We start from the raw sequence: 57,671 nt of genomic DNA, 5'->3' as shown, positions 1-57,671 counted from the left end.
AGTTTTTCCAGACGCTCCGGCGGCGGGCCGTCGTGGACCCGGTACAACGCGGGAATCTCGTGCTTCTTCAGGAATTCGGCGGTGGCGACGTTGGCCGCCAGCATGCATTCCTCGATCAGCTTGTGCGCATCGTTGCGAACAGTCGGGCGGATTTCGGCGATCTTGCGCTCGGAACCGAAGATGATCCGGGTTTCCTGGGTTTCAAAATCGATTGCACCGCGCACATGGCGCGCCGCCAGCAGCACCTTGTACAGCGCATAAAGCTGCTTGAGATCGGGCAACACTTCGCTGTACTCACCGCGCAACTTGCGCGACTCGGCCAGTTTCGGCGTCTCCAGCATCGCGCTGACCTTGTTGTAGGTCAGCCGCGCGTGGGAATGGATGACCGCTTCGTAGAAGCAGTAGTCGGTCATTTCGCCGGACTTGGAGATGGTCATCTCGCAAACCATGGCCAGGCGATCGACGTGCGGGTTGAGCGAGCACAGACCGTTGGACAGTTGCTCAGGCAGCATCGGCACCACGCGCTCGGGGAAGTACACCGAGTTGCCGCGCACCTGCGCTTCGGCGTCCAGCGCCGAACCGAGCTTCACGTAGCTGGAAACGTCGGCGATGGCCACGTACAGCTTCCAACCGCCGGAGAATAGGCGCAGCTTGCCGGGCCGGACTTCGCAGTAGACCGCGTCGTCGAAGTCCCGGGCATCCTCACCGTCGATGGTGACAAACGGTAGGTGACGCAGGTCGATGCGTTTTTCCTTGTCCTTCTCTTCGACTTCCGGCTTGAGCTTGGAGGCTTCCTTCATGACCGCATCGGGCCAGACGTGTGGGATGTCGTAGGTGCGCAGGGCGACGTCGATCTCCATGCCCGGGGCCATGTAGTTGCCGACCACTTCCACCACGTCCCCTTGGGGCTGGAAGCGCGGGGTAGGCCAGTGGGTGATCTTCACTTCGACGAACTGACCGACCTTGGCATCGGCATTGCGGCCCGGGGTAACCAGCACTTCCTGCTGAATCTTCGGGTTGTCGGCGACGACGAAACCGATGCCGCCTTCTTCGAAATAACGACCGACGATGCTTTCGTGGGCGCGGGACACCACTTCGACGATCACGCCTTCACGACGACCGCGGCGGTCCAGGCCGGAGACGCGAGCCAGGGCCCGGTCACCGTCGAACACCAGGCGCATCTGCGCCGGGCTCATGAACAGGTCGTCGCTGCCGTCGTCCGGGATCAGGAACCCAAAGCCGTCGCGATGGCCGGCGATGCGGCCCAGAATCAGGTCGAGCTTGTCCACCGGCGCATAAGTGCCGCGGCGGGTGTAGATCAACTGGGCGTCGCGCTCCATGGCGCGCAAGCGGCGGCGCAGGGCTTCGAGCTGGTCCTCGGTGGTCAGCCCGAATTCTTCGACCAATTGCTCGCGGCTGGCGGGCGAACCCCGATCGGCGAGATGCGCCAGGATCAGTTCGCGGCTAGGAATAGGGTTTTCATATTTTTCCGCTTCACGAGCGGCCTCGGGATCGAGGGACTGCCAATCGGCCATTAGAGAATTTTCACCTTGTCTATATGCGGGTTAGTTTGGCATAGGCTTAATGAAACGGGAAATTTCAGGCACCTGAATCCTGTTTCCGACGCCGTTCGACCCTGCGCTGCAGCTTAGGATCGTGCCATTCGTGAAATTTCCAGGTTTTTTTACCAAGGGGGGTTTACAGTTAAAAACACGCTCCGTATAGTGCGCGCCATCGACGACGCACACACGTTGCCGATATTGCCCAGATGGTGAAATTGGTAGACACGCCAGCTTCAGGTGCTGGTGACCGCAAGGTCGTGGAAGTTCGAGTCTTCTTCTGGGCACCAATTTCAAGCTGCAGACCAACAGCCTGCAAGCTTCACTAAAACCCGCGAAAGCGGGTTTTTGCATTTCTGCCCTCCTGAAATTCGCCCTGGCAATTACTAAAACAAAAACAGGGGTTTACAGATCAAAACGCGCTCCGTATAGTGCGCCACATCAACAGCGGCAACGCTGAAGATGCTGCCCAGATGGTGAAATTGGTAGACACGCCAGCTTCAGGTGCTGGTGACCGCAAGGTCGTGGAAGTTCGAGTCTTCTTCTGGGCACCAATTCAAGTTTCAAGGTCATGGCCTTGAACCTCACAGAAACCCGCGAAAGCGGGTTTTTGCGTTTCTGGGCCCTGGAAATATCCGAGTCACTGAAATCGCTATCGCGAGCAAGCTCGCTCCCACAGTGGATCTCTGTTCACTGCGATCCTTGTGGGAGCGAGCTTGCTCGCGATGAGGCCAGCCCAGCCGCGAGATCAGGCCCGGAACTGCCCCAGGCTTGCCTTCAACTGCGCAGCCAGGCTGTCGAGCACCTTGCCGCTGGCGGTGGTCTCCACCACGGCCTGGGCCGCCTTCTCGGCCTGGACATGGATGGTTTCCACGCGCCCGCGCACCGCTTGCGCGCCCTGGGCCTGATGAGCTGCGGCCTGAGTCGCCAGGCCAATGGCCGCATGCACCTGCTCCACAGAGGTTTGCACCGTCTGCTGCAAGCGCGCACTGTCACGCAACACCAACAACCCCTCGCTGGCCTGACGTCCCGCCAGACCAATCGCCGCCACGGCCTCACGAGCACCCTGCTGCAACGCCACGATGTGCGCCTGAATATCACCCGTCGAGCTCTGGGTCTTGCTCGCCAGCGCCCGCACTTCATCCGCCACCACCGCAAACCCGCGCCCGGTCTCGCCGGCCCGGGCCGCTTCGATCGCCGCGTTCAAGGCCAGCAGGTTGGTCTGCTCGGCAATGCCATGGATCACCGTCAGCACCACCTCGATCTGCTCGCTCTGCTGCGCCAGCCGCTCGATCACCTTCGCCCCGGTGTCCACTTGCCCGGCCAGCGCCTCGATCAAACCGCTGACCTTCGCCGAGGTGCGCGTGTTTTCGTCCGTGGCCTGGCGAATCTCCACCACCTGCTGCAAGGCCGCCTGCATCGCCTGGCTTTCCGATTGAGCTTCGTCGGCCATTTGCGACAGCGCCCGCAAGCTCTCGGCCACCTCATCACGCTGCATCCCGGCTGCCGCATCGGCGCCGGAGTTGCGCAAGGTCATCGCACCGATTTCCACGCCGGTACGCTGGGCCACGTCGCCGGCCTCGCGCACGATGGGTTGCAACTTATCCACAAAGCGATTGACCGCCGAGGCCATGTCGCCGATCTCATCCTTGCTGTTGATTTGCACACGCTTGGTCAGGTCGCCCTCGCCCGCCGCCAGGTCATTCATCGCCGCGATCAGCAGCTTGAGGCGATTGACCACCCGACGCCCCAGCACCACGGCCAGCAGCAACAGGACACCAGCGCCCACCAACGCCAGGCCGAGACCGATGCGCCAGCGCAAGGTGCTTGCCGCTTCCTGCACCGTACTGGAAGTGTTGGTCTGCATTTGCGTGGCCGTGGCCTGGGCCGATTGCAACCGACCGCGCATGGCGGTGGCACTGTCGGCCGCCGCGCCCTTCAGGCTATCGCCCACCAACTGGTCACTGCTGGCGATCAACGCCGAAAAGCGCTGGTCCAGCGCCTTCAGGTCGGTTTCGACGGACGCGGTGGAAACCCCCATCAATACCTTGCCGATCTCCACGCCATTGGGGTTGATAGACGCTTCGAGGTAATACACCGAAGGATCGCTCTTCGCCGCATCCAACACCTTGTCCAGCGCCCGCTCGCCCTTGCCCTTCTCCAGCAACGCCTTGTTGATCGGGTTTTCCCGGTTCAAGTAGCGAGTCAGGTGTTCACCGGCAGCGTCGTCGTAAATGACGAACAAAACATTGGGGTTGCGCTGGGCCCGGCGAGCGAATTCGGAAAGGGTCGGCACATCGCTGTCCCACATGGCGCGGGGCGCGACAGAAGCCAGGAGTTGCGCCATATCATTGGCGGAATCGCGCAAGTCTTTCTCCAACGTCCCACGCAGTTGCGCCTGCTCGTCCTTCAGACGCGCGGACAGCCCGGCATTCAACCGTTGGCGAGTGTTGGCGGACAGGCTGTCCAGGCTCGACGTGACCTCACGCCCGGCCTGCTCCAGTTCTGCCGAAAGTTTCTGGCTGTCTACGCCCAACCGTGCGCCGAGATCGGCTTCCAGCGCCGTGACAGTGCTCCGGGTCAGCGCGACGGCCACCAGTACCTGCACCAAAAGGGCGATACCGAGGGTAACGAACACGGGCCGCAGTAAACGGCTTTGTAACAGTGAGAGAACGGCCGACACGTGAAATCCCTCTACCAAACGCCATTAATTTGATGGCACTCATCAAGAGCTGCCTGTAATGGAGTTGCATAGCAAGTGTCATGCCGCCCGGCAGCAGAAACGACAAAGGACCCAAATGAGGGTCCTTTGCTTTTTACATCAACGAGTTATCAGCCGAAAGGATGACGCAGAACGATGGTTTCGTTACGGTCAGGCCCCGTCGAAATAATGTCGATCGGCGCACCGACCAGCTCTTCGACACGCTTGATGTAATTACGGGCCGCCGCTGGCAGCTCTTCCAGGGTCTTGGCGCCTACGGTCGATTCAGCCCAACCCGGCATCTGCTCGTACACTGGCTCCAGGCCGATGTAGCTGTCGGCGTCGGTCGGGGCGTCGATGACAGCGCCGTCCTGGTTCTTGTAGCCCACGCAGATATTGATGGTTTCCAGGCCGTCCAGCACGTCCAGCTTGGTCAGGCACAGGCCCGAGATGCTGTTGACGTCGATGGCGCGACGCAGGATGACCGCATCGAACCAGCCACAACGACGGGCACGACCGGTGGTCGCACCGAATTCATGGCCACGCTTGGCCAGGAAGGCACCGACATCGTCGAACAGTTCGGTCGGGAACGGACCCGAACCGACGCGCGTGGTGTAAGCCTTGGTGATGCCCAGGATGTAGTCCACGTACATCGGACCGAAACCCGAACCAGTGGCGATACCGCCGGCGGTGGTGTTGGAGCTGGTGACGTACGGATAGGTGCCGTGGTCGATGTCCAGCAGCGAACCCTGGGCGCCTTCGAACATGATGTCCTTGCCGGCGCGACGCAGCTCGTGCAGTTCGGCCGTGACGTCGAGCATCATCGGCTTGAGCAGCTCGGCGTACTCCATGCACTCATCCAGGGTCTTCTGGAAGTCGATGGCCGGCTCTTTGTAGTAATTGACCAGGACAAAGTTGTGGTAGTCCAGCAACTCACCCAGCTTGGCGGCGAAACGCTCACGATGGAACAGGTCACCGATACGCAGGCCGCGACGCGCGACCTTGTCTTCGTAGGCCGGGCCGATACCGCGACCGGTGGTGCCGATCTTCAGCTCGCCACGAGCCTTTTCACGGGCCTGGTCCAGTGCAACGTGGTAGGACAGGATCAGCGGGCAGGACGGGCTGATACGCAGGCGCTCACGCACCGGTACGCCTTTCTCTTCCAGCTTGATGATTTCCCGCAGCAGGGCGTCGGGCGCAACCACCACACCGTTGCCGATCAGGCACTGGACGCCTTCGCGCAGCACGCCCGAGGGAATCAGGTGCAGGACGGTCTTCTCACCGTCGATCACCAAGGTGTGACCTGCGTTGTGGCCACCCTGGTAGCGCACTACGGCGGCAGCATGTTCGGTCAGCAGATCAACGATCTTGCCTTTGCCCTCATCACCCCACTGGGTGCCCAGGACTACGACATTCTTACCCATAACACTTGTCCTCATTCGCGCAAACTTGGTGCCGGCCGCGGCCGGCGAGAAAACTCAAGAAGCCAGCGGCAATACTTGCCAAAGCCCATTCTGCTGAATCAATTGCCGGTCGCAGTCCGCTTCACGGGCGGCGGCCACAGGTTGCCCAGGCAAGGCCTGGACGACACGCTGACCCTCGCTGCGCAACTGGCAGACGGCCTGCCAGAGTGCCGCATCCGTACTGTCAGGCATCCAGATACCGCCAGACGGTAGCTCGATCTCAGCACGCCCCAGGGTCACCAGGGTTTTCAAATCGGTAGAGAAGCCGGTCGCCGGACGGGCGCGACCGAAGTCGGCACCGATGTCGTCATAGCGCCCGCCCTGGGCGATGGACTGGCCAACACCCGGCACGAATACGGCAAACACGACACCGGTGTGGTAGTGATAACCGCGCAGCTCACCCAGGTCGAAATACAGCGGCAGGTCAGGGAAACGCACCGACAGACGCTCGGCAATCGCCAGCAGGTCGTCGAGCGCCGCCAACACCGGCGCCGGCGCGTGGGCCAGGCGCTCGCGAGCCGCGGCCAGCACCTCACGACCACCGCACAAGTCCACCAGCGCCCGCAGCATGCCTGACAGATCGGCCGGCAGGCCTTCGGTCAGGCTGATGACTTCGTCGATGGCCTTGCGTTGCAGCGCATCGAACAACTGCTGCTCCACTTCGCCAGACAGGCCGGCCGCACGGGCCAGGCCGCGATAAATACCGACATGCCCCAAGTCCATGTGGACATCCGGCACGTCGGCCAGTTGCAACATGGCCAACATCAGGCTGATGACTTCCACGTCGCTGCTCGGGCTGGCATCGCCATACAACTCGGCACCCAACTGGATCGGGCTGCGCGAGGATGACAAGGCACGTGGCTGGGCGTGCAGCACGCTGCCGGCATAGCACAGGCGGCTGGGGCCTTCGCGGCGCAGGGTGTGGGCATCGATACGCGCCACTTGCGGCGTGATGTCGGCCCGAAAACCCATCTGACGGCCCGATTGAGGGTCGATAACCTTGAAGGTGCGCAGATCCAGGTCCTGGCCCGCGCCGGTCAGCAGGGATTCCAGGTACTCGATATGCGGGGTGACGACAAACTCGTAACCCCAGCTCTGGAACAGATCCAACACCTGCCGACGCGCTACTTCGATACGCGCAGCTTCCGGTGGCAGTACTTCTTCGATGCCATCTGGCAGCAGCCAGCGGTCTACCGTTGCCATTACGCCATTCCCCTATGGTCCGGGCGGCCAGCCTTCGGGCAAGCCTTGAGTGAAGCAGAAAATGCCCCGCCCGCGCGCAAAACACGCGCAAGGGCGACGTGACGAATGGCGCCGTGCCGCTCAGTCAAGGTCAATTGAATCCTGTGGCGAGGGAGCTTGCTCCCTTGCCACAGAACTTTAATCGACGCCTGGAATGAACGGCATTGCAGCCTCGTCCGGCACTTTCCTCGAAAAACCTGTCGAGTCGTTCAACCCGACGCCTGCACTTCAAACCGCAATCGAACGTGCAGACGCAAAAAAGCCGGGAATTTCCCGGCTGCCGCATCATACACACGTTTTCCCAAAGGATCACCCCGCCCGACGCTTTAGCCGCCGGGCGGAGCCCCCAGGTCAACGTCGAATCAAGGCTTGGCCTTCTCCAGGTAGTGGAAGAAGTCGCTGCTTGGGTCCAGGACCATGACGTCGGATTTGTTCGCAAAGCTTTCACGGTAGGCACGCAGGCTACGGTAGAACCCGTAGAACTCCTGGTCCTGGCCGTAGGCCTTGGCGTAGATCGCAGCCGCCTGGGCGTCGCCATCACCGCGAACCTCTTCCGATTCACGATAGGCTTCGGCCAGCAACACGCGACGCTGACGATCGGCGTCGGCACGAATGCCTTCCGCCAGCTCGTTACCCTTGGCGCGGTGCTCACGCGCCTCACGCTCACGCTCGGTGCTCATCCGCTCGAACACGCTGCGGTTGACTTCCTTCGGCAGGTCGATGGCCTTGACCCGGACATCGATCACCTCGATACCCAGCTCCTTTTCCGCCATCGAGTTCAGCGAACGGGTGATGTCGGCCATGAGCGCATCACGCTCACCGGACACCACTTCATGCAGCGTGCGCTTGCCGAACTGGTCACGCAGGCCCGATTCCAAACGACGGGACAGACGTTCGTCGGCGATCTGCTTGAGGCCGGAGGTCGCGGTGTAGAAACGCTCGGCGTCCTTCACGCGCCACTTGGCGTAGGCATCCACCATCACGGCTTTCTTTTCCAGCGTCAGGAAGCGTTGCGTCGGCGCATCCAGCGTCATCAGGCGGGCGTCGAACTTGCGCACCTTGTTGACGTACGGCACTTTCACATGCAGCCCCGGCTGGACATCAGCCTGGACCACGCGACCGAATTGCAGCAACACCGCACGCTCGGTCTGAGCCACGATGTAGAAGCAGTTCCAGGCAGCGATCGCCACGACGACACCGACAATAAGGGCGATCAGCGATTTATTGCTCATCAGCGACTCTCCCTGGTACGTGCTTGCTGTTGCTGCAGGTCCGCCGCCGCGCGGGCATTGGCTTCATTGCTGGCGGCCGACGTGCTGCCGACAGGTGGCGCGGTGACGCTGCTGCGTCCCCCTTCGACCATCTTGTCCAGCGGCAGGTACAGCAGGTTGCTCTGGCCATTCTTGTTGCCGGTCACGAGGACCTTGCTGGTGTTGCTGAAGACTTCCTGCATGGTGTCCAGGTACAGGCGCTGACGGGTCACCTCAGGGGCCTTGCGGTACTCGGCCACCAGCTTGGTGAAACGATCGGCCTCACCCTTGGCGCGGGAAACCACTTCATCGCGGTAACCGTTGGCATCTTCGATGATGCGCTGGGCCTGGCCACGTGCTTCCGGCACGACGCCGTTGGCATAGGTTTCGGCCTGGTTGCGCGAACGCTGCTCGTCTTCACGGGCACGGATCACGTCATCGAAGGCTTCCTGGACTTCACGCGGCGCCGCGGCGCTCTGCACGTTGACCTGGGTCACCGTGATACCGGTGCGATAGGTATCGAGGAACCGTTGCAGGCGCTCCTTGATCTCGCTGGCCATCAGCTCGCGGCCTTCGGTCAGGACCTGGTCCATGGCGGTGGAACCCACCACATGGCGCAGGGCACTTTCGGTCGCGTGCTGCAGGCTGACTTCCGGCTGGTCGACATTCAGTACGAAGTCTTGCAGGTTGGTGATCTTGTACTGCACGGTCAGCGGCACTTCGACGATGTTCTCGTCTTCGGTGAGCATCTGGCCCTGCTTGCTGTACGCACGTTCACGCGTGACGTTTTCCAGGTACTTCTGGTCGATCGGCGGGAAATAGATGTTCAGGCCCGGGCCGACGGTCTCGTAGTACTTGCCGAAGCGCAGCACCACGGCCTGCTCCTGCTCGTCCACGACATAGACCGCACTGTAAAGCCAGACAGCCGCCAACACGACGAGACCGATGCCGAGCAGGCCGAAACCGCCGCTCTTGCCCGGACGGCCGCCGCCATCATCACCACGTTTTTTACCGCCACCGAACAAACCGTTCAGGCTTTCCTGCAGCTTTCGGAAGGCCTCGTCGAGATCCGGCGGCCCCTTGCGGTCGCCGTTGTTACGACGCTTGCCACCCCAAGGATCCTGATTGTTCGAGTTGCCACCCGGCTCATTCCAAGCCATAGCGCTCTCCATCTGATAAAGCAAAGACGCACCCACGGCGCGCCGACCAATGCTACAGAATGCCTGACACCGCTTTCTCAGGCTTTTATTGCAAAGTGTGTTGCTCGATGAATTCCATCGGTTGCAGTCCTTCGCGACTGACCAGACGGTTCAGCTCCGATCGAGGCAGGCGCACCGCCAGCAGGCAGGTGCCTTCGTCGTCGTGTTCTTCTTTCTGCACCGCGCCCAGCTCGAAGAACTGGGCACGCAGCCGGGCGAAACGTTGCGGCAACTTCAGGGTCCCCACGAACAGATCGTCGCCGAGCAGCTCGGCCACGGCCTGCTTGAGCAGGTCCAGGCCGCTGCCGTCGCGGGCCGACAACCAGACCCGTTGCGGCTTGCCGTCGGCATCGCGCTGGATCTGCGGCTCCACGCCCTCGAGCAAATCGAGTTTGTTGTATACCTCGAGGATCGGCAAGTCCTGGGCCCCGATCTCGCCCAGCACCACCATCACCTGCTCGATCTGCAGCATCCGGTCCGGCTCGGCGGCATCGATCACGTGCAGCAGCAGGTCGGAGTTGCTCGACTCTTCGAGCGTAGCCCGGAAAGCCTCGACCAGTTTGTGCGGCAAGTGACGGATGAAGCCCACGGTGTCGGCCAGCACGATCGGCCCGAGGTCGTCCAGGTCGAGCCGGCGCAGGGTCGGGTCGAGCGTGGCGAACAACTGGTCGGCGGCATAGACGTCGGATTGGGTGACGTTGTTGAACAGGGTCGATTTGCCGGCGTTGGTATAACCCACCAGTGAAACCGTCGGGATCTCCGCGCGCTTGCGGCCGCGTCGCGATTGTTCGCGTTGGCTGCGGACCTTTTCCAGGCGCCCCTTGATCTGGCGCAGGCGAACCCGCAACAGGCGCCGGTCGGTTTCCAACTGGGTTTCACCCGGGCCGCGCAGGCCGATACCGCCCTTTTGCCGCTCAAGGTGAGTCCAGCCGCGAACCAGCCGCGTACTCATGTGCTCAAGCTGGGCCAGTTCGACCTGGAGCTTGCCCTCATGGGTGCGGGCGCGTTGGGCGAAGATATCGAGAATCAGACCGGTACGGTCGATCACGCGACACTCGAAGACACGTTCGAGGTTGCGTTCCTGGCTAGGCGTGAGGATGTGATTGAAAATCACCAAATCGACGTGCTCGGCCTTGATCAGGTCGCGCAACTCCTCGACCTTGCCACTGCCGATCAGGAACTTGGCGGTTGGCCGATGACGCGGCACGTTGAAGAACGCGACGGTCTCGGCGCCGGCCGAAAGTGCCAATTCCTGAAACTCCTGCGGATCTTCGCGCGCCTCAGGGTCCTGTCCATCCAGGTGAACGAGAATGGTCCGTTCACCACCACCGTGGCGCTCAAAGAACAAAGGAGGCTCCTATCAGGCGTTACCCGGTTCAGCGTCACCGCCTTCGGATTCGGTTGCGCTAGGCAGACGAATTGGACGAACTGGCACAACGGTGGAGATCGCGTGCTTGTAGACCATCTGGCTGACGGTGTTTTTCAGAAGGATGACGAACTGGTCGAAAGACTCGATCGTGCCTTGCAGTTTGATCCCGTTGACGAGATAGATGGACACCCCAACTTTTTCTTTACGTAAAGTGTTCAAGTAAGGGTCTTGTAGCGAATGCCCTTTTGACATGTGCCGCACTCCTTTAAGGATCAATAATAAAAATCGGAATCAGATGGCTTGGGCCGTCACACCCCCAAGGATAGACGGCAATTGCAAGGACTCAGCTCAATATGGAGATGGTCCCGAGGTATTTCAAGGCGCGTGGCAGATTGTCGCAATCGAGACTGTCGAGCCAATGCAGGTCAGTCCAGCTGCGCAGCCAGGTGAACTGGCGTTTCGCCAATTGGCGCGTGGCAATGATCCCACGCTCCTGCATCTCGGCTGACGTCAGCTTGCCGTCAAGGTAATCCCAGACCTGGCGGTAACCCACAGCACGTATAGACGGCAACCCGGCATGCAGGTCACTTCGCTTACGCAGGGCTACGACCTCGTCGATGAATCCCTGTTCCAACATTAATGTGAATCTTTGTTCAATTCGCCGGTGCAGCACTTGCCGGCTCGCCGGAGCGATGGCCAGATTCGCGACAGTATAGGGCAATTGTTGCAGTCCCGAAGCGGCTGCTTCAGTACTTTGCGCAGATTGTCGCTGGCGCAGGGCAGTCATGCTCAGGCCACTGACCCGATAAACCTCCAGCGCCCGGCTGAGCCGCTGCGGATCGTTGGGATGAATGCGCGCGGCCGATTCCGGGTCGATCAGCGCCAATTGCGCGTGCAGGACCTGCCAGCCAAGGCGCGCGGCCTCTTCTTCGATCTGCGCGCGGACCTCGGGATCGGCCGCTGGCATGTCCGCCAGGCCGTCCACCAAGGCTTTGTAATACAGCATGGTGCCGCCCACCAGCAGTGGGATCTTGCCGCGCGCGGTGATCTCGTCCATGGCCTGGAGCGCGTCGCGACGAAAATCCGCCGCCGAATAGGCCTCGGCCGGGTCGAGAATATCGATCAGGCGGTGGGGAAATTCGGCCAGCAGCGCCTTGGACGGCTTGGCGGTGCCGATGTCCATGCCTCGGTAGACCAGCGCCGAGTCGACGCTGATCAGCTCGCAGGGCAAGACCTTGGTCAGTTCGATGGCCAGGTCGGTCTTGCCGGCGGCGGTCGGCCCCATCAGGAAAATCGCGGGTGGCAACTGGCTCATCAACGACCGCGCAAGAACAGTTTGTCCAGGTCATCCAGGCCCAATTGGGTCCAGGTCGGCCGGCCATGGTTGCATTGGCCGCTGCGCTCGGTGTTTTCCATATCCCGCAGCAGGCCGTTCATTTCCGGCAGGGCCAGGCGCCGGTTGGCGCGAATCGCGCCGTGGCAGGCCATGGTGCCGAGCAGTTCGTTCAGGTGCGCCTGGATGCGGTCGCTGGTGCCGTACTCCATCAGGTCCGCCAGCACGTCGCTGACCAACCGATTGGCCTCGGCCTGCTTCAGCAAAGCTGGAATCTGGCGGATCGCCAGGGTTTCCGGGCCCAGGCGCTGCAATTCGAAGCCCAGGCGCTGGAACCAGCCCACGTGCTCTTCGGCGCAATCGGCCTCGCGCTGGCTGACGGCCAGGGATTCGGGCACCAGCAGTGGCTGGCCGCTGAGGCCTTCGCTGGCCATGGCGATTTTCAGCCGCTCGTACATGATCCGCTCGTGGGCGGCATGCATGTCCACCAGGACCAGGCCCTGGGCGTTTTCCGAAAGGATGTAGATGCCCTTGAGCTGCGCCAAGGCGTAACCCAAGGGCGGAATGTCGCCCTGGCCGTCGGGCAAGGCCGTGGCACCGGCTTCAGGCAGCGGCTTGAAAAACTCGCGGTAGGCCGCCTGGGCCTCGGCTGCCGGTACAGTCGATTGCGGGCGTGGTGTGTATTGGTATTGATAGCCGCTGCCGGCACCGCTGCCGGCCGGGTTGTAGCTTGGCTGGGGCTGGGGCTGCTCCAGCAGCGCATTGGCCGCCAGGCGCATTTCGCCCTGGGGACCGAACTCGCCCGCCTCCAGCCCCGTGGGCCGGACCATGCCACCCACCGCGGCCGGCGCCGCGAGCTGGTCTTCCGGCCGCACATCGCCCAAGGCGCGGTGCAAGGTGCCATACAGGAAATCGTGGACCATGCGGCCGTCACGGAAGCGCACTTCGTGCTTGGTCGGGTGCACGTTGACGTCCACCACCGCCGGGTCGACTTCGAAAAACAGCACGAAGGTCGGGTGCCGGCCGTTGAACAGCACATCGCGATACGCCTGGCGCACCGCGTGGGCCACCAGCTTGTCGCGCACCGCCCGACCGTTCACGTAGAAATACTGCAAGTCGGCCTGACTGCGGGAAAAGGTCGGCAACCCGACCCAGCCCCACAGCCGCAGACCGTTGCGCTCCACCTCGATGGGCAACGCCTGTTCGAGGAAGCCCGCGCCGCACACCGCCCCCACGCGCCGGGCGCGGGCCGCGTCATCATGGGCCTCGTGCAGGCTGAGGATGGTCTTGCCGTTGTGGCGCAAATGGAACGCCACGTCAAAACGCGCCAGGGCCAGGCGCTTGATGACTTCTTGCAGGTGATCGAATTCGGTTTTCTCGGCCTTGAGAAACTTGCGCCGCGCCGGGGTATTGAAAAACAGGTCGCGCACTTCCACCGACGTGCCCACCGGATGGGCGGCCGGCTGGACTCGGGACGCCATGTCCCGGCCTTCGGTCTCGACCTGCCAGGCCTGGTCGGCGTCGCGGGTACGGGACGTGAGGGTCAAGCGCGACACCGAGCTGATGGACGCCAGCGCCTCGCCGCGAAACCCCAGGCTCATGACCCGTTCAAGGTCTTCCAGGTCGCGAATCTTGCTGGTGGCGTGGCGCGCCAGGGCCAGCGGCAGGTCATCGGAGGAGATACCGCCGCCGTCATCGCGCACCCGCAACAGCTTGACGCCACCCTGCTCGACATCCACATCGATCCGCTTGGCGCCGGAGTCGAGGCTGTTTTCCAGCAATTCCTTGATCACCGACGCCGGGCGCTCGACCACCTCGCCGGCCGCGATCTGGTTCGCCAATCGCGGGCTGAGCAGCTCGATGCGGGCGTTGCTGCCGATCACTTCATCGCTCATTGCTTGGACGCCACTTCGTTGCCGGGAATGGTCAGGGTCTGGCCGATCTTCAGTTCGTCACTCTTGAGGTTGTTGGCACTGCGCAGCGCGGCGGGCGACACCTGGTAGCGCACCGCGATCATCGCCAGGGTCTCGCCCGGGCTGACCCGATGGTCCCGCGGGCCCTGGGCGATCTTGCCGGAGTCGCGCAGCCAGGCGATGTAGGTACCCGGTGGCGGGTTCTGCTGGAAGAACTGCCGCACACCGCTGCTGATGGAACGGGCCAGCGCCTGCTGGTGGCTGGCCGACGACAGCTTCGACGCTTCGTTGGAGTTGGAGATGAAGCCGGTTTCCACCAGGATCGAGGGGATATCCGGCGACTTGAGCACCATGAACCCGGCCTGTTCGACGCGCTGCTTGTGCAGCGGCGTGACCCGACCGATGTTGCTCAGGACCTTCTGGCCGACGTTCAGGCTGGAGGTCAACGAGGCGGTCATCGACAGGTCGAGCAATACGCCGGCGAGCATGCGGTCCTTGTCATCGAGGCTGACGTTGCCGGCACCGCCGATCAGGTCGGAGCGGTTTTCACTGTCGGCCAGCCAGCGGGCGGTCTCGGACGTGGCGCCCCGGTCGGACAAGGCAAACACCGACGCCCCAAATGCCGCCGCGGAAGGTGCGGCGTCGGCGTGGATGGAGACGAACAGGTCGGCGCCTTTCTTGCGGGCGATTTCGGTACGCCCGCGCAACGGAATGAAGTAGTCGCCGGTACGGGTCAGCTCGGCGCGGAAACCTTTCATGCCGTTGACTTGGCGTTGCAGCTCACGGGCGATGGACAGCACCACGTCTTTTTCACGCTGCCCACGCGAGCCTGAGGCACCTGGGTCTTCGCCGCCGTGGCCAGCGTCGATCACCACGATGATGTCGCGCTTGCCGGCCGGTGCCGGTGGTAGCTTGATTGCAGGTTCGGCCGGGGTCACCGGCACCGCAGGCACCGTGGCGACATTGGTCGGCGGTGGTGGTGGCGGCGCGGCGTCGGCCGGGTTGTCGAACAGGTCCACCACCAGGCGGTTGCCGTACTGGGCATTGGGGGCCAGGGTGAAGCTCTTCGGGGTCACGGCCTTTTTCAGGTCGATGACCACCCGCAGGTCGGTGGGCGTACGCTGGGCCGACCGCATCGCGGTAATCGGCGTATTGGCAGTGGCGATGTTCAGCGGCGCGCCCAGGGAGGCGCCATTGATGTCGATCACCAGGCGGTCGGGGGCGGTCAGGGTGAAAACGCTATGCTGCACCGGCCCCGTCAGGTCGAACACCAGTCGAGTGTTATCCGGCGCCCGCCAGAGGCGAACGCTGCTGACCTTTGTCTCGGCCACAGCATCGACGGCCAGTGCCGTAAGCAACAGTCCTACGACAGCAACCACCGCGCGAAAGCGCATACCAAACCCCATCATCAATAGTTTTCCAATGCCAACGCGGCACACCACGACTCGCCACGCGAGCCTTGCGGCGTCAGTTTCAGCGAACGCCCGCCATTCTGCGCGCCAATGGTAATGGTCAGGTCAGGCTTTGGCAAAAAGCCTGCACCCTTGTCGGGCCATTCGATCAGGCATAAGGCGTCATCTTCGAAATAATCGCGGATACCGAGAAATTCCAGCTCTTGCGGGTCCACCAACCGATACAGGTCGAAATGAAAAGCGCGTATGTCGCCGATCTCGTAGGGCTCGACCAAGGTGAACGTAGGGCTTTTTACCGAGCCGACGTGGCCGAGGCCACGAATGATGCCACGGGACAAGGTGGTTTTCCCCGCACCAAGATCACCTTCGAGAAAAATCAGGCCATGGCCCGCCGTGGTGCGTGCGATGCGCGCACCGAATTCCGTCATGGCGTCTTCGTCCGCCACGTACAGGGTTACTTCAGACACGGTGAATGCTCCTCCAACAACTGACGAATGGCCGGGATCAGGTCGGTCGCTGCCACCCCCGGCCCGACTGACCGGCCTGGGCACCGGCATTGGCGTGCAGCCATACCGCCAGACAGGCAGCCTCGAACCCTTCCATTCCCTGGGCCAGCAACGCACCGACCACCCCGGCCAGGACATCTCCCAGGCCGGCGGTGGCCATGGCTGGATGGCCCTGGCAGCACACCGCCAGGCGACCGTCCGGGCTGGCAATCAGGCTGCCGGCGCCCTTGAGGACGACCGTAGCGGCGTACTGTTCGCTCAGCGCACGGGCCGCCGCCGGACGGTCAGCCTGCACCTGGGCCGTGGATATCCCCAGCAACCGCGCCGCCTCCCCCGGATGCGGTGTGATGACACAATCCCCCGGCAGACTGACAGCGCCGCTGCCCAGCAGGTTCAGCGCATCGGCATCCCAGACCTGCGGCAGCGGCGCATTGGCCGCCGCCGACAACAGGCTGCGCCCCCACGCGGCCTGGCCCAGGCCCGGACCGACCACCACGACACTGGCTTGCTTAAGCAGGCCCATCAATTGGTTGGCCGAATGCGTGCCCTGCACCATGACCTCGGGCAAGCGCGTCAAGGCCGACGCTACATGCTCGCTGCGGGTGGCCATGGAGACCATGCCCGCGCCGCAGCGCAGGGCGCTTTCGGCGCTCATCTGGATCGCGCCGCCAAAACCCCGATCGCCGCCGATCAGCAACACATGGCCGAACTTGCCCTTGTGGGCGGTGGCGGCGCGCGATGCCAGGCGTGGCAGATTGTGCGCCGAGACCAGTCGAGCGCTGACCGGCGCCGACTCGACGAGATCCGGGTCGGCCTGCAGGTCGTTGAACACCGGCTCACCGACCCGGTCCGCCGCTTCGCCGGTGAACAGCCCCAGCTTCAGACCGATGAAGGTGACGGTCAGGTCGGCCGTCACCGCCGTGCCCAGCACTCTTCCGGTGTCGGCACACAAGCCCGAGGGGATGTCCACCGCCGCCACCGGCAGGCCACTGACGTTAATGGTGTCAATGGCACGCACATACGGTTCGCGAACCTCGCCGTTCAGGCCAGTGCCGAGCAATGCGTCCAGCAGCACGCCGCGCAATGCGGATTCGTCCGACCACGGCTCCACCGGTACACCCACGGCAATGGCTTCGGCGTGGGCATTGGCGGCATCCCCCTGCAATCGCCGGGGCTCGCCCACCGCCAGCACCCGCACCGTCCAGCCCGCACGGCGCGCCAGGGTCGCAACCAGGTAGCCGTCGCCGGCGTTGTTGCCGTGACCGGCAAGTACGGTCAATTCACGGGCATCGGGCCAGCGCCGGACGATTGCGCGCCAGGTGGCGCGGGCCGCGCGCTGCATCAATTCGAAGCCCGTGGTGCCTGCCGCGATCAGCGCGTCGAGGGCCCGCACTTGCGCGGCGCTGTACAGCGCGTCGGGAAAATCATCTTTAGTGTGCGGCATGCGTCTTCGGGCTCCGATGTCTGGCAGAATTATACGCATCTCAGCTCCGGTTTCTCTCGCCTCATGCCCGCCATCCCCACAGACCTCCCCGCCCTCGCCCAATCCATCAAGGAGTGGGGCCGCGAGCTGGGCTTCCAGCAGGTCGGCATCAGCGGCCTGGACCTCGCCGAGCATGAACGGCACCTGCAACGCTGGCTCGAAGCGGGCTACCACGGCGAAATGGACTACATGGGCGCCCATGGCAGCAAGCGCTCGCACCCCGAAGAGCTGGTGCCCGGCACCCTGCGGGTGGTGTCCCTGCGTATGGACTACCTGCCGGGCGACACCCAGATGGCGCAAATGCTCGGCCAACCGGAAAAAGCCTACGTCTCGCGTTATGCATTGGGCCGCGATTACCACAAATTGATCCGCAAGCGCGTGCAACAACTGGCCGAAAAAATCCAGGCCGTCATCGGCCCCTTCGGTTATCGCGCCTTCGTCGACAGCGCTCCGGTCCTGGAGAAAGCCATCGCCGAACAGGCCGGGCTTGGCTGGATCGGTAAAAACACCCTGGTACTGAACCGCAAGGCCGGCAGTTACTTCTTCCTGAGCGAGCTGTTCGTCGACCTGCCGCTGCCGACAGATCCACCCCATGCCAGCGAGCATTGTGGAAAATGCACCGCCTGCCTGGACATTTGTCCGACGAACGCCTTCGTCGGGCCCTACGTGCTGGATGCCCGTCGCTGCATTTCCTACCTGACCATCGAGCTCAAAAGCGCCATTCCGGAGGCATTGCGACCGTTGATCGGCAACCGAGTGTTCGGTTGCGACGACTGCCAGATCGTCTGCCCCTGGAACCGCTTCGCCCGCCCCTCTGGCGAGAGCGACTTCAAGCCTCGCCATAACCTCGACAACGCCGGCCTGGCCGAGCTGTTCCTGTGGGACGAGCAAACGTTCCTCAGCAGCACCGAAGGCTCGCCGCTGCGGCGGGCCGGCTACGAACGCTGGCTGCGCAACCTGGCGGTCGGCCTGGGCAACGCCCCCTCAACCATCCCGGTGTTGCAGGCGCTGGAAGCGCGGCGCGACTACCCCTCGGAATTGGTGCGCGAACATGTCGAATGGGCGCTGCGCCAGCATGCGCAACGTCAGACCTCGTCGTTATAGACGAACTTGGGCATTTCCCAGTGAAAGCGGATCGCCAGGAGCCGCAGCAGGAAACCGCCGAACAAGGTGATGAGGATCGCCTGTTCGCTCGGCAATTGCAGGTAGACACAGAGCAGGTAGCACCACGCCGCGGCAAACGAGACGCTGGCGTACAACTCGCGGCGGAAGATCAGTGGAATATCGTTGCAGAAGATGTCCCGCAGGATGCCGCCAAACACCCCGGTGATCACCCCGCTGACCGAGGCCACCAGCATGCCGTGGCCCATTTCCAGGGCCGTCATGCAGCCGATCAGGGTGAACGCCACCAGACCCAGGGCGTCGAGCACCAGGAACAACGAGCGCAGATGGCGCATCCAGCGCGCCAGGAAAACCGTCAGCATCGCCGCCGCGGTGGTCAGCACCAGGTACTCCGGGTGTTTGACCCAGGTGAGCGGGTAATGCCCGAGCAACACGTCACGCACCGAGCCGCCACCCAGCGCGGTGACGCAGGCAATCAGCACCACGCCAAACCAGTCCATGCCGCGACGCCCGGCAGACAGGGCGCCGGTCATGGCTTCGGCGGTGATGGCGATCAGGTAAAGCATCAACAACATGATGGCGGTCCTTGCAGGAGGGCGCGCAGTCTAGCCATTTCGGACAGGCACCAAAAGAGGGCAGCTCCGACATCCCCAACACGGAACCCGTGGCGAGGGGATTTATCCCCGTTGGGCTGCGCAGCAGCCCCTGATACGCCTGACCAAGCGACCTGACACACGGGGTATCAGGTTTTTGGGGCTGCTACGCAGCCCAACGGGGATAAATCCCCTCGCCACAAGAGCGGAGCAAGCTCCCTCGCCACAACAGCAATCTCGCTGGGTGCCGGTCAGAACTTGATGAAATGCTTGCGGTAATGCTGCAACTCGGCGATGGACTCGCGGATGTCGTCCAGGGCCAGGTGGCTGCCGCCTTTCTGGAAACTGTCACGCACGTGTGGCGCCCAGCGAGCCGCCAGTTCCTTGAGGGTGGAGACGTCCAGGTTGCGGTAATGGAAGTAGCTTTCCAGGGATTTCATGTGGGTATAAAGGAAGCGGCGGTCCTGGCAGATGCTGTTGCCGCAGATCGGCGACTTGCCTTTCGGCACCCACTGCTCCAGGAAGGCGATGGTCTGGGCCTCGGCCTCGGCCATGCTGATCTTGCTGTCGCGCACTCGCTGGGTCAGGCCCGAGCCGCCGTGCTGGCGGGTATTCCATTCGTCCATGCCGGCGAGGATTTCGTCGCTGTGATGGATCGCAATCACCGGGCCTTCGGCCAGGGTGTTGAGGTCGCTGTCGGTGACGATGGTGGCCATTTCGATGATGACGTCGGTGTCAGGGTTCAGACCGGTCATTTCCAGGTCGATCCAGATCAGGTTCTGCGGATTTTGCATGGGGGGCTCCTCGGCGTAGCCCAGCAGTTTAGCCTAGGCCGGCCCTCGGGCGTGCTAAACTCGCGGCCGTTTTACCTAATCGCTGCATTTCTTCATACGGAACACCCATGGCCAAACGCCAACTCAATCGTCGTCAGAACTGGCGCATCGAAAAGATCCAGGGCGAACGCGCCGCCCGCGCCGCCAAGCGCGAATCCAGCGCTGTCGAGGCCCTGGAGGGTGGCGACCTGGGCCCTGAACAGACCGGCCTGGTGATCGCGCACTTCGGTGTGCAGGTCGAGGTCGAGGCCCGCGAAGGCGAGTTGGCCGGCCAGGTGTTCCGCTGCCATCTGCGGGCCAACCTGCCGGCACTGGTCACCGGCGACCAGGTGGTCTGGCGCGCCGGCAACCAGGGCATCGGCGTGATCGTGGCGCAATTGCCGCGCCACACCGAGCTGTGCCGTCCGGACAGCCGCGGCCAGCTCAAGCCGGTGGCGGCCAACGTCGACATGATCGTCATCGTGTTCGCCCCGTTGCCCGAGCCCCATGCCAACCTGATCGACCGTTACCTGGTGGCCGCCGAACATGCCGGCATCCGCCCGTTGTTGCTGCTCAACAAGTTCGACCTGATCGACGCGCACAACGCCCCGGCGCTGAACGCCCTGCTGTCGGTCTATCGGGACCTGGGCTATCCGGTGCTGGAAGTCTCGGCCCACCACGGCAACGGCATGGAGCAGTTGCAACGGCAACTGGACGGGCGCATCAGTGTGTTCGTCGGCCAGTCCGGGGTCGGCAAGTCGTCTCTGGTCAACAGCCTGCTGCCAGAGGTCGAGACCCGGGTCGGGCCGCTTTCCGAACTGTCCGGCCAGGGCACCCATACCACCACCACCGCGCGGTTGTTCCACTTCCCCGGCGGCGGTGAACTGATCGACTCGCCGGGCATCCGCGAATTCGGCCTGGGCCACGTCAGCCGGGCCGATGTGGAAGCCGGTTTCATCGAGTTCAACGAGTTGATCGGTACCTGCCGCTTCCGCGACTGCAAGCACGACCGCGAACCCGGTTGCGCCCTGCTCAAGGCCCTGGAAGAAGGCCGCGTGCACCAACAACGGATGAACAGCTACCGCTCGATCATCGCCAGCTTGCCGGACAGCAGTTACTGACTGTAGGAATACACAATTTCCGTGGCGAGGGAGCTTGCTCCCGCTTGAGCGCGAAGCGCTCACCAAAAGGACTGCTTTGCAGCCCGGCGGGAGCAAGCTCCCTCGCCACGGGAATTGCGAAAGATAAAAAAAAGCCGACAGTCATGTCGGCTTTTTCATGGGTCACTGCCCAGGCGTTGCGGGCGGTTTGGGCGCCGCATCGTCAAACAGGTTCAACCGTTCGCGCAGTTCGTGGGCCGGCACCGGTTGCTGGTCCGCCGGCAACGCGTTCGGGTCCACCGCCGCGCCTGACGGCGTTGCCGGGGCTTCACCGGGGGCGCCCTGACCCTGGACAGGGTCTGGCGCCGGGTCGTTGGTTTGCGAACCTTCGATGGCTTTTTGAGCCTTCTTGGTCAGCACCACGATGTCGATACGCCGGTTGATCGGGTTGAACGGGTCCTTGCGGTCGAACAATGCCGAGGAGGCATAACCGACCACCCGCGCCACCTGCTCATCCGGATAACTGCCAGCCACCAGGGCGCGACGTGCGGCGTTGGCGCGGTTGGCAGAGAGCTCCCAGTTACCGTAGTCACCCTTGCCGACGTACGGCTTGGCGTCGGTATGGCCGCTGATGCTGATCTTGTTCGGCACCGCCTTGATGGTGTCGGCCATGGCCAGCAGGATGTCCTCGAAATAAGGCTTCAGGCGCGCGCTGCCGGAGTCGAACATCGGCCGGTTCTCGGCATCCGTGATCTGGATGCGCAAGCCGTTCGGCGTGATCTCGAACAGGATCTGGTCCTTGAACTTCTGCAATTGCGGGTTCTCGTCGACCTTGTTCTGCAACTCCTGCAGCAGCAATTCCAGGCGCTCGCGCTCGACCTGCTCGGCCATGCCCTCGACCTGATCGGTGTCCACCGTCACCTTGTCGGGCTGTGGCTGGGACTTGACTTCAGGGTTGAGGGTATTGTCCGGCGCCAGGGTCGGCGAACCACCCAGGTCGATGATGTAGGGCGTGCCACTTTCGGAGAAGCCGATTGGGTCCTTGAAGTAACCGGCGATGGCGATTTTCTGCTCCGGGGTGGCCGTGGACAGCAGCCACAGCACCAGGAAGAACGCCATCATCGCCGTCGCGAAGTCGGCGAAGGCGATTTTCCAGGCACCCCCGTGGTGTCCAGCGGCGATGCGCTTGACACGCTTGATGATGATCGGCTGGTTATTTTCCATATCAGCGACCGCGAACTGCTTGTTCCAGCTCGGCGAAGCTTGGACGGTGCGCCGGGTACAGGACCTTGCGGCCGAACTCCACCGCCAGCGACGGCGGCATGCCCGAGGCAGACGCTACCAGGGAGGCCTTGATGGCCTCGTAGACGTTCAGTTCTTCCTTGGCGTCATGGGCCAGGGAATGGGCCAGGGGGCCGAAGAAGCCATACGCCGCCAGGATACCGAAGAAGGTCCCCACCAGCGCCGCACCCACGTGCAAGCCGATGGACGCCTGGTCGCCTTCGCCCAGGGACGCCATGGTCACCACGATCCCCAGTACCGCCGCAACGATACCGAAGCCGGGCATGCCATCAGCGATGCCGGTGACCGCGTGGGATGGGTGTTCCAGGTCTTCCTTCAGGTTGTAGAGCTCCATGTCGAACAGCCCTTCGAGCTCATGGGGCGCCATGTTGCCCGAGGACATGATCCGCAGGTAATCGCAGATGAACGCCGTCATGCGGGCGTCCTTGAGCACGGCTGGGTACTTGGCGAAGATCGGGCTGGCGGCGGCGTCTTCGATATCGCCTTCGATCGCCATCATGCCTTCGCGGCGGCTTTTGTTGAGGATCTCGTACACCAGCCCCAGCACCTCGATGTAGAAGGTATGGGTGAAGCGCGAGCTGAACATGGTCAAGGATTTCTTGATCACGTGCATGGTCATATAGCCAGGGTTGGCCTGCAGGAAAGCGCCAAAGGCCGCACCGCCGATGATCATCACCTCGAAGGGCTGGATCAGGGCGGCAATCTTGCCATGGGAGAGCACGTATCCGCCGAGCACGCTCGCGAACACGACAATGATGCCGATAATTTTAGCCATAGATAGAAAGTACTTATTTAAGTCGGGTTCAAGGTCATATTCGGAAGCTGAAAAATCTCTTCTTCTACTTATCGGCAAAACTGCGCCAGACTATAGCCAGTTCCGGCGAAAAGCCAATTTGCCCCGTTCCGGGCGTAGATAATTCATGGGATGATCGCGTCCAACCATGGCTAATGTATCGAACGTCCCGACTCCAAGACCGTCCACCCTCGAAGGCTGGGTAAAGCTGCTCCAGGGTGTCCACCTGCCGGTGCCCCAGGCCAGCCACGACCTGGTCTGCAAGGCGCTTGCCGACAGCCGCCGCTCGTTGCGCGACATCGCCGAGCTGATGCAGGAAAGCCCAGCCCTGGCCCTGAGCGTCATCCGCGAAGCCAACCATCACACCCATGGCAGCCTCGCCGAACCGGCGGAAAACCTTGAAGTCGCCCTCAACCGCCTCGGCCTCAAGCGCACCGAGCAATTGCTCGCGCGCCTGCCTTCGCTGCCCGAGCAGCAGATCCCCGTGACCCTGCGCCAACTGCAACTGATCAGCCAGCACGCCACGCAACAGGCCAACGGTTTTTTCTCCAGCCGCCTGGCGCGGTTGTGGCAGGACATCCACTGGGGCAGCCTGCTGTTCCTCTCGCCGCTCTGGCCCCTGGCCCTGACGCACCCGCGGCTGCTCGGGGAGTGGGAGCTGCGGGTCATCCATAAAGGCCAGTCGGCCAGCCAGGTCGAGCACGAACTGTTCGGCGTCGGCCTGCTGGAGATCTGCCTGGGCGTGGTCGAAGCCTGGCGCCTGCCGATCTGGGTGGTGCAAGGCTACCGCTTGCTGCTCAACGAACGGCGCGAATTGGTGAAAGTGCTGCGTATCGCTCGGGACAGCGAGCACCCGTTGCGCCAGCAGAATCGCCTGGACGATGACCCGACCCTGCGGCGCTGGCTCAATCAGCCGGCCAACACCGTGCTGCTGGCCAACGGCCTGGCCCTTTCCGCGCACCAGGCCTGGGACGCCCCCCACATCGCCCGCTGGCAATACCTCACCAGTTTGTATCTGCAAATTTCAATGGACGATGTCCAGCAGCAACTGCACCAACAAGCCGCCAACAGCGCCCGGCAACACGCCATGCCAGACCTCTGGCACCCGGCCGAGGCCCTGATCTGGCCCTGGGGCAGTCGCCGCGTCCAGCCCGGCCAACGGTCGACGCCCCCGCCCAGCGCCCCGGACCTGAGCCAGTGGCGCAAGCAATGCTCGGCCCTGCTGGTGGAACCGAGCCCGTTCAGCAACGCCATGCACCTGACCAGTTCGGCTCGCGATGTGCTGGTGGCCTGCGGCATGCGCCGGGTGATGATCCTGATGGCCGACCGCAGCCAGACCAGCGTGCGCGTGCACCAAACCGCCGGCCTGGCGAAAGAGGTCGCGGCGATGAGTTTCCCCATCGCACAGAGCAAGGTCTTGCAGCGGTTGCTGGCCCAACAGGCCCAGGTACGCCTGAACCCGGACAACAATGCCCAGTTCTCCGCGTTACTGCCGCCGGGCCTGCGCGCCCTGTTCAAGGGCGAGCACCTGCTGCTGCGCTCACTGACCTGCAACGGCCGGGTGATCATGCTCGTCGTCGTGGACCAGGGCGGCGGCCCTTTCTCGGACGTCACCGTGCAGGCCTTCGGCAAAACCGTGCAATGCATCGAAAGGGCCCTGCACACCTTTACCAACCGGGGCCGTTGAACTTGCTACAATCCTTTCCCTTTGCGCCCCTGGAGACCTCACATGCCTGACTTCTCTGGCTTGCCGCTGGTGATCGAGCCGAGCGAGCTGCTGCCGCGCCTCGACGCCCGCGAACTGATCCTGGTGGACCTGACCAGCGCCGCCCGCTACAGCACCGGGCACATTCCCGGCGCCCGCTTCGTCGACCCCAAGCGCACGCAACTGGGCCAGCCACCGGCGCCGGGCCTGTTGCCGGCAAAAGCCGACCTGGAGGCCCTGTTCGGCGAACTCGGGCACCACCCGGACGCGGTGTACGTGGTGTACGACGATGAAGGCGGCGGTTGGGCCGGACGGTTCATCTGGCTGCTGGACGTGATCGGCCACGGCAACTACCACTACCTCGACGGCGGCCTGCTGGCCTGGCTGGACGAGGGCCTGCCGGTGTCCACAGACGCACCCGCGCCCGGCGACGGCTCAGTGAGCCTCACGTTGCACGACGCGCCAACCGCCACCCGCGAATACCTGCAAAGCCGCCTCGGCGCCGCCGACCTGGCCATCTGGGACGCGCGCGGCCCACTGGAGTACTCCGGCGAGAAAGTCGTCGCGGCCAGGGGCGGGCACATTCCCGGCGCAGTCAATTTCGAATGGACGGCCGGCATGGACCAGGCCCGCAGCCTGCGCATCCGCAAGGATATGCCGCAGATCCTCGAACAACTGGGCATCACGCCCGACAAAGAAATCATCACCCACTGCCAGACCCACCATCGTTCTGGCTTCACCTATCTTGTGGCCAAGGCGCTCGGTTATCCGAGGGTCAAAGGCTATGCCGGTTCCTGGGGCGAATGGGGCAACCACCCCGACACCCCCATCGAACGTTGAAGGCTCTTAAGGACCGTTAATGAAAAACCGTTTGTTCATCCTCTCTCAGTACCTGCTGCCCCACCACCTGCTGTCGCGGCTGGCCGGTTGCATTGCCGAATGCCGCGTGCGCTGGTTCAAGAATGCCTTCACCGCGTGGTTCGCCAAGCGCTATCAAGTGGACATGTCCCAGGCCTTGGTGGAAGACCTGACCGCCTACGAACACTTCAACGCGTTCTTCACCCGCGCCCTGAAAGACGGCGCGCGGCCGCTGGACGAAACCCCGGGCGCGATCCTCTGCCCGGCCGACGGCGCGGTCAGCCAGCTTGGCCCGATCGAGCATGGCCGGGTGTTCCAGGCCAAGGGCCACAGCTTCAGCGTACTGGAGCTGCTGGGCGGCGATGCGGCCAATGCCGCGCCGTTCATGGGCGGTGATTTCGCCACGATCTACCTGTCCCCGAAGGACTACCACCGCGTGCACATGCCGCTGGCCGGCACCCTGCGGGAGATGGTCTACATTCCCGGACGGATTTTCTCGGTGAACCAGACCACGGCCGAAAACGTGCCGGAGCTGTTCGCCCGCAACGAACGCGTGGCGTGCATCTTCGACACCGAACGCGGGCCAATGGCCGTGGTGCTGGTGGGAGCGATGATCGTGGCCTCGATCGAGACCGTCTGGGCCGGTTTGGTCACGCCGCCCAAGCGTGAACTGAAGACGTTCCGCTACGACGAAGCGGCCCGTGCACCGATCCACCTGGAAAAAGGGGCCGAACTGGGGCGCTTCAAGCTGGGTTCCACGGCCATCGTACTGTTCGGGCCGAACCAGGTGAAATGGGTTGAAAGCCTGGTGGCCGGTTCGCCGGTGCAGATGGGCCAAGGCCTGGCACTGCCAAAGGCCTGAGTAAAAGATCAAATGTGGGAGCGAGCTTGCTCGCGATGGCGATATAACAGTCACCTCGATGGCGACTGTCCTGGCGTCATCGCGAGCAAGCTCGCTCCCACAGGGTATCCAGCATAGATAGCGCACCTCCTTCGGCTACAACTGCTAGAGTTGGAACATCACGTTTGTTTCCCGCCGGAGCCCGTCCACGGCATGAATGAGACCAGCCCTCTCCAGTTGCTGCGTGTCCTGTCCCCGACGCAATCGCGCCTGTCGTTCTGCGAAGCCACGCCGCGCGACCTCAAGCGCTGGATCGCCGACCTGCCCAAGGCCAACATCGGCGAAACCGCCCGCCTGTTGTACCAGGCCCTTGGCGAACTCAACCAGTTGCTCACGCCCAGCGACAATCGCCTGCAATTGCTCGAATTGCTGCGCCCCGAGGTGTATTACGTCTGCAAGCACCTGGAGCGGCACTTCCTGCAACAGGCCATCGTGCTGGATGACCGCTCGCGCAAGATCGTCAACCTCTGCCAGGCCCTGCAAACCCAGCTGGCGATGGGTTACAAACAGATCGTGGCACGCATCGCATCCAAGTACACCAAGGACCGCGCCCGCCTGCTCAGCACCGCATTGCAGCGCGCCATGCACGCCCTCGATGGCCCGCTGATTCGCGCCAGCCAGCTCTACAGCCCTGTGCCTGAAGGCTTGTGGCTCGATTTGCACCAGTTATACCGGATTGCCTGCCAGCACCGTTTGCAACAACAAAGCGTGAGCGACGAACTGGCCAGCCAGGTTCACCAGTTGAGCCCCGAGCAAACCTACATCGTCGCCCTGTTGCTGGGCGCCTCACGCAGCAATCAGCTGCGCCAGGGCCAGATCGCGCGACTGGCCGAAGCCCTGGAGGCGTGGAGCCAGTGGGTCAGGCTCGACCCTGCCAGCAACGCCACCAGCCTGTTCGCCGTCGCCGCGGAACTGGATGTCGGGCCACGCTACCGCTCCAAGTTCAGGGCCGAGCAGCAACCGACATTGCAGGGCTTCGATCCGCAGCCATTGGTGCGCATGATCGCCACCCACCTGGAACAGCCGGCCGCCCCGGCCCTGTCGGTACCGGCCGGGATGAACACCGACACCTTGAATCACTTGCAGGCGGCCTGGGGCGAGGCGGCCGAGCGCAGCTTCCAGCGCATGGAAGGCAACGGGACATTGACGCTGTGCGTGGGCATGAGTGCGCTGCACTACTACCTCGGCGGTGAACGCTCGTTCAGCGAAATCCTGAAGAAACCCACCACGCGCAAGGCCCGGTTCGAAGCCGCGCCAACCAAGCACAGCGACACTTGGGGCCAGGCCTTCGACGCCGCACCCAACGGAGACAGCGAACTGCTGCCCTATGAGGAAATCGAGTACCCGGCCAATCCATCCGATGAGGACAGCAGCAGTTCCGACCGCCAGCATCATTTTCCCACCTATGACCTGCCGATCATCAACCACAGCCCGGGTGGGTATTGCCTAGGCTGGCCGAAAGAGGTGCCGGAGCAACTGCAAGCCGGGGAAATGATCGGTATCCGGGACGCCAGCGATCAATCCTGGAGCATCGCCGTCGTGCGCTGGATCCGACAGGTGCGCAACGGCGCCATGCAAATGGGTATCGAGCTGGTGGCACCTTATGCCCAGCCCTGCGGCCTGCAACTGGTGCGCGAAGAGAACGAGCACGGCCACTACCTGCGCGGGCTGCTGCTGCCGGAGATCAGCGCCGTCGACCTGCCCCCCACCATGATTGCCCCGCGCCTGCCCTTCCAGGAGGGCCAGCGCGTGCTGATCAACACCAACGGCCAGGAGCGCCGCGCCGGGCTGGACCGCCGGATCACCAGCACCCACAGCTTCAATCAGTTTTCCTATCACCAGGAGAACGCAGCCGACACCCAGGGCGGCGGCGAAGCGGAGGGGGATTTCGATTCGTTGTGGAAGTCGCTCTAAGGCCAGACACAGCCCCTGTGGCGAGGGGATTTATCCCCTCACCACAGATAAATACTCTCAGCACAAGGAACAGTGTAGCGCCGTCTCAAAGCTGCCCGTCGCGATCCCGGAAGCCCAGCAGATACAGCACCCCATCCAGGCCCAGGGTCGAGATGGCCTGACGGGCCGATTGCTTGACCAGTGGCTTGGCGCGGAACGCCACGCCAAGTCCCGCGATGGCCAGCATCGGCAGGTCGTTGGCGCCGTCGCCCACGGCAATGGTCTGTTCCAGGCGCAAGCCTTCCTTTTGCGCCAGCTCACGCAACAGGTCCGCCTTGCGCTGGGCGTCGACGATCGGCTCGACGGCCACGCCGGTCACCTTGCCGTCCACCACTTCCAGCTCGTTGGCGAACACGTAGTCGATGCCGAGCTTGGCCTGCAACTGCTTGGCGAAGTAGGTGAAACCGCCCGACAGGATAGCGGTCTTGTAGCCCAGGCGCTTGAGTTCGGCGAACAGCGTCTCGGCGCCTTCGGTCAGGCGCAGGGAGGCGCCGATGGCGTCCAGTACGCTGACGTCCAGGCCTTGCAGCAGTGCCAGGCGCTCCTTGAAGCTGGCGCGAAAATCCAGCTCGCCAGCCATCGCCCGCTCGGTGATCGCCGAGACCTTGTCGCCCACCCCTGCGGCCTTGGCCAGCTCATCGATGACTTCGGCTTCGATCAGCGTCGAGTCCATGTCGAACACCGCCAGGCGCCGGTTACGGCGGAACAGCGAATCTTCCTGGAAGGCGATGTCGACGTTCAGCTCCTGGGCCACGCTGAGGAACTCGGCCCGCAGCGCCTGGGGATCGGCCGGTTCGCCGCGCACGGAGAACTCGATGCAACCCTTGCCCTTGTCGTCCGGGGTGTCCAGGGGCATGCGTCCGGACAAACGGTCGATGTGGTCGATGTTCAAGTCATATTTGGCGGTGATCGAGCTGACGCGCTGCAACTGCTCGGCGGTGACCTTGCGGGTCAGCAGGGTCACGATGTGGCGCTTCTTGCCCTGGCCGGCGACCCAGTGCTGGTAATCGGCTTCGGAAACCGGGGTGAAGCGAACCTGCTGGTCAAGCTTGTAGGCGGTGAACAGGATGTCCTTGAGCACCGACTTGCTGTGTTCGGCGTCCGGGATTTCAACCAGGATGCCGAACGACAGCGTGTCATGGATCACCGCCTGACCGATGTCGAGAATGTTCACACCACCCTGGGCCAGAACGCCGGTAATGGCCGCAGTCAGACCCGGACGGTCGCCGCCAGTGATGTTTATCAGGACGATTTCGCGCAAGGCGCACCCCCGCAGGTGGAAAAAAAACGCATTCTACCCACATTCAGTGACCATCGGGCACCGCCAGTGCTTTGCCGGTCATGGGGCTGTCGCTATACTGCGCGTCAATTTCACGGACAAAGAGCCGAGCTCAGTGAACCGGCCCACGCCAGTCAAAACCGACAATTTCTTCCTGCTGATCTTCCGTGCACTGCGCCACCGTCGCGTGCCGATTGCATTGCGCATTGCCAGCCATAACGTGATCCTGGTCGCCCTGGCCCTGGTCATCTATGCCTGCGTGATGGGCTTGCAGTTCAAGCAGGCGATGCACGAGCAGGCCGATGCCCTGGGTGAGAGCCTCACGACCCAGACCGCCACGTCCGCCACCGAGTTGCTGGTGTCCAACGACATCCTCAGCCTCAACGTGCTACTCAACAACCTGACCAAGAACAAGCTGGTGGCCCACGCGGCCATCTACAGCGTCGACAACCGCATCCTCGCCGAGGCCGGCCAGCGGCCCAAGCCTGGCCTTTTGGGCGAGTCCGGCGGCATGTACCAGAGCAAGATCACTTTCCAGGACGTGACGGCCGGGCAACTGCGCATCAGCCTGGACATGGACCAGTTCCAGCAACCGATGACCATCAGCCTGCAAAGCATGGGCATCCTCAGCGCGATACTGCTGGCGCTGGCCCTGGCCTTGAGCCTGCGCCTGGGCCGGCACATCTCCACGCCGCTGTTGCAATTGCGCGTCTGGCTGCGGGACATCGACGAACACACCCCGGCCACCCAGCGCCAGGACGAAATCGGCGACCTGGCCCGGCAACTGCACGCCAGCCTCGCTCCGGAACCGGCCCCCGTGCCCGAGCCCGAAGCGCTCGACTACGTCGACGAAGACGAGGCCGAGCCGGGCTTCGAAGTGCGTAACCTGCGCGATCCCGGCTTCGACGAGAGCCCGCCGATGCCCGCCGCCAGACCGGCGCCCCGCCATGTGGTGCGCACGGTCGAAGACGATGAAGACGACGACGCTTTCGCCGACCTGCGTGACGATTCGATCGGCGGCGAAGCGAAGCCGCTCGTCAAGGCCGTCGCCTCGAACCTGCCCCAGCACAGCGCCGTACTGGCCGTGCAACTGGGCGCCCAGGATCAACTGCGACGCCTGCCCCAGGCACGCCTGAAGGAGTTGCTCGAACGCTACCGTGACTGCCTCGACCAGGCCGCCTCGCTCTACCAGGGCGAACTGCACACCTTGAACGACGGCAGCACGTTGATGCTGTTCCACACCGAGGACAGTGGTGACGACTACCTGACCAACGCCATCTGCTGCGGTGAGTTGCTGCGGGCGCTGGGCCACCAGTTGCAGATCGAGGTCGCGGACAGCGGCATCACCCTGCAACTGCAATTGGGCCTGACCCTGGGTGACGGCCTGTTCGGCCTCAGCCAGATCGACCTGCTGCTGACCGAAACCGCGCAGGACGCCCTGGCGCTGTCGCAACACAGCCGCAACCTGCTGCTGGTGGAGCGCAAGATCAACGACGACGCGCTGATCCGCCAACGCGCCCGTATCCGCCCCATCGCCAGCCCTGAAGGCGCATGCTGCGTGGAACGGCTGATGGAGCCTTACCCGTCGCTGCTGGAGCGGCAACTGGCGCGGATGCACGAGCGCCAGGCCTAACCCCGGCCGCTTGGAATGACGAAGCCCGCAGATGAGTGATTGTCTGCGGGCTTTTTTTTGGGCCGCGCCGGCCTCTTCGCGGGCAAGCCCGCTCCCACATTTAATCCTCGGCAGGATCAGGTTCTGTGGTCATGAAGGACCTTGTGGGAGCGGGCTTGCCCGCGAAGGGGCCAGCACAAGCGTGGAAGCCCCTCCCCCAGAAACAACAAAGCCCGCATCAACGCGGGCTTGCTTCACGGCTATCCAGCCATCAGAACCTGAACACTTCCATGTCCGTGCGAATCGGCAGGGCCATCGGGATTTTCGGCGATTTTTCCGGCGCAGCGGGCTTGGCCTGGGTCGGTGCGGTTTTACGCGGCGTATCGACGATCGGAGGCTGGTTGGCCAACGGCTTGAGGGACACGGACAACTGCTCGGCCAGGCGTTGCAGCAGTACACCTTGGGCCTGGACTTGCGCCGCGGTGGTCCCGGCGTGTTGCTCTTGCAGATGCACGATACGGTTCTCGCGAACCTTGCCCCGACGGTCGATCAACCGCCACTGGGCATCGAGCACCGCAGGCTGGCTCTTGCCCGAGTCCAGGCGGGTGATCGACAGCAGCACCTGGACATCCGGGGTGAAACCCTGGGTGGCCGGCGCCAGCACCACGCGCTGGCTGTCCAGTTGCCCGGCGACCTGGCGCAACAGCAATTGGTCGATGTCCGAAGACAGGCTACCGGCCCAGCGGCCGTCCGTGGCAGCCTGCAGGCTGCCGTCTGGCTGGCGTTGCAACAGGGTTTCGCGTTGCAGGTAATCGGCGATCAATACCGGCCCCAGCAATACCGCCATGCCTGTGCTTTGCGCAGGCTGGGCGGGCGTCCCGCTGTCGAGTTGATACAGCGACACCGGCTGATGGACGCTGCAACCCGCCAGGCCAAGCAGGCCGGCGAGCCATAAAATAGGAAGGCGCAGAGCAGTCATCGTTCCATCCAGGTGGCGGCCACAAGGCCTGCCACAGTGAAAAAATACTCGGTCATTATGAAGAACGCTCGGCCACGCCGGCGCTTGAAAGGGCCTATCATCCGTGAATATGCGTTCCGACTCCAGCGCCAAAGCGTCGGTCTGCGCCTTTTAATCGCAGACCGAGCCCTCTAGTACGCCTAATTCAAGTTTTCGACGAGCAGTGCATCGACCCGCTGAAACCCCCTCGGAAGCTTGTTGCCGCGCCGACCGCGTTCACCCTTGTAATGCTCAAGATCATCCGCCTTGAGCGAGAGCGTACGCTTTCCAGCCTGCAGCACAAGCGTGGCGCCCTCCGGCAACACTGCAATATCCGTGACATATTCCTCACGGCTCGCCACCCGTTCGCCGGAAATCCCGATAATCTTATTGCCTTTGCCTTTACCTAATTGTGGCAGGTCGCTGATTTTGAAGACCAGCAGTCGGCCCTCGGTGGTCACCGACGCCAACCAGTTGTTCTCGCGATCGGCCACGGGCCGGGGTGCGATGACCTTGGCGTTGTTCGGCAGGCTCAACAACGCCTTGCCCGCCTTGTTCTTGGCTTGCAGATCCTCGCCCTTGACCACGAAGCCGTACCCGGCGTCCGAGGCAATCACGTACAGCCCGTCATCATCAGGCATCAGCACGCATTCAAAAGTTGCACCCGGCGGGGGCGTCAATCGACCGGTCAGCGGCTCGCCCTGGCCACGCGCCGATGGCAGGGTATGGGCCGGCACCGAGTAACTGCGCCCGGTGGAGTCGACAAACACCGCGAACTGGTTGGACCGCCCGGCCGCCAAGGCCTTGAAACCGTCCCCGGCCTTATAGGAAAGCCCCGTGGCATCGATGTCATGCCCCTTGGCAGAGCGCACCCAGCCTTTTTCCGACAGCACTACGGTCACTTTCTCGTTCGGCAGCAGGTCGTGCTCCGTCAATGCTTTGGCTTCGGCGCGCTCGACGATCGGCGAGCGGCGGTCGTCGCCGTAGGTTTCGGCGTCCTTGAGCAATTCGGCGCGCACCAGCTTCTTGAGCTTGGCTTCGCTGCCCAACAGGGCTTGCAGCTTGGCTTGTTCCTTGAGCAGTTCGTCCTGCTCGGCCCGCAGCTTCATCTCTTCCAGCCGCGCCAACTGCCGCAAGCGGGTGTCGAGGATGTAGTCGGCCTGGATTTCGCTCAGGTCGAAGCGCGCGATCAAGCTGGCCTTCGGGTGTTCCTCGGTGCGGATGATGTGGATCACTTCGTCCAGGTTGAGGTACGCGATCAGCAAGCCGTCCAACAGGTGCAGGCGACGCTCGACCTTGTCCAGGCGAAATTGCAGGCGTCGACGCACGGTCTTGACCCGGAATTCCAGCCATTCCACCAGCAACGCCCGCAGGTTCTTGAGCTGCGGCTTGCCGTCCAGGCCAATGATGTTGATGTTGACCCGGTAGCTGGTCTCCAGGTCGGTGCTGGCGAACAGGTGCTGCATCAGCGCCTCATGATCGACCCGGCTGTTGACCGGGATGATCACGATGCGGCAAGGATTCTCGTGGTCGGATTCATCGCGCAGGTCGGCCACTTGCGGCGCTTTCGACGGTTTTGCCTGCATCATCGCGGCAATCTGCTCCAGCACCTTGGCTCCGGAGACCTGGTGCGGCAGCGCGGTGACGATGATGTCGCCGTCCTCGATATGGTACACAGCGCGCATGCGCACCGAACCGCGACCGGTCTCGTAGATCTTCAACAGGTCGGCGCGCGGCGTGATGATTTCCGCTTCGGTCGGATAATCCGGACCCTGGATGTGCTCGCAGAGCTGCTCCACCGTGGCTTTGGGCTCGTCCAGCAGGCGCACGCATGCCGTGGCGACTTCCCGCAGGTTGTGCGGCGGCACATCGGTGGCCATGCCGACGGCGATGCCGGTGGTGCCATTGAGGAGAATATTCGGCAAACGGGCCGGCAACACCAGGGGTTCATCGAGGGTGCCGTCGAAGTTCGGCCCCCAGTCCGCGGTGCCCTGGCCCAGTTCGCTGAGCAGCACTTCGGAATAGCGCGACAGCCGCGCCTCGGTGTAGCGCATGGCCGCGAAAGACTTGGGATCGTCCGGCGCCCCCCAGTTGCCCTGGCCGTCCACCAGGGTGTAGCGGTAGCTGAACGGCTGGGCCATCAGCACCATGGCTTCATAGCAGGCCGAGTCGCCGTGGGGGTGGAACTTGCCGAGCACGTCGCCGACGGTGCGCGCCGACTTCTTGTGTTTGGAATCGGCGTCCAGCCCCAGCTCACTCATGGCATAGACGATCCGCCGCTGGACCGGCTTCAGGCCGTCGCCGATGTGCGGCAAGGCGCGGTCCATGATCACGTACATGGAGTAATTGAGGTAGGCATTTTCGGTGAAGTCAGCCAGCGACCGGCGCTCTACGCCGTCTAAGCTGTCTGCAAGAATGTCGCTCATGCGGGCCTCATCAGTTCGTTGTCTGGCGCAGCAGCATGGTGCCGTCGCGCTGGGTAAATTCAAGTTTGTTCAGGGCGCTCATGCCCAGCAGCACCTGCGTGCCACCCAGGCCTGGCGCCACCAGGGCACGGACATCGCGCAAGACGATGTCACCCAATTGCAGCCGGTCGATGCGGGTGCGATAGCCCTCGCTCAAACCGTTGGCGGTACTCAACGTCACGCCGAAACCTTTTTCCAGCTTGAGGCGCTCGGCCAACTCCACTGGAATCGCCACATCCGTGGCACCGGTGTCGAGCATGAAATCCACCGGCTGGCCGTTGATATGGCCGCTGGCGACGAAATGCCCCTGGGTATTGCCCACCAGCTTCACTTCGATAAACCCTTCGCCCCGTTGCGAATACACCTGGGTGTTGGGGTTCTGCTGACGCTGCTCTACCTGGGCAAAGAAGCGTGTCGCCAGGAACAGGGCCGCGCACCAGGCCAGGATCATCAACACCCGACCGGCGCGCTTGCCCGGCGCCTGTTGGCTCATGGCGCGGCATCCCAGCCGCCGTCTGGCGCCGCAAAGCGCCAGACAATCGGACGCTCTTCGCCGTCGGCCCGTGGCCCGTCGTTGTTGTCCAGGCCGATCCAGGCGCCCTCGGCATCCACCACGAGCGCTTCGGCCAGACCGTAGTCCTGAGAATAGCGGCGATTGTCCTGCAAGGCCTCGGCGGCGAACGACCAGCAACGCTCCACCCTGGCGCTCTGCGGATCACGCCGGCAGACCTGGAAGGCGTTGCGCTCCAGGGTAAACAGCTTGCCATTGAACAATGAAATATCTGCGAAATCCCGGGAAACCGGGCGGGCCTTGGGGAACTGCGCCGGCTGCATCTCCAGTCCCGCTTCGCTCAACAACACGCAGTTGTCATCGCAATCCCACACCGTTTGCTGGCGCTTGATCAGCAACAGGCCACGACGTTCACGCTCGGCCGCCAGCCATAGCTGATCGCCGGCCGGGCTCACCGCCAGACCTTCGAACAGCGCATTGAAATGCAACAACATGCCGCTGGCCCGGGCCTGGCGAATCATTGTCGGGGCGATTTTCAACCAGGACGCCTCGCCGGTCGGCGGCACTTGCAATACCGCCGCGTAGGCCTCGCTGACCACGTAGCGATTGCCGGCGCTGTCGCAACTGATGCCTTCGAAATCCAGCGCGCCACCGCGCAGGAACGATGCAGCCCAGGTTCGCGAACGCAAGCCCCAGGGCAAACCGTTGTCGGGCACCTCAGGCACGTCGATGGTCAACGCCTGGGCCTGCCAGACCTTCCCATCGGAGGTGTCCAGGCGATAAATGCGGTCATCGTCGCGATCGGACACCGTCCACATTTCATTGCCACACAGGGCCAACCCGGACAGGTTGCCGCCGCGCATGCCTTCGACGGCGTGCTCGGACAGCAACTTCAATTCCGGTGCCGGTTCTGCGACCACAGCCCCCGCCCACAGCAACAACGCCAGGGCGAAACCGCTGCGCATCAGGCCAGCACCTCGGCCAGGTCGCCCTTGGATTCGAGCCAGGACTTGCGATCGCCAGCGCGTTTCTTCGCCAGCAGCATGTCCATGATTTCCGTCGTGGCCGCGAAATCATCCAGGGTCAGTTGCACCAGGCGACGGGTGTTCGGGTCCATGGTGGTTTCGCGCAGTTGCGGCGGGTTCATCTCACCCAGGCCCTTGAATCGGGTGACCTGTGGCTTGCCGCGCTTCTTCTCGGCCACCAGGCGATCGAGGATGCCGTCGCGCTCGGCTTCGTCCAGGGCGTAATAAATGTCCTTGCCCAGGTCGATGCGGTACAGCGGCGGCATCGCGACGTAGACATGCCCGGCGTCCACCAGCGGACGGAAATGCTGGACAAACAGCGCGCACAGCAGCGTGGCGATGTGCAGGCCGTCGGAGTCGGCGTCGGCGAGGATGCAGATCTTGCCGTAGCGCAACTGGCTCATGTCCTCGGCGCCCGGATCGACGCCGATGGCCACGGCGATGTTGTGCACTTCCTGGCTGGCCAGCACTTCGCTGCCGTCCACTTCCCAGGTATTGAGGATCTTGCCCCGCAGCGGCAGGATCGCCTGGAACTCCTTGTCCCGCGCCTGCTTGGCCGAACCGCCGGCGGAGTCCCCTTCCACCAGGAACAGCTCGGAACGCATCGGATCCTGCCCGGCGCAGTCGGCGAGCTTGCCCGGCAACGCCGGCCCCTGGGTGATGCGCTTGCGCTCGACCTTCTTGCTGGCCTTGAGGCGACGACCGGCGTTGCTGATCGCCAACTCCGCCAGCGCCAGGCCGGTTTCCGGGTTGGCGTTAAGCCACAGGCTGAAGGCATCCTTGACCACACCGGAAACAAACGCCGCCGCTTCGCGAGACGACAGGCGTTCCTTGGTCTGGCCGGAGAACTGCGGTTCCTGCATCTTCATCGACAGCACGAACGCGATGCGCTCCCACACGTCTTCCGGCGCCAGCTTCACGCCCCGGGGCAGCAGGTTGCGGAACTCGCAGAACTCGCGCATGGCGTCGAGCAGGCCCTGGCGCAAACCGTTGACGTGGGTCCCGCCCTGGGCCGTGGGGATCAGGTTGACGTAGCTTTCCTGGACACTCTCGCCGCCCTCGGGCAGCCACAGCAGCGCCCAGTCCACGGCTTCCTTGTTACCGGCCAGACTGCCGCAGAACGGCTCGTCGGGCAGGCGTTCGAAACCGTTGACCGCGTCCACCAGGTAAGAGCGCAGGCCGTCTTCGTAATGCCATTCGACCTTCTCGCCGCTGGCCTTGTCCTCGAAACTGACCAACAACCCTGGGCACAATACGGCCTTGGCCTTGAGCACGTGCTTGAGGCGGCTGACAGAGAACTTCGGCGAATCGAAATACTTCGGGTCCGGGGCGAAATACACGCTGGTCCCGGTGTTGCGCTTGCCGACGCTGCCGACCACTTCCAGCTCGGTGGCCTTGAAGCCATCGGCGAAGGTCATCTGGTATTCGTTACCGTCACGCTTGACCCGCACCCGGACCTGGGTCGACAAGGCGTTGACCACGGAAATACCCACCCCGTGCAGACCGCCGGAGAACTGGTAGTTCTTGTTGGAAAACTTGCCGCCGGCGTGGAGCTTGGTGAGGATCAGCTCGACGCCCGACACGCCTTCTTCGGGGTGGATGTCCACCGGCATGCCGCGGCCATCATCGCTGACCTCCAGCGAATGGTCGGCGTGCAGGATGACCTGTACCGATTTCGCGTGCCCGGCCAAGGCTTCGTCGACGCTGTTGTCGATGACTTCCTGGGCGAGGTGGTTCGGCCGACTGGTGTCGGTGTACATGCCGGGGCGCTTGCGCACCGGGTCGAGGCCCGAGAGGACTTCGATGGCGTCTGCGTTATAAGAGCTAGCGCTGGGAGTGGCCATGGGGTCTCGTCGTCAGTGTTCAAATGAAAAAGGGGCGATGGTTCACAGCGAGGTGAAGTCGATCGCCTGGTACAAATCGGCGCCAATGCCGGCAAAACCAAGCAGCGCCGGCAGCTGCTGGGCAAACCCCTGGAAACCGTGGTCGCCGCCGGCCTGGATGCGCAACGCACAGGCGCGGTAATACTGTTGGGCGTGGCGATAATCCAGCGTTTCATCACCGGTTTGCAACCATACCTGATACCGCTGCGGATCCTGGGGCGCCGGCACCTCCAACGCGGCCAGGGTCGTGACGTGGTCGTGGGTCAACTCCCAGGTTTCATCGGTGTACAAATTCTTCTGCGTGCCCAGGTAGCCATCGAACATCCGATGGGGGCTGACGGCCGGATTGATCAGCAATGCCTTGAGGCCGTGGCGCTCGGCCAAGTGAGTCGCATAGTAGCCGCCGAGCGAGCTGCCGACCAGCAGCGGACGGCCCAGTTGTGCAATTGCCTGCTCCAATTGGGCCATGGCTTCGCGGGGGTGGTGGTGCAGGGCTGGCACTTGCAACTGATCGCCCAGGCCCAGGCGGGTCATCACGTCGATGAGTTGACGGGCCTTGGTCGAGGCTGGGGCGCTGTTGAAGCCGTGGATGTAGAGGATCGAAGCGGACATGCCAACTTCCTGTGTCGAGGGCAAAGGCCGGAGTTTACAGGGAGTTTGTGGCGGTTTGGGGGATTTGGCCTTATCGTCGGCCCATCTCTATCAGCTGTACTCCGATCCAATTGTGGGAGCGAGCTTGCTCGCGATGGCTGTGTCGTGGTCGACCTGGATTTCCGGGTATATATCCGTTGCTGCGGTAACGGCCGCTTAGGGTTCCGCCCTTACGGCGGGTCACTTTTGGAAAAGCGCCAAAAGTAACCAAAAACGCTTTGCCCCACCACTGGGCACCTCGCCTAGGCTCGGCGTGCCCTCACTCCGGCATTGCTCCGTGGGCCCGCCGCGAAGGGCCATCCATGGCCCAGCGCGGCTATCCCGGCATCCATGCCGGGATGCCCACTACGCAACGCCTGCGTTCGGCCCTTGTGGTTAATGGGGCGTTCAAGATCAAAAGCAAAAGCAAAAGCAAAAGCAAATGTTGTCTGGCCTATCGGGGATCGACGACATCAAGTGCTCGGTTTGCCAGCAGCTCACTCAGTTCGACCATCTGCTGGACGCCGAAGGCTATATGCCGGTTGGGGCCTTCCAGATTGAAGGCCAGGTCGCTGAGCATCGCATTGGCCGAGGCCAGGGTTTCGCTGAGGTTGGCCAGGAGGGTTTCGCTATCGAGGTTTTCGACGACGGTGAATAGCTGACCGGGGGATGGTTTCTTTTTGGCCTGGGGTTCTGGGGCGAGGTAGAAGTTGAGGGCGCGTTCGGCGGCTTCGTCGAGTTTTTTGGCGTCGAGGCCGGTGTGGGGTGCGGTGGGATCGGTTTTTGGGGGATTGGGGGTAACTTTGAACATGGTGAGGTTCCTTTTACCAAGTGGAACCGCCACGTCTCGTTTTCCAGTCGAGAGGTGGCAGCTATGCGAGGGCTGGAAAAACCGAGGTAAAAGGAAAACCCGGCAGACTCGAAAGTCTCCCACGCACAGCCGCCATAACGCAGAACTGCACAGATAAAGCACGGCAGTATCTCACGTGGTGCGCTGTTACGCCTTTTACTCTTCGGGTTTTCCAGGCCCGGTCGCTGATTGCAGCGACCGGAAAAGGTTAGCGATAACCCTTCCCACCCGGCAACCGCCAGAGCTCGTCGGAAAAATCTGCGCGGAGGTCCGACCATTCCCACAGATGTAAGTCGACTGTAAAGCCGCCTTCGCGGGCAAGCCCGCTCCCACAGGGAACCAAGGTCAGCCGCAAGAACAGGCCGGCCACAAGGCCGCCTTGCTTTGCTTTTGCTTTTTGCTTTTTGCTTTTTGCTTTTGATCTTGAAGGCCCCGTTAACCACGACGGCCGAACGCAGGCATTGCGCAGTGGGCAACCCGGCATGGATGCCGGGTTAGCCGCGCTGGGCCATGGATGGCCCTTCGCGGCGGGCCCACGGAGCAATGCCGGAGTGAGGGGATGCCGAGCCTAGGCGAGGCACCGAGTGGAGGGGCAAGCCTTTTTGGTTACTTTTGGGGCGTTTGCCAAAAGTAACCCGCCGTAAGGGCGGAACCATAAGTAGCCGTTACCGCAGCAATGGATATTTACTCAATCAACAAAACCCAAGCCAATCACAGGGCCGCCTTCGCGGGCAAGCCCGCTCCCACAGAAAAACTCAATACCCATTGGCCCCATAGTCGACCGCAAACTCAAACCCAACCACCCGCTCAACCCCCGTCTCCAACCGCCCATCCGCCAAAAGCCGCAACCACCGATACCCCGGCACCTGCTCCCCCACCGCAAAATCCACAGAACCAGGCTCAAACTGAATACAGGTCGAAGGCGAAGCCAACAACCTCACCCCATTGCGCACCTGATCAATCTCCTGATGCACATGCCCCCACAGCACCGCCCGTACCTGGGGAAACCGATCCAACACCGCAAACAGCGCCTCAGGATTACGCAACCCGATGGGCTCCATCCACGCACACCCAATCGAAACCGGATGATGATGCAGGCACACCAGATGATGCCGCTCCGGCGCCTCACTCAGGGCATTGGCCAGCAGAATCAGTTGCTCTTCGGCTAAAAACCCCGGCACCGATCCGGGCACGGCGGAGTCGAGCATCGTCACGCGCCAGTTGCCAATGTCCACCACCGGATCGAGCAATGTGCTCTGGACCGCCGCCTGGAGCATCACCTGCGGCTCATCGTGATTGCCCGGCAGCCAGCGCGCCGGAGCGTCGATCCTCGCGCTCATCTGGCGGAATGCTTCGTAGGATTGCAGCGTACCGTCCTGAGACAAGTCGCCCGTGGCAAGCAGCAGATCTATCTCCGGCTGCTGTTCGAGCACCAGGTCGATGACCGCCCGCAGGCTGTCCCGGGTGTTCATGCCCAGCAACGAGGCATCAGCCTCGGCGTACAGGTGGCTGTCGGAGAGTTGGACCAGCAACGCCGCGTCAGCGGTGGTCAAGGTGGATACGCTCGGCAAATCGCTCACTCCCAGGCGTACTCGCGCCGTTGGATGAAGCCGCAATTATGCTGGGGATAGTCGAAAGGGGAAACCCGCGAACCGGAACCGGTTCACAGACAGGACACCCGCTAGCGAACCACTTCGAATTCGTGACCCAGCGCCAGGCAATGACTCAACCACTCCCCCAGGAACAGGTTCAACTGGGCTTTTTCATCCGGCTGGTGCATCGAGGCATTGGGGTAAGGATAGATGCCGCGAAAGCGTCGTGCATGCTCGGCGCTCACGACTTCGGCCATGCGCGCGTCGTGATAGACCTGAACCTCCAGTTGCGGCACCGGCAGCCACGGCAGGCTGTGCTCCTGGCGCACCTGCAGCGTGGTGGTGTAGGGGCAGGTTTGCAGCACCTCGAGGGCCAGCACGCCGAGCATCTGGTCGCCATGGGTCACCGCGATACGCCGCGGCGCCGGGTCGTTGCGCATGTCGGGCAACAGGCGCATCAGGCGGGCGTAGTTGGCCTCGCAGGCTGCTTGCAGCCCTACCAGGTCGACGCGATAACGATCGCGCAGCTTGCTCAGGACCATAGCCCCCTCACTTCATCGCGGTTCAAGGCCAGCCATTGCAGGGCAATGATGCTGGCTGCGTTGCAGATACGCCCGTCGCGCACCGCTTGCAAGGCGTCTTCAAAAGCCCAGGTTTTCACGCGGATGTCTTCGGCTTCTTCCTCCAGGCCATGCAGGCCGCCGGCCCCCGTGCTGTCGCAGCGCCCCAGGAAAAGATGCACGAATTCATCACTGCCGCCCGGCGAGGGAAAATACTTGGTCATTGGCCACAACGCCGCGAAGACCAGCCCAGCTTCCTCCTGCGCTTCGCGATGAGCAACTTCTTCCGGTTGCTCGTCCTTGTCGATCAGGCCCGCCACCAGTTCTACCAGCCAGGGGTTGGCGGCCTTGTCCATGGCGCCAACGCGAAACTGTTCGATCAACACCACTTCATCGCGCAGCGGGTCATATGGCAATACGCACACCGCGTCATGGCGCACGAACAACTCACGGCTGATTTCACGGCTCATGCCACCGGCGAACAACTCATGGCGCAAGCGGACACGATCGAGCTTGTAGAAACCCTGGAAGCAGTTCTCGCGCTTGACGATGTCCACGGCGCTCGGGGTGGTGTTGGCGAAATCGGTCATGACTGTCCTCGTTTGCGGTGATCAATACGAGGTTCCAACCTCGGCTTCGCGCCATCCTAACGCGCCCGTACCCTTTGATGCAGCCCCTTTCCCGTCATCGGGATGGACGGCCAGGCGCAAAATCACTCTAATGAGCTTAGTGGCGAACTGATTGCCCTGCTGACAGTCGAAGCGGGTAACTTTTCGCCTTTCCCTGTTCCACGAAGGACGCCCATGTCGCTTTTCAGAATTGTCTCGCTGGCCGCCATTGCCCTGACGCTGGGGGCCTGCCAAAGCCTGTTCCAACCCAACTACCGCGCCCCGCTGGAAACCACCCGCGACGCCTCGGAACAATTGCAGCCGGGCTGCGCCAGCGCCGACTGCCCGCTGGTGAACATCGACACCGTGCATTTTCCTGCCGAGCCGGCCTTGGACAGCCTCATTGAAAAACGCCTGCTGCAAATGACCCGCACCACCCCGGACGCCCCGGTCGCGCCCACGCTGGCCGCCTACCGCGAGCAGTTCCTGCGCACCGCGGCGCCGCGCACCAGCAGTTATTTGCAGGCCAAGGTACGTGAGCAGCATGACGGCTTGGTGATCATCGAATTGTCCAGCTACCTGGACACCGGCGGCGCCCACGGCACGCCGGGACGCGGCTTCATCAACTATTCGCGCCAGCAGCACAAAGTGCTGACCCTGGCAGACATGCTGCTGCCGGGCCAGGAAGAAGCATTCTGGAAAGCCGCCCAGGTCGCCCACAACAGCTGGTTGATCAGCACCAAGCTGGATCAGGAACCGGACTTCCTGAAACAGTGGTCCTTCCAGAAAACCCCGCACATCGCCCTGACCTATGGCGGGGTGATCCTCAAGTATGAAACCAGCACCATCGCGCCCTACGCCCTGGGCCACATCGAGCTGAAGATCGCCTACCCACGCCTCAACGGCATCCTCAAGCCCGAGCTGTTTCCCGGCCGTAGCTGAACGCCCGGCCCAGCAGCAGTTGCAGCAGCCCTGCCAGCATGAGCGACGGCAGGGTCGCACCGATGTCCGGGTAGACATTGGCGAGCAGGTGATACGTGCTCACCCCACCCAGCCAGGCCAACAGTGCCGGCCAGCGCAACGCGGCCGATGCCACCTGGCTGCTGCGTTTGCGCAGGATGAAGTGGTCCACCAGCACCACGCCGAACAGCGGCGCGAACACCGAGCCGATCAGCAACAGGAAATTCTGGTACTGGGCCAACGGCGCAAAACAGGCGATCAAGGTGCAGATGAGGCCGATCGCCAACGCCAGGTGTTCGACCTTCAGCCCCGACAGCATGCCACTGGACACCGCCGCCGAATGGATGTCGGCGAAGGCGTTTTCCGACTCGTCCAGCAGAATCAGCAGCAATGGAATACCCAATCCGGCACCCGCCAGCGCCAGCAACAGCGCATTGACCTCACCGCTCGGGGCGAACGCCAGGGTGTAGGCGACGCCCAGGCTCATTAGCCAAAAGTTACCGATGAAGAAGCCCAAGGCGGTGCCGCCGAAGACATTCCGGGCGCGTTGGCCGAAGCGTGAGTAGTCGGCGATCAGCGGCAGCCACGACAACGGCATGGCGATCGCAATGTCGAACCCCACGGCCAGCGGCATCGAGCCGTCACCGGGCCGGCCCCACAGCGCCGCCAGGTCGGCCTTGGCGAACAGGTTCCAGGTCAACCAGGTGCACGCCGCCAGCAACAGCCAGATGCCCCACTTGCGCAGGACCTTGCGCACGAACGTCAGCGGCCCGCTCACCGCGAGTAAGGTTGCCAGGGCACCGAAGAACAAGGTCCACAGCAGCGGATTCGCCCCGAGGCTGCCTTCGCTGAAGGCCCGGGCGCCGAGCAGGCTGGCGGCGTCGCGCATGACGATGATTTCGAACGACCCCCAGCCGATCAACTGCAACAGGTTCAACAGCGCCGGCACGCTTGCGCCCTTGCTGCCGAGGCTGAGCTTGAGGGCGGCCATGGCCGACAGGCCGGTGTCGCTGCCGATCACCCCAACCGCCGCAAGCAGCAGTACGCCCGCCAGCGTGCCAAGGAAAATCGCCAGCAACGAACCACTCAGGCCCAGGCCCGGCGCCAGCAAGGCCCCGACCTGCAAGACCATCAGGCCGATGCCGAGGGAAAACCACAGGGAAAACAGATCGCGGGCGCCGAAGACGCGTTTGTCCAGGGGGACGGCGATGTCGGGGGAGTAGGTGCTGGGTTGGATGTTCAAAGGTGCTATCTCAGATGAATACTTGTTGTTCTGGCGATTGCTTTCGCGAGCAAGCTCGCTCCCACAGGGGATCGGGGTAAGCACAAAAATCTGTGTGCACCAGTGATCCACTGTGGGAGCGAGCTTGCTCGCGAAGGCGGCGGCAAGGACACCACCGCCTCCAGCTCACATCACACTTTCTTGTAAAGCTGACTGCCTTCCTGCTTGAACCGCTCGGCCTGTTCCGCCATCCCTTGGGCGACTTCCACATCCACCGCCTCGATGCGCTGGTTGGCCGCGTACTCGCGCACTTCCTGGGTGATTTTCATCGAACAGAACTTCGGCCCGCACATCGAGCAGAAATGCGCGACCTTGGCCGAGTCCTTCGGCAAGGTTTCGTCGTGGTACGAACGCGCGGTGTCCGGGTCCAGGCCGAGGTTGAACTGGTCTTCCCAGCGGAACTCGAAGCGTGCCTTGCTCAAGGCGTTGTCGCGGATCTGCGCGCCGGGGTGACCTTTTGCAAGGTCGGCCGCATGAGCAGCGATTTTGTAGGTGATGATCCCGGTCTTCACGTCATCCTTGTTCGGCAAGCCCAGGTGTTCCTTCGGGGTCACGTAGCAAAGCATCGCGCAACCGAACCAGCCGATCATCGCCGCGCCGATGCCGGAGGTGATGTGGTCGTAGCCCGGCGCGATGTCGGTGGTCAGCGGGCCGAGGGTGTAGAACGGCGCCTCGTCGCAGCACTCGAGCTGCTTGTCCATGTTTTCCTTGATCAGTTGCATCGGCACGTGGCCCGGGCCCTCGATCATGCATTGCACGTCGTGCTTCCAGGCGATCTTGGTCAGCTCGCCGAGGGTTTCCAGCTCACCGAACTGCGCTTCGTCGTTGGCGTCGGCAATCGAGCCCGGACGCAGGCCATCGCCCAGCGAGAAGCTGACGTCGTAGGCCTTCATGATTTCGCAGATGTCTTCGAAGTGGGTGTAGAGGAAGTTTTCCTTGTGGTGCGCCAGGCACCACTTGGCCATGATCGAGCCGCCACGGCTGACGATGCCGGTGACGCGCTTGGCGGTCATCGGCACATAGCGCAACAGCACGCCGGCGTGGATGGTGAAGTAGTCGACGCCCTGCTCGGCCTGTTCGATCAGCGTGTCGCGGAACAACTCCCAGGTCAGGTCTTCGGCCACGCCGCCGACTTTTTCCAGGGCCTGGTAGATCGGCACGGTGCCGATCGGCACCGGCGAGTTGCGGATGATCCACTCGCGGGTTTCATGGATGTGCTTGCCGGTGGACAGGTCCATGACCGTGTCCGAGCCCCAGCGGATGCCCCAGGTCAGCTTCGCCACTTCTTCTTCGATGGACGAACCCAGCGCGCTGTTGCCGATGTTGCCGTTGATCTTCACCAGGAAGTTGCGGCCGATGATCATCGGTTCCAGTTCGGTGTGGTTGATGTTGGCCGGGATGATCGCGCGACCACGGGCGATTTCGTCGCGGACGAATTCCGGGGTGATGACTTTCGGCACGCTGGCGCCGAAGCTGTGGCCGGCGTGTTGCTGGTCCAGCAGTCCGGCTGCGCGGGCCACTTCCAGCTTCATGTTCTCGCGGATGGCGACGTATTCCATCTCGGCGGTGATGATGCCTTTGCGCGCGTAGTGCATCTGGCTGACGTTGGCGCCCGGCTTGGCCCGGCGCGGGTTGTTGACGTGGGCGAAGCGCAGTTGGGTCAGTTCGGGATCGGCCAGGCGCTGCTGGCCGAAATTGGAACTCAGGCCGGCCAGGCGCTCGGTGTCGCCACGGGCCTCGATCCACGGCGAGCGCACGTCGGCCAGGCCTTTGCGCACGTCGATGATCACGTTCGGGTCGGTGTAGGGGCCAGAGGTGTCGTACACGGTCACCGGCGCGTTGATCTCACCGCCGAAGTCGGTCGGGGTCACGTCGAGGCTGATTTCGCGCATGGGCACGCGGATGTCCGGGCGACTGCCCTGGACATAGATTTTTTGCGAGCGGGTAAAGGGCTGAACCGATTGCTGATCGACCTGGGCCGAATCACTGAGGTTGATCGCGTTTTTTGATTTTGTCGTCATCACGGGCTCTCCAGACACACATCCAGGCAGTGGATTTTTGTCGGAGCGAACCTGTAGCGAATGGACGCAATCGCGCACGACGGTGCGGATGCTGTGCTTGCTGCGGAGCGTGCTCGAAGATCGAAAACCGATGATCGAACCACATCCCGGACGAAGCACAAGAGGACTCGCCGGGTGACGAGAAATCTTGTTCCCTACGCAGGCGTTAACCTGATCAGGTTCAACGGGATCCGAAATTATTCGATCTCAGCCTCATAGCAAGGCACCCCGACAAGAACCTGGCCAGTCTAGACACAACTCCCGCGGAACGCCATCACCTGGGCAAAAGCCGTGATGAATGGCGCATATACAGGATTGTTGCCGTGCGTGCGCGCAACTACACTCGCTACGCCGCGCCTCTTTAGTGCGCACTCATCCGTGAAATAGGGATCGCCTCATGCTGCGCAAACTCTCACTGGCCCTTGCCGTGTCTTGTGCGTCCAATGGAATGGCCTGGGCTGCCGAAGCGCCCTTGACCACCAAAACCGATCTGGTGAGCGTGTATCAGGAAGCGGTGGACAACAATGCCGACCTGGCCGCCGCCCGCGCCCAGTATGGCGCCCAGAAGGAAGTGGTGCCCCAGGCGCGTGCCGGGTTGCTGCCCAACCTGTCCGGCGGCGCCGAAGTGGCCAACGTGCGCACCGACATCGACCAGCCGGCCGCCGTCGCCACCCGCAGCGCTCGCTCGTATCAGGCCACGCTGTCCCAGCCGCTGTTCCGGGCCGATCGCTGGTTCCAGTTCCAGGCCGCCAAGTCGGTGAATGAACAGGCCTCGCTGCAACTGTCGGCCACCGAGCAGAACATGATTCTGCAAAGCGCCGAGAGCTATTTCAACGTGCTGCGCAGCCAGGACAACCTGGCCTCGACCAAGGCCGAGGAAGCCGCCTTCAAGCGCCAGCTCGACCAGTCCAACGAACGCTTTGACGTGGGCCTGTCGGACAAGACCGACGTCCTGCAATCCCAGGCCAGCTACGACACTGCGCGCGCCAACCGGATCCTTGCCCAGCGCCAGGTCGAGGATGCCTTCGAGGCGTTGATCACCCTGACCAACCGCCAGTACAACTCGATCCAGGGCATCGTCCACACGCTGCCGATCCTGCCGCCGGCACCGAACGATGCCAAGGCCTGGGTCGACACGGCCGCCAAGCAGAACCTCAACCTGCTGGCCAGCAACTATGCGGTCACCGCGGCCGAAGACACCTTGCGCCAGCGCAAGGCCGGCCACGCACCGACCCTGGACGCCGTGGCAAGGTACGAAAAAGGCGACAACGATGCCTTGGGCTTCAGCAACCCGAACGCGTTCGGCCAACCGTACGGCGGTGACGTCGAACAGCGCACCCTGGCGTTGCAACTGAACATTCCGATCTACAGCGGCGGCTTGACCAGCTCCCAGGTGCGCGAGTCCTACTCGCAACTCACCCAGACCGAGCAGCAGCGCGAAGGCTTGCGCCGCCAGGTGGTGGAAAACACCCGCAACCTGCACCGCGCGGTGAACACCGACGTGGAACAGGTCCAGGCGCGGCGCCAGTCGATCATTTCCAACCAGAGCGCGGTGGAAGCCACGGAGATCGGCTACCAGGTGGGGACGCGCAACATCGTCGATGTGCTGGATGCCCAGCGCCAGCTGTACACCTCGGTGCGCAACTACAACAACGCCCGTTACGACTACATCCTCGACAACCTGCGCCTCAAGCAGGCCGCCGGCACCTTGAGCCCGGCCGACCTGCAAGACCTGTCGCGCTACCTCAAGCCCGACTACAACCCGGACAAGGACTTCCTGCCGCCGGACCTGGCGCAAGCCGCGGCGCAGCAGTTGCGTTCACGGCCGGCGCAGTAACCACCCGTTTTACAGGCAACGGTTCCCCTGTGGCGAGGGGATTTATCCCCGTTGGGCTGCGTAGCAGCCCCAAACCTGACAACTCGGTGTGTCAGATGGCTTGAAAGGGGGCGCTTCGCGCCCCAGCGGGGATAAATCCCCTCGCCACAAAGGCAACGATCACCGGTCGGAAATCAACCGCCCCAACCCGTCCAGCAACCGCTGCAACGCACCCTGGTTGGCCCGCATCACCTTCAATCCCGCCTCGGCCATGCGCTGGGCATCGCGGGGCAGTTCGAACAGCCGTTGCACCGCGAGGGCCAGGCTCTCGGCATCCTCGACCTCCTGCAATGCCCCGGCGCTGCGCAGTTGCGCGGCGATGTCGAGGAAGTTGAACAGGTGCGGCCCGCTGAGCACCGGCTTCGCCAGCGCCGCCGGCTCAAGCAGGTTGTGCCCGCCGTTGGCCACCAGGCTGCCACCGACAAACGCACTGTCGGCCAACGCATAGAGAAACAGCAGCTCGCCCATGGTGTCGCCGAGCAAGACCGAAGCCTGGGCGGTGATCGGTTGCGCGCTGGAGCGCCGGACCGTGGCGAAGCCCTGGCTTTCACAGAGCTGGTGCACGGCGTCGAAGCGCTCGGGATGACGCGGCACCAGGATCAGCAACGCATCGGGATAACTGTCGAGCAACCGACGGTGGGCGTCGAGCACCACCTCATCTTCCCCTTCATGGGTACTGGCAGCGATCCACACCGGGCGCTCCATGGCTTGCCACTGACGCCGCAAGGCGCCGGCGTTTTCCAGCAGTTGCGGGTCGATGGCCAGGTCGAACTTGATCGAGCCCGTGACCTCGACGGTCTCCGTCCGGGCGCCCAGTTGCCGGAAACGTTCGGCCTCGGCTTCGGTCTGGACGGCGAACAGGCTCATCTCGGCGAGCATCGGCCGAGTGAGCCCGGGGAAGCGCGCATAGCCTCGGGCCGAACGCTCCGACAATCGCGCATTCGCCAACGCCACGGGAATGCCCCGGCGAGCACACTGGTGAATGTGATTGGGCCACAACTCGGTTTCCATGATCACCGCCAGGCACGGACGCACCTGGTCGAGAAAACGCCTGGCCGCGCACGGCAAGTCGTACGGCAGGTAGCAGTGCTGGATGCGCGGCTCGTTGGCGAACAACGCCTGGATCCGCTCCGATCCCGTCGGGGTCATGCAGGTGACCGTGATCGGCAACTGTGGATAACGTTGCAGCAAGGCGCGGATCATCGGTGCGGCGGCAATGCTCTCGCCCACCGAAACGGCATGGACCCAGATCCCTCCCGGCGCCATCGCCGGCAGCCCCCGAGAGAAACGCTCGCCAATGCGCCGGGCATACGCCGGCGCCTTGCGGGCCCGCAGCCACAGCCGAATCGCTACCAGTGGCAGCCCCAGATAAAACAATGCGCTATAGAGAGTTCTGTTCATGGCGGCGGAGTTTATCGGTTTTTCAGCCGATCGCCTGCAACTGCACGGCAAAACGTTCCGCCAGCCAGCGCGCCGCCGGCCCCAAAGGTTCGTCGCGGCGCCAGACCAGCTCCACCACCAGGGCCGGCGGGGTCCACTCGCTGTTGAGCTCCACCATGTCGCCCAGATACGCCGGGTACTGCACGACGTGCCGTGGCAACCAGGCCCACCCCAGGCCACTTCTCAGCCATTCGGCCAACACATAGAAACTGTCGGCGCGCCAGACCTGCGGGCTGGCCTGCTCGCTGCCGGGGTAGACACTGGATTGGGTCGCCATCAGCAACTGCCGGTGCCGGGCCATCTCTCGGCAGGACACATAGGCGTGGCTGGCCAGCGGATGCCCCTTGCCGCACACGGTGACCATCTCGACGCTGCCCAACACGCGGCGCTCCAGGGCTTCGGGGATCTGGTCGTGGTAGAACAACAACCCCAGGTCCGCGCGGCGCTCCACCAGTTTGCGCGCCACGTCGCCCTGGGCGGCGCTGGCCAGTTGCACCTCAAGGGTTGGGAATTGCTCGGCCAGCGCCGCCAGGCTGTCGATGACCGGTTGATACGGCATGGCTTCGTCCTGGGCCAGACGCAGGGAGGCTTCCTGGCCACGCATCAGCGCCAGTGCCCGGCCGTTGAGGCGCTCGCACTGACGCAAGACCTCCCAAGCCTCCTCCAGCAAGACCTCGCCGGCCTCGGTGAGCGTCGGCTGCCGGCCACTGCTGCGCTCGAACAGGCTCACCCCCAGGTCGGTTTCCAGCCAGGCGATCGCGCTGCTGATGGCCGACTGGGCTTTGCGCCGGTCCCGTGCCACGGCAGAAAACGAGCGCTTCTCGGCGACTTCCACGAATAACTGTATTTGTTCCAGATTCCACTGCACAGGCATGGCGCAACCTATCTCTTAGACAGATAGGTAATGACTTTACCGCATCTGCCCAGGTTCTAGAATGGCGCCATCGAAAGACGCAACGCTGACCGAGGACTGCCCATGAACGCTTACTACTACCTGGCTATCGCCATTTGCGCGGAAGTGATCGCCACCGTTTCGATGAAAGCGGTGAAAGGCCTGAGCACACCTCTACCCCTGATCTTGGTGATCGCCGGCTACGGCATTGCCTTCTGGATGCTGACTCTGGTGGTGCGCACGGTGCCGGTGGGCGTGGCGTACGCGGTGTGGGCCGGGATGGGAATCGTCATGGTCAGCGTGGCGGCGTTGTTCATCTATGGGCAGAAGCTGGATGTACCGGCGATGCTGGGGATGGCGCTGATTGTGCTGGGGGTGGTGGTGATTCAACTGTTCTCCAAGACGGCCGGGCACTGAACACACAAACCTGCGGTGAACAGCTTTTTGTGGCGAGGGAGCTTGCTCCCGCTGGGCCGCAACGCGGTCCTCCTGGTGGGCGCTTCGCACCCAAGCGGGAGCAAGCTCCCTCGCCACGGGCAGCCGCCTTTGATGTTGATGCTCAACAAATCCCAATAGCATCGAGTCTGTATACTGCGCCTTCGTCTTGTTCACTGAGGTCGCTGCATGCCATCCGTTATTTCCACCGACGTTCTGATTGTCGGCGCTGGAGTCGCCGGCCTCTGGCTCAATGCACGCCTGCGTCGCCTGGGCTTTTCGACCGTGCTGGTGGAGAGCGCCAGCCTCGGCGGCGGGCAGAGCGTCAAATCCCAGGGCATCATCCACGGCGGCGCCAAGTACGCCTTGCACGGCGCCCTGACCGGTGCCTCGGAGGCCATCGCCGACATGCCGCGCCGCTGGCGTGAAGCCCTCAAGGGCGAAGGCGAGCTGGACCTCTCCGGCGTGCGCATGCTGTCGGATGCCCATTACCTCTGGTCCCCCGGCACCCTGGCCGGCAACCTCACCAGTTTCTTCGCCAGCAAGGCCGTGCGCGGCCGGGTCGACCAGGTCAAGGGCGAACAACTGCCGCCGGCCCTGCAAGACAAGCGCTTCAAGGGCAAGGTCTATCGCCTGGCCGAACTGGTGGTGGACGTTCCCAGCCTGATCGAGCGCCTGGCGGAGCTGGCCGGCGACGGCTTGCTGGCCGGGCAGCGCATCGAGCCGTTGCGCGAGGGCGGCGCACTGGTGGGCTTGAAGGTGGACGACCGCGAGATCCGCGCCCAGCGCATTGTCCTCAGCGCCGGCGGCGGCACCGCCGACCTGCTCGGCGCCCTGGGCCTGGACCAGCCGGCCATGCAGCGCCGACCGCTGCACATGGTCCTGGTCAAGGGACCGAGCCTCAAGCCACTCTACGCCCACTGCCTGGGAGGCGGGCCGAAGCCGCGCGTCACCGTAACCACCCACCCGGCCGCCAACGGCCAGTGGGTCTGGTACCTGGGAGGCGACCTCGCCGAAGGCGATGGCGTGGCCCGCGAGCCCGCCGCGCAGATCGCCGCCGCCCAGAAAGAGCTCGGCCAGTTGCTGCCCTGGATCGACCTCAGCACCGCGCAATGGGCCACATTGCGGGTCGACCGCGCCGAACCGTTGCAAACCGGCCTGACCCGTCCGGACAACGCCTTTCTCGCCGAGCAGGATCGCCTGCTGGTGGGCTGGCCGACCAAGCTGGCCCTGGCCCCGGACTTCGCCGACCGGGTGATCAGCGCGCTGCAACGCGACGGTGTCGAACCCCATCAAGCGGCGCCGTTGCCGGCGTTGCCGAAACCGCCCATGGGCGTCCCGGCCTGGGAGCAACTGCTGCCATGAGCCAACCGACCCTGCACGACCTCTACCGGCCGCTGGGCCATAACGGCCCCCAGGTCTCGCCACTGGGCCTGGGCACGGTCAAGCTCGGCCGCGACCAGGGCGTCAAGTACCCCAGCGGCTTCCAGATCCCCGATGACGAGGCGGCGCGCATGTTGCTCAAGCTGGCGCGCGACCTGGGCATCAACCTGATCGACACTGCGCCGGCCTACGGCCAGAGCGAAGAACGCCTCGGCCCGTTGCTACGCGGCCAGCGCCAGGACTGGGTGATTGTCAGCAAGGTCGGCGAGGAATTCAGCGACGGCCAGTCGCGCCACGACTTCAGCGCCGCCCACACCCGACGCTCGGTGGAACGCAGCCTCAAGCGCCTGGAAACCGACTACATCGACCTGGTGCTGGTGCATTCCGACGGCAATGACCTGGCGATTCTCAACGACAGCGAGGTTTACCCGACCCTCGCGGCGCTCAAGCGCGAAGGCAAGATCGGCGGCTTCGGTTTTTCCGGCAAGACCGTCGAAGGCGGCTTGAAAGCCTTGGAGCAAGGCGATTGCGCGATGGTCACCTACAATCTGAACGAACAGGCCGAGAAGGCGGTCATTGACTACGCCAACGCTCACGGCAAGGCGATCCTGGTCAAGAAAGCCCTGGCCAGCGGCCATGTCTGCCTGAGCCCCGGCGTGGACCCGGTCCGGGCCAGCTTCGAACTGTTGTTTGAACATCCTGGGGTCGCCAGTGCTATTGTCGGCACCATTAATCCGCTGCACCTCGCCCATAACGTCGCGACCGTTGCCAAGGTCCTGCGTGAGAACTGACGCCGCTTGACGCGGCATGAAGAAGGAGTCGACATGCCGCGTACGCTCATCCGCAAGAACCCAAGCAACTTCAAGACCCTGCCCCTGTTTGTCGAAGCGACGCCCGAAGGCCTGGCTTACCAGAGCGTCGGGATGCCGATGAATTTCGCCCAGACCCTGCAGCGCCGCCGTCCTGTCACCGTGGCCGACGCCGAACGCTTTTCCCTGGAGCTGGCCAACCTGGGCGTTTCGGTGCGCCTGACCGTGCATTGGCAGAATCGTGACTATTGGGTGTTGGTGCGCCAGCGCCGGCAGGACCGTGGCGATGTGGTGCTCAAGTTGATTTCCGGCTACGTCCCGGCCCACGAGCTGAACCTGCCACTGCTCACCGCCATCAGCGAAATCGCCGAGGAATGCCTGCTGGAAACCCCGGAAGGCTGGCTCGGCGGACGCTTCAACGACACCTGGCTGCCGGCCCCTTACGCCAGTGCCTTGCACTATCGCGAAGCCCTGCCGTTCCGCCTGACGCCGCTGTCGGGCTCCGCGAGGCCGGTGCGCAGCGCGAACCTGCAACTGATCGAACGGCCTCGGGCCTATGTGCACCTGCCCACGGCGTCCCTGCAATTGATCTATGACCTGCGCCTGGACGTGCCCAAGGAAGCCAAGTCCCTGAGCCTGTTCCATGTGGATGAGCGCCTGGAGGGCGACCAGTTGGTGGCGCGCCTGGACCGCAAAAGGCCGGATCTGTACCTGATGCCGCTGCAGGATGGGCAACCGCTGCCGGAGCTGTATACCTTGAAGAAGGACCAGTTATACCCGGCCAGCACCCGGGGGCTGTACCTGGCGGAAAGTTTTGCCCGGCAGGACGGCTGGCTGGTGCGTGACGAGCGGATTCGCTGGAAGGACTGGTTGCGCCAGCAAGGCTTGGCGCCACCGGGCAAGGAATCGGGACTGACCCGACTGAAGGGCAAGGCCCGGCAATTGTTCAAGAAGATCGTGCCGCGCAAGACGGCTCGCTAAGCCTGATGCCCATTTTCTGGCTGGACAATGGGCCCTGTGGGAGCGAGCTTGCTCGCGATAGCGGTGTGTCAGCCTAATCGAGGCTGAATGATCCAACGCAATCGCGAGCAAGCTCGCCCCCACAGGTTCTGCGCTTTGCCTGACGCATCAGTTGTTGCGAATCTTCTCCACGATCGCCGTCGTCGAGCTGTTCTCCACCAGCCCCAACACTTTCACAGTGCCGCCGTAGGCCGCGACGATGTCCGCGCCCACGACCTGGTCGATCCCATAGTCACCGCCCTTGACCAGCACATCCGGCTTGACCTGGCGCAGCAGGTTTTCCGGCGTGCTTTCGCTGAAGCTGATCACCCAGTCCACCGCCCCCAGCCCGGCCAGGACCGCCATGCGCCGGTCGACGCTGTTGATCGGCCGGCCCGGGCCCTTGAGACGGCTCACGGAGGCATCGTCATTGACCGCGACGATCAGACGATCGCCCTGGGCCCTGGCCTGTTCCAGGTAGGTCACATGGCCCGCGTGAAGAATGTCGAAGCAGCCATTGGTGAAGACGATTCTCTCGTTATGGGCTCGGGCGTCGTCAACCGCCAGCAGCAGTTGCTCCAGGCCCAGCACACCGCGCTCGGAGCCTTCTTCGCGCTGGATGGCACGCCGCAATTCCGGGGCGCTGATGGCCGCCGTGCCCAGCTTGCCGACCACGATCCCCGCCGCCAGGTTCGCCAGGGCCACCGCATGGGGCAGTTCCTCACCCGCGGCGATGGCCGCCGCCAGGGTGGAGATCACGGTGTCGCCGGCGCCCGTCACGTCGAACACTTCGCGGGCCCGGGCCGGCAGGTGCAACGCCGGATGATCGGGACGCAGCAGGGTCATGCCGTGCTCGCCACGGGTCACCAGCAAGGCGCCGAGGTCCAGATCCTGCATCAGTTGGGCGCCCTTGCTCACCAACTCGTGCTCATCGACGCAACCGCCGACGATGGTTTCGAACTCGCTGAGGTTCGGCGTGATCAGGCTGGCGCCACGGTAGATGGAGAAATCCTTGCCCTTGGGGTCGGCCAGGACCGGAATGCCGCGGGCACGGGCGGCCTGGATCAGCACCTGGTGGTTTTTCAACGCACCCTTGCCGTAGTCGGACAACACCAGCACCTTGACCCCATCGAGCAGGCTCTCGACTTCCCCGCCGAGGGCCAGGGGATCGGTGGAAAACGGCTCTTCGAAGTCGATGCGCAGCAGTTGCTGGTGACGGCTCATGACCCGCAGCTTGACGATGGTCGGCTGGTGCGCAATGCGCTGGAAGGTCGCCCGCACGCCCGCGCCCTTGAGGCTGTTGGTCAGGCTGTCGGCGGCCTCATCGTCGCCGGTCACGCCCACCAGTGAAGCCGGTGCGCCCAGCGCGGCGATGTTCAGGGCAACGTTGGCGGCACCACCGGGGCGGTCCTCGATGTTCTCGACCTTCACCACCGGTACCGGTGCCTCGGGGGAAATCCGTGAGGTACCGCCATGCCAGTAGCGGTCGAGCATGACATCGCCGACCACCAATACAGGGGCTTGATCGAATCGCGGCATGGACAACTTCATGGAGATCCCACATACAAAATGAACAGGGGCGCGATATTAGCACAGGGTTGGTGAAGGCTGATTCATGGCTGTGTGCCACTGCTTTCACTCGTCGATGCGCGCCCCCATTCGGAGGCGCGATGCGATGCAGGTTTGCCCGCCCGATCAGCGTTGCAGCAACGCCGACAACCGCTCGCAGGCCTGGGCGAGCGCCGTTTCACTGGTGTCGATCTGGCAATCCGGGGCGAGCGGAACTTCGTAGGGACTGTCGAGCCCGGTGAAGTTCTTGATTCGCCCGGCGCGGGCTTCGCGGTACAAGCCCTTGGGGTCGCGCTGGGCACAGACGTCCAGGGGAGTGCTGACGTAGACCTCCACGAAGGTGCCTTCCGGGAACAACTGCCGGGCCGTCTCGCGGTCGGCGCGAAACGGGGAGATCGCCGCGACGATGACGATCAGGCCGGCATCGACCATCAACCGCGCCACCTCGCCGATGCGCCGGATGTTTTCCTTGCGTGACTCGGCATCCATGCCCAGGCCTCGACACAACCCTTGGCGCAGGTTGTCGCCATCGAGCAGGGCCGTGTGCAGGCCCTGCCGGTTGAGCTGTACTTCCAAGGCATTGGCCAGCGTCGACTTGCCCGCCCCGGACAGCCCGGTCAGCCAGATGCAGCGTGGACGCTGGGCCTTGATCGCGGCCCGATCCTGGGGCGTGAGCGCCGGCGCGCAAGGACGTATCTGCGCCTGCAATACCTTTGACGTTTCATTCATAGCCGAGCATCTCATAGTCACGTTGGTACACCCGCCGCACCAGGCGGCGCGTGCGCACCGAGCACAGGTCCCGTACCGGCACCGCGGCGCGCTGCTGCGAGCGGTTCACATGGGGCAAGGTCGCACGGCCGCCGAGACGTTCGTATAGCTGGCGATAATCGCGCCCCAGGTGTTCCTGATAACCGATGAAATCCATCGCCAGATGGCCGAGGGAGTCGGTGAGAAAATCCGTCTGGGCAGCGAAATGCAGTTGCCGGGTGATGTTTTCCGGGTGCAGCCAGCGGGCGACGAAGTCATCGAAATCGCGGTAATGCCTCACCATTGCCTGCGCCGCGTGATCGCGTTGCCCCAGCGTATTGCCCCGCAGGAAAGCATAGGCTGAATATGCCCGCTCCAGCGGATCACGCACAAAAGCGAATTTGAAGCTGTCGGCGTACTGCCGCGCAAACTGTTGCTCGTACCAGTACAACGGCAGGTGTCCGGGGGTATAGCCTTCGAACAAGCCGGCGCAAACACTGCTACCGGCGCATTTTGGCACATGGATGAACAGGCAGGCGCGCTCGGCGAAGATTTCGGGGAAATGGCAGTTGGCCGACATCGACTTGTTCACGACCTGGCGGTCGACCACCGACAGGCGCCCCAACAGAAAGGACCGC

General features: G+C 63.4%; 47 protein-coding genes, 2 tRNA genes, 1 pseudogene and 1 riboswitch (2 of these 51 cut by a window edge). Of the genes and pseudogenes, 15 read left to right on the top strand and 35 right to left on the bottom strand.

The features are described from left to right. Window positions 1–1,535, bottom strand: partial view of a ribonuclease R gene (gene rnr / locus KI241_RS02680; protein ID WP_212803326.1) — the 5' portion only. The gene continues 1,075 nt to the left of window position 1, outside the view; the window shows 1,535 of its 2,610 coding nt (coding positions 1–1,535); its start codon is at window positions 1,533–1,535; its stop codon lies off the left edge, out of view. A 227-nt stretch (window positions 1,536–1,762) separates the two neighbouring features. On the opposite strand from rnr, the gene KI241_RS02675 reads away from it, so the two are divergent. Together KI241_RS02675 and KI241_RS02670 are read left to right on the top strand one after the other, a co-directional pair. Continuing rightward, a tRNA-Leu gene (locus KI241_RS02675) sits at window positions 1,763–1,849 on the top strand. Window positions 1,850–2,026: 177 nt separating this feature from the next. Beyond that, window positions 2,027–2,113 (top strand) — tRNA-Leu (locus tag KI241_RS02670). Between the two features lie 194 nt (window positions 2,114–2,307). Here the strand turns inward: KI241_RS02670 and KI241_RS02665 are convergent. From KI241_RS02665 to KI241_RS02610, 12 genes and pseudogenes are all read right to left on the bottom strand, one after another. Further along, entirely contained in the window at window positions 2,308–4,242 is a 1,935-nt protein-coding gene (locus tag KI241_RS02665) for a methyl-accepting chemotaxis protein (protein WP_042729520.1), read from the bottom strand. 149 nt (window positions 4,243–4,391) lie between these two features. Continuing rightward, window positions 4,392–5,684, bottom strand: a complete 1,293-nt coding sequence (locus KI241_RS02660) for an adenylosuccinate synthase (RefSeq protein WP_042729519.1) — start codon at window positions 5,682–5,684, stop codon at window positions 4,392–4,394. A gap of 54 nt (window positions 5,685–5,738) precedes the next feature. Next, complete coding sequence (locus tag KI241_RS02655; protein ID WP_042729518.1) at window positions 5,739–6,926, bottom strand: ATP phosphoribosyltransferase regulatory subunit; 1,188 nt, start codon at window positions 6,924–6,926, stop codon at window positions 5,739–5,741. A 401-nt stretch (window positions 6,927–7,327) separates the two neighbouring features. Further along, window positions 7,328–8,197, bottom strand: a complete 870-nt coding sequence (gene hflC / locus KI241_RS02650) for a protease modulator HflC (protein ID WP_042729517.1) — start codon at window positions 8,195–8,197, stop codon at window positions 7,328–7,330. Next, the gene (gene hflK, locus KI241_RS02645) at window positions 8,197–9,375 is read right to left on the bottom strand and encodes an FtsH protease activity modulator HflK (protein ID WP_042729516.1); all 1,179 of its coding nucleotides are present in this window, start codon (window positions 9,373–9,375) and stop codon (window positions 8,197–8,199) included. The genes hflC and hflK overlap by 1 nt, the downstream gene beginning before the upstream one ends. Window positions 9,376–9,460: 85 nt before the next feature. Further along, complete coding sequence (gene hflX / locus KI241_RS02640; RefSeq protein ID WP_042729515.1) at window positions 9,461–10,762, bottom strand: ribosome rescue GTPase HflX; 1,302 nt, start codon at window positions 10,760–10,762, stop codon at window positions 9,461–9,463. Between the two features lie 12 nt (window positions 10,763–10,774). Then, window positions 10,775–11,035 carry an RNA chaperone Hfq gene (gene hfq, locus KI241_RS02635; RefSeq protein WP_003186419.1) on the bottom strand — a complete coding sequence of 87 codons (261 nt, stop codon included), beginning with the start codon at window positions 11,033–11,035 and terminating at the stop codon, window positions 10,775–10,777. Between the two features lie 91 nt (window positions 11,036–11,126). Then, window positions 11,127–12,098 (bottom strand): tRNA (adenosine(37)-N6)-dimethylallyltransferase MiaA, encoded by a 972-nt coding sequence (gene miaA / locus KI241_RS02630; protein WP_212803325.1) that lies wholly within the window; start codon window positions 12,096–12,098, stop codon window positions 11,127–11,129. Further along, a complete protein-coding gene (gene mutL, locus KI241_RS02625; RefSeq protein ID WP_042729513.1) occupies window positions 12,098–14,011 on the bottom strand; it encodes a DNA mismatch repair endonuclease MutL in 1,914 nt (637 codons plus the stop codon). The genes miaA and mutL overlap by 1 nt, the downstream gene beginning before the upstream one ends. Beyond that, complete coding sequence (locus KI241_RS02620) at window positions 14,008–15,438, bottom strand: N-acetylmuramoyl-L-alanine amidase (RefSeq protein ID WP_280529453.1); 1,431 nt, start codon at window positions 15,436–15,438, stop codon at window positions 14,008–14,010. The genes mutL and KI241_RS02620 overlap by 4 nt, the downstream gene beginning before the upstream one ends. Continuing rightward, window positions 15,438–15,908, bottom strand: coding sequence for a tRNA (adenosine(37)-N6)-threonylcarbamoyltransferase complex ATPase subunit type 1 TsaE (gene tsaE / locus KI241_RS02615; protein ID WP_042729511.1), 471 nt, complete (start codon window positions 15,906–15,908; stop codon window positions 15,438–15,440). The genes KI241_RS02620 and tsaE overlap by 1 nt, the downstream gene beginning before the upstream one ends. Beyond that, window positions 15,896–17,391 (bottom strand): annotated as a pseudogene (locus tag KI241_RS02610) (NAD(P)H-hydrate dehydratase). Before KI241_RS02610 ends, tsaE begins: the two are co-directional and overlap by 13 nt. A 63-nt stretch (window positions 17,392–17,454) precedes the next feature. Here KI241_RS02610 and queG point away from each other — a divergent pair. Continuing rightward, complete coding sequence (gene queG, locus KI241_RS02605) at window positions 17,455–18,534, top strand: tRNA epoxyqueuosine(34) reductase QueG (protein ID WP_042732965.1); 1,080 nt, start codon at window positions 17,455–17,457, stop codon at window positions 18,532–18,534. On the opposite strand, the gene KI241_RS02600 is transcribed toward queG, so the two are convergent. Both KI241_RS02600 and orn read right to left on the bottom strand, forming a co-directional pair. Beyond that, window positions 18,516–19,130 carry a trimeric intracellular cation channel family protein gene (locus KI241_RS02600; protein WP_172679744.1) on the bottom strand — a complete coding sequence of 205 codons (615 nt, stop codon included), beginning with the start codon at window positions 19,128–19,130 and terminating at the stop codon, window positions 18,516–18,518. The two genes, queG and KI241_RS02600, sit on opposite strands and share 19 nt — an antisense overlap. A 266-nt stretch (window positions 19,131–19,396) precedes the next feature. Then, the gene (gene orn, locus KI241_RS02595) at window positions 19,397–19,939 is read right to left on the bottom strand and encodes an oligoribonuclease (RefSeq protein WP_047736060.1); all 543 of its coding nucleotides are present in this window, start codon (window positions 19,937–19,939) and stop codon (window positions 19,397–19,399) included. Between the two features lie 107 nt (window positions 19,940–20,046). Between orn and rsgA the strand changes: the two genes are divergently transcribed. After that, a complete protein-coding gene (gene rsgA, locus KI241_RS02590; RefSeq protein WP_047736061.1) occupies window positions 20,047–21,078 on the top strand; it encodes a small ribosomal subunit biogenesis GTPase RsgA in 1,032 nt (343 codons plus the stop codon). Window positions 21,079–21,240: 162 nt separating this feature from the next. On the opposite strand, the gene motB is transcribed toward rsgA, so the two are convergent. Then, on the bottom strand, window positions 21,241–22,281 hold the full coding sequence (gene motB / locus KI241_RS02585) for a flagellar motor protein MotB (protein WP_042730531.1): 1,041 nt from the start codon (window positions 22,279–22,281) through the stop codon (window positions 21,241–21,243). A 1-nt stretch (window position 22,282) separates the two neighbouring features. Further along, window positions 22,283–23,134 (bottom strand): flagellar motor stator protein MotA, encoded by an 852-nt coding sequence (gene motA, locus KI241_RS02580; protein WP_042730532.1) that lies wholly within the window; start codon window positions 23,132–23,134, stop codon window positions 22,283–22,285. Window positions 23,135–23,300: 166 nt separating this feature from the next. On the opposite strand from motA, the gene KI241_RS02575 reads away from it, so the two are divergent. The 4 genes from KI241_RS02575 (at window position 23,301) to KI241_RS02560 (ending at window position 28,530) form a co-directional block, all read left to right on the top strand. Next, complete coding sequence (locus tag KI241_RS02575) at window positions 23,301–24,839, top strand: HDOD domain-containing protein (protein WP_042730533.1); 1,539 nt, start codon at window positions 23,301–23,303, stop codon at window positions 24,837–24,839. Between the two features lie 42 nt (window positions 24,840–24,881). Further along, the gene (locus tag KI241_RS02570) at window positions 24,882–25,697 is read left to right on the top strand and encodes a rhodanese-like domain-containing protein (protein ID WP_212803324.1); all 816 of its coding nucleotides are present in this window, start codon (window positions 24,882–24,884) and stop codon (window positions 25,695–25,697) included. A gap of 19 nt (window positions 25,698–25,716) precedes the next feature. Beyond that, a complete protein-coding gene (asd, locus tag KI241_RS02565; RefSeq protein ID WP_212803323.1) occupies window positions 25,717–26,577 on the top strand; it encodes an archaetidylserine decarboxylase in 861 nt (286 codons plus the stop codon). Between the two features lie 192 nt (window positions 26,578–26,769). Further along, entirely contained in the window at window positions 26,770–28,530 is a 1,761-nt protein-coding gene (locus KI241_RS02560) for a molecular chaperone (RefSeq protein ID WP_212803322.1), read from the top strand. 85 nt (window positions 28,531–28,615) lie between these two features. Here the strand turns inward: KI241_RS02560 and serB are convergent, their stop codons facing one another. Continuing rightward, complete coding sequence (serB, locus tag KI241_RS02555) at window positions 28,616–29,830, bottom strand: phosphoserine phosphatase SerB (protein WP_212803321.1); 1,215 nt, start codon at window positions 29,828–29,830, stop codon at window positions 28,616–28,618. A gap of 133 nt (window positions 29,831–29,963) precedes the next feature. On the opposite strand from serB, the gene KI241_RS02550 reads away from it, so the two are divergent. Beyond that, window positions 29,964–31,481: an AhpA/YtjB family protein gene (locus tag KI241_RS02550; RefSeq protein ID WP_212803320.1), complete on the top strand. Its 1,518-nt coding sequence runs from the start codon at window positions 29,964–29,966 to the stop codon at window positions 31,479–31,481. A 250-nt stretch (window positions 31,482–31,731) separates the two neighbouring features. Here the strand turns inward: KI241_RS02550 and KI241_RS02545 are convergent, their stop codons facing one another. The 10 genes from KI241_RS02545 to KI241_RS02500 all read right to left on the bottom strand — a co-directional run bounded on the left by KI241_RS02545 (window position 31,732) and on the right by KI241_RS02500 (window position 42,563). Further along, window positions 31,732–32,439 carry a PqiC family protein gene (locus KI241_RS02545; protein ID WP_042730539.1) on the bottom strand — a complete coding sequence of 236 codons (708 nt, stop codon included), beginning with the start codon at window positions 32,437–32,439 and terminating at the stop codon, window positions 31,732–31,734. Window positions 32,440–32,618: 179 nt separating this feature from the next. Then, window positions 32,619–34,883, bottom strand: coding sequence for a DNA topoisomerase IV subunit A (gene parC / locus KI241_RS02540; protein WP_047736065.1), 2,265 nt, complete (start codon window positions 34,881–34,883; stop codon window positions 32,619–32,621). A gap of 10 nt (window positions 34,884–34,893) precedes the next feature. Beyond that, a complete protein-coding gene (locus tag KI241_RS02535) occupies window positions 34,894–35,415 on the bottom strand; it encodes a TIGR02281 family clan AA aspartic protease (RefSeq protein ID WP_047736066.1) in 522 nt (173 codons plus the stop codon). Beyond that, window positions 35,412–36,398, bottom strand: coding sequence for an esterase-like activity of phytase family protein (locus tag KI241_RS02530; protein ID WP_042730542.1), 987 nt, complete (start codon window positions 36,396–36,398; stop codon window positions 35,412–35,414). The genes KI241_RS02535 and KI241_RS02530 overlap by 4 nt, the downstream gene beginning before the upstream one ends. Further along, entirely contained in the window at window positions 36,398–38,302 is a 1,905-nt protein-coding gene (parE, locus tag KI241_RS02525) for a DNA topoisomerase IV subunit B (RefSeq protein ID WP_047736068.1), read from the bottom strand. Before parE ends, KI241_RS02530 begins: the two co-directional genes overlap by 1 nt. 42 nt (window positions 38,303–38,344) lie before the next feature. Then, the gene (locus KI241_RS02520; protein WP_042732742.1) at window positions 38,345–38,953 is read right to left on the bottom strand and encodes a YqiA/YcfP family alpha/beta fold hydrolase; all 609 of its coding nucleotides are present in this window, start codon (window positions 38,951–38,953) and stop codon (window positions 38,345–38,347) included. Between the two features lie 472 nt (window positions 38,954–39,425). Further along, window positions 39,426–39,782 (bottom strand): DUF6124 family protein, encoded by a 357-nt coding sequence (locus KI241_RS02515; RefSeq protein WP_042732741.1) that lies wholly within the window; start codon window positions 39,780–39,782, stop codon window positions 39,426–39,428. Window positions 39,783–40,576: 794 nt separating this feature from the next. Next, window positions 40,577–41,392, bottom strand: coding sequence for a 3',5'-cyclic-AMP phosphodiesterase (gene cpdA, locus KI241_RS02510; RefSeq protein WP_042731425.1), 816 nt, complete (start codon window positions 41,390–41,392; stop codon window positions 40,577–40,579). 110 nt (window positions 41,393–41,502) lie between these two features. Then, on the bottom strand, window positions 41,503–41,955 hold the full coding sequence (locus KI241_RS02505; protein WP_024781420.1) for a DUF1249 domain-containing protein: 453 nt from the start codon (window positions 41,953–41,955) through the stop codon (window positions 41,503–41,505). Next, window positions 41,946–42,563, bottom strand: a complete 618-nt coding sequence (locus KI241_RS02500) for an NUDIX domain-containing protein (RefSeq protein WP_042731424.1) — start codon at window positions 42,561–42,563, stop codon at window positions 41,946–41,948. Before KI241_RS02500 ends, KI241_RS02505 begins: the two co-directional genes overlap by 10 nt. A gap of 213 nt (window positions 42,564–42,776) precedes the next feature. Between KI241_RS02500 and KI241_RS02495 the strand changes: the two genes are divergently transcribed. Continuing rightward, on the top strand, window positions 42,777–43,523 hold the full coding sequence (locus KI241_RS02495) for a DUF3298 domain-containing protein (protein ID WP_212803319.1): 747 nt from the start codon (window positions 42,777–42,779) through the stop codon (window positions 43,521–43,523). On the opposite strand, the gene cytX is transcribed toward KI241_RS02495, so the two are convergent. Continuing rightward, window positions 43,492–44,784 (bottom strand): putative hydroxymethylpyrimidine transporter CytX, encoded by a 1,293-nt coding sequence (cytX, locus tag KI241_RS02490; protein WP_212803318.1) that lies wholly within the window; start codon window positions 44,782–44,784, stop codon window positions 43,492–43,494. The genes KI241_RS02495 and cytX overlap by 32 nt on opposite strands. Before the next feature lie 170 nt (window positions 44,785–44,954). Continuing rightward, window positions 44,955–46,844, bottom strand: a complete 1,890-nt coding sequence (gene thiC, locus KI241_RS02485; RefSeq protein ID WP_042731421.1) for a phosphomethylpyrimidine synthase ThiC — start codon at window positions 46,842–46,844, stop codon at window positions 44,955–44,957. Between the two features lie 174 nt (window positions 46,845–47,018). After that, window positions 47,019–47,124: riboswitch (TPP riboswitch) on the bottom strand. A 156-nt stretch (window positions 47,125–47,280) separates the two neighbouring features. Here thiC and KI241_RS02480 point away from each other — a divergent pair. Beyond that, window positions 47,281–48,720, top strand: a complete 1,440-nt coding sequence (locus KI241_RS02480) for a TolC family outer membrane protein (RefSeq protein ID WP_042731420.1) — start codon at window positions 47,281–47,283, stop codon at window positions 48,718–48,720. 159 nt (window positions 48,721–48,879) lie between these two features. Here KI241_RS02480 and waaA read toward each other — a convergent pair whose 3' ends face one another. Then, on the bottom strand, window positions 48,880–50,160 hold the full coding sequence (gene waaA / locus KI241_RS02475) for a lipid IV(A) 3-deoxy-D-manno-octulosonic acid transferase (RefSeq protein WP_042731419.1): 1,281 nt from the start codon (window positions 50,158–50,160) through the stop codon (window positions 48,880–48,882). Between the two features lie 22 nt (window positions 50,161–50,182). After that, window positions 50,183–51,073: a LysR family transcriptional regulator gene (locus KI241_RS02470; protein WP_042731418.1), complete on the bottom strand. Its 891-nt coding sequence runs from the start codon at window positions 51,071–51,073 to the stop codon at window positions 50,183–50,185. 102 nt (window positions 51,074–51,175) lie between these two features. Between KI241_RS02470 and KI241_RS02465 the strand changes: the two genes are divergently transcribed. From KI241_RS02465 to KI241_RS02450, 4 genes are all read left to right on the top strand, one after another. Next, window positions 51,176–51,508, top strand: a complete 333-nt coding sequence (locus KI241_RS02465; protein ID WP_047736074.1) for a multidrug efflux SMR transporter — start codon at window positions 51,176–51,178, stop codon at window positions 51,506–51,508. Between the two features lie 207 nt (window positions 51,509–51,715). Then, window positions 51,716–52,891, top strand: coding sequence for an FAD-dependent oxidoreductase (locus KI241_RS02460; RefSeq protein WP_042732483.1), 1,176 nt, complete (start codon window positions 51,716–51,718; stop codon window positions 52,889–52,891). Next, on the top strand, window positions 52,888–53,700 hold the full coding sequence (locus tag KI241_RS02455) for an aldo/keto reductase (protein WP_042732484.1): 813 nt from the start codon (window positions 52,888–52,890) through the stop codon (window positions 53,698–53,700). Before KI241_RS02460 ends, KI241_RS02455 begins: the two co-directional genes overlap by 4 nt. 33 nt (window positions 53,701–53,733) lie before the next feature. Then, the gene (locus tag KI241_RS02450; RefSeq protein WP_042732485.1) at window positions 53,734–54,699 is read left to right on the top strand and encodes a hypothetical protein; all 966 of its coding nucleotides are present in this window, start codon (window positions 53,734–53,736) and stop codon (window positions 54,697–54,699) included. Window positions 54,700–54,846: 147 nt separating this feature from the next. On the opposite strand, the gene hldE is transcribed toward KI241_RS02450, so the two are convergent. The 3 genes from hldE to KI241_RS02435 all read right to left on the bottom strand — a co-directional run. Then, entirely contained in the window at window positions 54,847–56,268 is a 1,422-nt protein-coding gene (gene hldE / locus KI241_RS02445; RefSeq protein ID WP_042732486.1) for a bifunctional D-glycero-beta-D-manno-heptose-7-phosphate kinase/D-glycero-beta-D-manno-heptose 1-phosphate adenylyltransferase HldE, read from the bottom strand. Between the two features lie 144 nt (window positions 56,269–56,412). Continuing rightward, window positions 56,413–57,015 carry an adenylyl-sulfate kinase gene (gene cysC / locus KI241_RS02440; protein ID WP_042732487.1) on the bottom strand — a complete coding sequence of 201 codons (603 nt, stop codon included), beginning with the start codon at window positions 57,013–57,015 and terminating at the stop codon, window positions 56,413–56,415. Then, a protein-coding gene (locus KI241_RS02435; RefSeq protein ID WP_047736077.1) for a sulfotransferase family 2 domain-containing protein crosses the window boundary here: on the bottom strand, window positions 57,008–57,671 show its 3' portion. 41 nt of this gene lie beyond the right edge of the window; 664 of the gene's 705 nt are visible here — the last part of the coding sequence; its start codon lies beyond the right edge, outside the window; its stop codon occupies window positions 57,008–57,010. Before KI241_RS02435 ends, cysC begins: the two co-directional genes overlap by 8 nt.

The sequence above is a fragment of the Pseudomonas sp. Cab53 genome (assembly GCF_018325965.1).
In the GTDB taxonomy this organism is placed as follows: Bacteria; Pseudomonadota; Gammaproteobacteria; order Pseudomonadales; family Pseudomonadaceae; genus Aquipseudomonas; species Aquipseudomonas chlororaphis_E.
This window is presented reverse-complemented; position numbering and strand designations above follow the sequence as displayed.

Coding starts and splice junctions, on each gene's coding strand:
- KI241_RS02660 (WP_042729519.1), bottom strand. CDS start 5,684: ATGGGTAAGAATGTCGTAGTCCTGGGCACCCAGTGGGGTGATGAGGGC.
- KI241_RS02655 (WP_042729518.1), bottom strand. CDS start 6,926: ATGGCAACGGTAGACCGCTGGCTGCTGCCAGATGGCATCGAAGAAGTA.
- hflC (WP_042729517.1), bottom strand. CDS start 8,197: ATGAGCAATAAATCGCTGATCGCCCTTATTGTCGGTGTCGTCGTGGCG.
- hflK (WP_042729516.1), bottom strand. CDS start 9,375: ATGGCTTGGAATGAGCCGGGTGGCAACTCGAACAATCAGGATCCTTGG.
- hfq (WP_003186419.1), bottom strand. CDS start 11,035: ATGTCAAAAGGGCATTCGCTACAAGACCCTTACTTGAACACTTTACGT.
- miaA (WP_212803325.1), bottom strand. CDS start 12,098: ATGAGCCAGTTGCCACCCGCGATTTTCCTGATGGGGCCGACCGCCGCC.
- mutL (WP_042729513.1), bottom strand. CDS start 14,011: ATGAGCGATGAAGTGATCGGCAGCAACGCCCGCATCGAGCTGCTCAGC.
- KI241_RS02620 (WP_280529453.1), bottom strand. CDS start 15,438: ATGATGGGGTTTGGTATGCGCTTTCGCGCGGTGGTTGCTGTCGTAGGA.
- queG (WP_042732965.1), top strand. CDS start 17,455: ATGCCCGCCATCCCCACAGACCTCCCCGCCCTCGCCCAATCCATCAAG.
- orn (WP_047736060.1), bottom strand. CDS start 19,939: ATGCAAAATCCGCAGAACCTGATCTGGATCGACCTGGAAATGACCGGT.
- rsgA (WP_047736061.1), top strand. CDS start 20,047: ATGGCCAAACGCCAACTCAATCGTCGTCAGAACTGGCGCATCGAAAAG.
- motB (WP_042730531.1), bottom strand. CDS start 22,281: ATGGAAAATAACCAGCCGATCATCATCAAGCGTGTCAAGCGCATCGCC.
- motA (WP_042730532.1), bottom strand. CDS start 23,134: ATGGCTAAAATTATCGGCATCATTGTCGTGTTCGCGAGCGTGCTCGGC.
- KI241_RS02575 (WP_042730533.1), top strand. CDS start 23,301: ATGGCTAATGTATCGAACGTCCCGACTCCAAGACCGTCCACCCTCGAA.
- KI241_RS02570 (WP_212803324.1), top strand. CDS start 24,882: ATGCCTGACTTCTCTGGCTTGCCGCTGGTGATCGAGCCGAGCGAGCTG.
- asd (WP_212803323.1), top strand. CDS start 25,717: ATGAAAAACCGTTTGTTCATCCTCTCTCAGTACCTGCTGCCCCACCAC.
- KI241_RS02560 (WP_212803322.1), top strand. CDS start 26,770: ATGAATGAGACCAGCCCTCTCCAGTTGCTGCGTGTCCTGTCCCCGACG.
- KI241_RS02545 (WP_042730539.1), bottom strand. CDS start 32,439: ATGACTGCTCTGCGCCTTCCTATTTTATGGCTCGCCGGCCTGCTTGGC.
- parC (WP_047736065.1), bottom strand. CDS start 34,883: ATGAGCGACATTCTTGCAGACAGCTTAGACGGCGTAGAGCGCCGGTCG.
- KI241_RS02535 (WP_047736066.1), bottom strand. CDS start 35,415: ATGAGCCAACAGGCGCCGGGCAAGCGCGCCGGTCGGGTGTTGATGATC.
- KI241_RS02530 (WP_042730542.1), bottom strand. CDS start 36,398: ATGCGCAGCGGTTTCGCCCTGGCGTTGTTGCTGTGGGCGGGGGCTGTG.
- parE (WP_047736068.1), bottom strand. CDS start 38,302: ATGGCCACTCCCAGCGCTAGCTCTTATAACGCAGACGCCATCGAAGTC.
- KI241_RS02520 (WP_042732742.1), bottom strand. CDS start 38,953: ATGTCCGCTTCGATCCTCTACATCCACGGCTTCAACAGCGCCCCAGCC.
- KI241_RS02515 (WP_042732741.1), bottom strand. CDS start 39,782: ATGTTCAAAGTTACCCCCAATCCCCCAAAAACCGATCCCACCGCACCC.
- KI241_RS02505 (WP_024781420.1), bottom strand. CDS start 41,955: ATGGTCCTGAGCAAGCTGCGCGATCGTTATCGCGTCGACCTGGTAGGG.
- KI241_RS02500 (WP_042731424.1), bottom strand. CDS start 42,563: ATGACCGATTTCGCCAACACCACCCCGAGCGCCGTGGACATCGTCAAG.
- KI241_RS02495 (WP_212803319.1), top strand. CDS start 42,777: ATGTCGCTTTTCAGAATTGTCTCGCTGGCCGCCATTGCCCTGACGCTG.
- thiC (WP_042731421.1), bottom strand. CDS start 46,844: ATGACGACAAAATCAAAAAACGCGATCAACCTCAGTGATTCGGCCCAG.
- KI241_RS02480 (WP_042731420.1), top strand. CDS start 47,281: ATGCTGCGCAAACTCTCACTGGCCCTTGCCGTGTCTTGTGCGTCCAAT.
- waaA (WP_042731419.1), bottom strand. CDS start 50,160: ATGAACAGAACTCTCTATAGCGCATTGTTTTATCTGGGGCTGCCACTG.
- KI241_RS02470 (WP_042731418.1), bottom strand. CDS start 51,073: ATGCCTGTGCAGTGGAATCTGGAACAAATACAGTTATTCGTGGAAGTC.
- KI241_RS02465 (WP_047736074.1), top strand. CDS start 51,176: ATGAACGCTTACTACTACCTGGCTATCGCCATTTGCGCGGAAGTGATC.
- KI241_RS02460 (WP_042732483.1), top strand. CDS start 51,716: ATGCCATCCGTTATTTCCACCGACGTTCTGATTGTCGGCGCTGGAGTC.
- KI241_RS02455 (WP_042732484.1), top strand. CDS start 52,888: ATGAGCCAACCGACCCTGCACGACCTCTACCGGCCGCTGGGCCATAAC.
- KI241_RS02450 (WP_042732485.1), top strand. CDS start 53,734: ATGCCGCGTACGCTCATCCGCAAGAACCCAAGCAACTTCAAGACCCTG.
- hldE (WP_042732486.1), bottom strand. CDS start 56,268: ATGAAGTTGTCCATGCCGCGATTCGATCAAGCCCCTGTATTGGTGGTC.
- cysC (WP_042732487.1), bottom strand. CDS start 57,015: ATGAATGAAACGTCAAAGGTATTGCAGGCGCAGATACGTCCTTGCGCG.